Below are 45,278 nucleotides of genomic sequence, written 5' to 3'. Positions count from 1 at the left end.
GCCTCCGGCCTCCAGCTCATGCCGCCCGGCGTTTTCGCGCCGCTGACAGCCACCACACGCGGCACCGGTGAGCTGATGCTCGCCGCCGTCGAAGCAGGCGCCCGCACCGTCGTGCTCGGCGTCGGCGGTTCCGCGACCACGGACGGTGGCGCGGGCATGCTGGAGGCGCTGGGCGCCCGCTTCCTCGACGAGGACGGCGACCAGGTCCCGCACGGCGGCGGGCCCCTCGTCGAGATGGTCTCCGCCGACCTGTCGCAGCTCGACGAGCGGCTCAAGGACGTCGACATCGTGCTGGCGAGTGACGTCGACAACCCGCTCACCGGCCCGAAGGGCGCCGCCGCCGTCTACGGCCCCCAGAAGGGCGCAGGCGAGGAGGACGTGCAGGTCCTCGACGCGGCTCTCAGCCACTTCGTGCAGGTGATGGGCGAATCCGTCGGGCCCCGCGCGGCCGAGACGGCGGAGGCGCCGGGTGCGGGCGCCGCGGGCGGCATCGGCTACGGCGCACTCGTCGGCCTCAACGCCACCTTCCGGCCCGGCATCGACGTCCTGCTGGAGGTGCTGGGCTTCGCCGCCGCTCTCGAGCGCGCCGACCTGGTGATCACGGGGGAGGGGTCGCTGGACGAGCAGACCCTTCACGGCAAGGCCCCCGCGGGCGTCGCCGCCGCCGCGCGCAAGGCGGGCAAGCCGGTGCTGGCCGTGTGCGGCCGTCTCGCTCTGGACGGCAAGGCGCTCAAGGGCGCCGGCGTCGAAGCCGCCTACGCCCTGACCGACTTGGAGAAGGACACCGCCCGATGCATGTCCGAAGCGGGGCCGCTCCTGGAGAAGCTGGCGGAACGCCTGGCGGAGGACCGTCTCTGACAGACGCCGCCTCTCACGGAGCCCGGCCCGCCGGACAGGAGCCGGAATGAGCTGTGGCCCGGGATTCCTCCCGGGCCACAGCTCTTTCGTCAGTCGTCGCCGGTTCAGCCCTGCGCGGCGGTCCTCGCCTCGCGACGGTTGTCGCGGAAGGTGTGGACCCTGCGCGCCGTCGCGAACAGCGGGATGACGGCGCCGAGCACGACCTGCAGCGCACAGCCCGTCTGCATCAGCAGCTCACCGCCGGGCGCGTCGAACGCCCAGGCCCCGAGCAGCCCCATGCTGGCGACGATCCAGGCGAGCATCGCCACGGCGAGCCTGCCCCGCGGCTTGGGGTATTCGACGCGGCTCACCATCAGCCAGGCGACGCCGATGATGGCCAGCAGCGTCGGCACGAAGGGCAGTTCGAGCAGGACGATCGAGACGACCGTCAGGGCACCGAAGGGCCCGGGCATGCCCTGGAACATCCCGTCCCGCATGGGGACGCACGAGAACCGGGCAAGCCGCAGCACCACCGCCAGCAGCACCACGACGGCCGCCACCACCGACACCTGCTGGTTCGCGTCGTTGGCGACCATGCCCCACGTGACCACGAAGTAGGCGGGGGCCAGACCGAAGCTGATGAGGTCGGAGAGGTTGTCCAGCTCCGCGCCCATCGCCGAGCTGCGCAGCTTGCGCGCCACCAGCCCGTCGAAGAGGTCGAAGACGGAGGCGAGCAGCATGAGCATCACCGCGGTCGCGGCGCTGTGCCGCGCCATGCCGCCGTCCTCGCTGCCCGTCAGATGCGGGATGAGGACGCCGGTGGTGGTGAAGTACACCGCCATGAAGCCGCAGGTGGCATTGCCCAGAGTGAGAGTGTCCGCTATCGACAGCCGCGTCGAGAGCGGCATCTCGTCGTCGTCCTCTTCCGCTTCGGCGACCCAGGCGGCTGCCTGTGTGTCGGGATCAATCACGGTCAAGGCGAGTCACCCCCGCAGTGGTGGCCTGCCCGACTTCGACGTCGGCGTCGATCCCTTCGGGGAGGTAGACGTCGACGCGTGAGCCGAAGCGGATCAGGCCGATGCGGTCGCCCTGTTCGACCTTGCAGCCCCGCGGCACGTAGGGGACGATCCGCCGCGCGACCGCGCCGGCGATCTGGATCATCTCCACGTCGCCGATCTCGGTGTCGAAGTGCCAGACGACGCGCTCGTTGTTCTCGCTCTCCTTGTTGAACGCGGGTACGTAGCCGCCGGGGATGTGCTCCACGGAGGTCACGGTGCCCGCGAGGGGAGCGCGGTTGACGTGCACGTTGAGCGGGCTCATGAAGATCGCGACGCGGGTACGTCCGTCGTGCCACGGCATGATGCTCTGCACCACGCCGTCGGCCGGGGAGATCACGCGGCCCTGCGTGATCTCACGCTCCGGGTCGCGGAAGAACCACAGCATGCCTGCCGCCAGAGCTGTGGCGGGCACGGCTACCGCGGCTGCCTTCTTGGAGCGGCGGGCCCTGAGGAGGCTGGCGGCGGCAGTGGCCACGGTCGGCAGGAGCCACGGCGACGCTCCGCGCGCGATGCGGACTCGGCCGCGGGGTGCAGAGGATGGGCTGTGGGGCATGTATGACCTTCGTAGCGGAGGGAGCCGCGGCTGCGATGGGGGACGGCGGCTTCTCGGGATGCTACCGGCTACCGGTGGCAACTGGCCAAGCCAGTACGCCAGTCCGGATCCGAAATCCCAGCGCGGGATGTCGTCCTGACCTTCAGAAAGACATCCCGAAAAGGGACATTCACCCCTGGAAGCGGTACTCCTCCAACAGGCGGCGGCCTACGATCATTTTCTGGATCTCGGCGGTTCCTTCACCGATCAAGAGCATCGGTGCCTCTCGGTAGAGGCGCTCGATCTCGTACTCCTTTGAGAAACCGTACCCGCCGTGGATGCGAAATGCGTCCTCCACGACCTCCTTGCAGTATTCGGATGCGAGGTATTTGGCCATCCCCGCCTCCAGGTCGTTGCGCTGACCGGCGTCTTTCTTGCGGGCCGCGCCGACCATCAGCGCGTGCGCCGCCTCCACCTTGGTACCCATCTCGGCCAGCTTGAACTGGATGGCCTGATGCTGCGCGATCGGCTTTCCGAAGGTGTGCCGTTGCTGTGCGTAGTCGATGCCCAACTCGAAGGCACGCTGTGCGACGCCGCAACCACGCGCGGCCACATTCACGCGCCCGACCTCGACGCCGTCCATCATCTGGTAGAAGCCCCGACCGCTCTCGCCGCCGAGTACGCGGTCCGCGGGGATGCGCAGGTCCTGCATGATGAGCTCGGTCGTGTCGACGCCCTTGTAGCCCATCTTGTCGATCTTCCCCGGGATGGTGAGCCCCGGCCGCACCTCGCCGAAGCCCGGCTCCTTCTCCACGAGGAAGGTCGTCATCGACTTGTGGGGAGCCGTGCCCTCCGGGTGCCCCTCGTCCGTACGGCAGAGCACGGCGACCAGCGTCGACGAACCGCCGTTCGTCAGCCACATCTTCTGGCCGTTGAGCACGTAGTCGTCGCCGTCGCGCACGCCCTTGGAGGAGATGGCCGAGACGTCCGAGCCGAGTGCCGGCTCCGACATCGAGAACGCGCCCCGGACCTCGCCCGCGGCCATCCTCGGCAGGAAGTGGTCCTTCTGCTCCTGCGTGCCGTGCTGCTTGAGCATGTAGGCCACGATGAAGTGCGTGTTGATGATGCCCGACACGCTCATCCAGCCCCGGGCGATCTCCTCGACGCACAGCGCGTACGTGAGAAGGGACTCACCGAGGCCGCCGTACTCCTCGGGGATCATCAGGCCGAACAGCCCGAGCTCCTTGAGTCCTTCGACGATCTCCGTCGGGTACTCGTCGCGGTGCTCCAGCTCCGTGGCGACCGGAAGGATCTCCTTGTCGACGAAGCTGCGGACCGTGGAGAGTATCTCCTGCTGGATCTCGGTGAGACCTTCGGTCTGAGCGAGCCGTCCCATCTCACTTCCCTCCCTTCGCCTGGCCGGACTCTTCGCGCAGGGCGGGGCGGCCCGGCTGCTCGCCGCCGCGCTCCTTGATGTACGCCTCGGTGGGGACCATCACCTTGCGGCGGAAGACGCACACGAGCTTGCCGTCCTGGTTGTAGCCCTTGGTCTCCACGTGCACGATCCCGCGGTCGCTCTTGGACCTGGACGGGGTCTTGTCGAGGACCGTCGTCTCGCCGTAGATCGTGTCGCCGTGGAACGTCGGCGCGACGTGCTTGAGCGACTCGATCTCCAGGTTGGCGATGGCCTTCCCCGAGACGTCCGGCACGGACATGCCGAGCAGCAGCGAGTAGATGTAGTTGCCGACCACCACGTTCTTGCCGAAGTCGGTCGTGCTCTCCGCGTAGTTGCTGTCCATGTGCAGCGGGTGGTGGTTCATGGTCAGCAGGCAGAACAGGTGGTCGTCGTACTCGGTGACCGTCTTCCCGGGCCAGTGCTTGTACACGTCCCCGACGGTGAACTCTTCGTAGGTGCGGCCGAATTGCATGTCCTCAGGCCTCCGGTGCTTCGAAGGAGGTCGTACGGGTCATGCCGGCGGCCCTGCCCTTGCCCGAGATGACCAGCGCCATCTTGCGGCTCGCCTCGTCGATCATCTCGTCGCCGAGCATCGCCGAGCCCTTCTTGCCGCCCTTCTCGGAGGTGAAGTACTCGTACGCGTCGAGGATCATCTCGGCGTGGTCGTAGTCCTTCTGCGAGGGGGAGAAGATCTCGTTCGACGCCTCGACCTGGCTCGGGTGCAGCACCCACTTGCCGTCGAAGCCGATGGCGGCCGCACGGTCGGCGACCTCGCGGAACCCGTCGACGTTCTTGATCATCAGGTACGGGCCGTCGATCGCCTGGAGGTCGTGCATGCGGGCGGCCATCAGGATCCGCATCAGGATGTAGTGGTAGGCGTCGGCCGGGTAGCCGGGCGGCTGCTCGCCGACGACCAGCGACTTCATGTTGATCGACGCCATGAAGTCGGCCGGGCCGAAGACGATCGTCTCCATCCGCGGCGAGGCGGCGGCGATGTCGTCGACGTTCACCAGACCCTTGGCGTTCTCGATCTGCGCCTCGATGCCGATGCGGCCGACCTCCAGGCCCATCGTCGTCTCGATCTGCGTGAGCAGCATGTCCAGCGCGTGGACCTGCTGGGCGTCCTGGACCTTCGGCAGCATGATGCAGTCGAGGTTCTGCCCGGCGCCCTCGACGACCGTGATGACGTCGCGGTAGGTCCAGTGCGTCGTCCAGTCGTTGACCCGGACCACCCTGGTCTTGCCGGTCCAGTCACCCTCATTGAGGAACTTCACGATGGTGTGCCGGGCGTCCGGCTTGGCCAGCGGCGCGCAGGCGTCCTCCAGGTCGAGGAAGACCTGGTCCGCGGGCAGGCCCTGCGCCTTCTCCAGGAAGCGCGGGTTGCTTCCGGGCACGGCGAGACAGGAACGCCGCGGGCGGAGACGGGAAGCCGGAGTGGCGGCCGGCGACGGGGCTGTCATGCGGGGACCTCCATGGGGTCGAGCTTGTTCGCTGTACGGATTTCGTTGACGATACGGCCGATGATCTCGGTGATCCCGAAGTCCTTCGGAGTGAAGACGGCCGCGACACCGGCCGCGCGCAGCGCCTCGGCGTCGGCGGAGGGGATGATCCCGCCCACGATCACCGGCACTTCGTGCGCTCCGGCGTCCCTCAGCCGGACCAGGACGTCCGGGACCAGCTCGGCGTGCGAGCCGGAGAGGATGGACAGGCCGACGCAGTGGACGTCCTCGGCGACGGCCGCCGAGGAGATCTGTTCGGGCGTGAGCCGGATTCCCTGGTAGATCACCTCGAAGCCCGCGTCACGGGCTCTTACGGCGATCTGCTCGGCACCGTTGCTGTGACCGTCGAGGCCGGGCTTGCCGACCAGCAGCCGCAGCTTGCCGACGCCGAGTTCCCCGGCGGTCAGCTCCACCTGGCGGCGTACGTCGGCGAGGGAGGAACCCTCCTCGGCGGGCACGGCCACGGGAGCGCTGCTCACGCCCGTCGGGGCGCGGAACTCGCCGAAGACCTCGCGCAGGGCGCCGGACCACTCGCCGGTGGTGACACCGGCGCGTGCGCATTCCAGCGTCGCCTCCATGAGGTTGGCGTCGGTGCCGGCGGCGTCCTTGAGGCGCTTGAGCGCCTCGGCCGCGGGCTCGCCCGGCCCCTCGTCGCGGGTCTCGCGCCAGCGCCGCAGCGCGGCGACGACGTTGGCCTCGGTGGCCGGGTCGACGGTGTGGATGGCCGTCTCCAGGTCCGCGGTGAGGGGGTTGGGCTCGGTCGACTCGTAGCAGTTGACGCCGACGATCTTCTCCTCGCCCGACTCGATGCGGCCCCGGCGCTCGGCGTGCGAGGCGACCAACTGCGACTTGAGATAGCCGGATTCGACGGCGGCCATCGCGCCGCCCAGCTTCTCGATGTGCTCGATCTCGGCCAGCGAGTCCTCGACCAGCTCGGAGACCTTGGCCTCGACGACGTGCGAGCCCTCGAAGATGTCGCCGTACTCCAGCAGATCGCTCTCCAGGGCGAGGACCTGCTGGATGCGCAGCGACCACTGCTGGTCCCAGGGCCGGGGCAGGCCCAGCGCCTCGTTCCAGGCGGGCAGCTGCACGGCACGCGCGCGGGCGTCCTTGGACAGCGTGACGGCGAGCATCTCCAGCACGATCCGCTGGATGTTGTTCTCCGGCTGCGCCTCCGTCAGCCCGAGGGAGTTGACCTGGACGCCGTAGCGGAAGCGGCGCTGCTTGGGGTTCTCGATGCCGTACCGCTCGCGCGTGATCCGGTCCCAGATGCGGTTGAAGGCCCGCATCTTGCACATCTCCTCGACGAAGCGGACGCCCGCGTTGACGAAGAAGGAGATCCGCGCGACCACGTCGCCCATGCGTTCCTGCGGCACCTGCCCCGAGTCGCGGACCGCGTCGAGCACGGCGACGGCCGTGCTCATCGCGTATGCGATCTCCTGGACCGGCGTGGCACCGGCCTCCTGGAGGTGGTAGCTGCAGATGTTGATCGGGTTCCACTTGGGGATGTGGCTGACCGTGTAGGCGATCATGTCCGTGGTCAGCCGCAGCGAGGGGACGGGCGGGAAGACGTGGGTACCGCGCGAGAGGTACTCCTTGACGATGTCGTTCTGCGTCGTCCCCTGGAGTTTGGAGATGTCCGCTCCGTGCTCCTCCGCGACGACCTGGTAGAGCGCCAGCAGCCACATGGCGGTGGCGTTGATGGTCATCGAGGTGTTCATCTGCTCGAGGGGGATCTCCTCGAACAGCCGCCGCATGTCACCGACATGCGAGACCGGCACGCCGACCCGGCCGACCTCGCCACGTGCCAGGACGTGGTCGGGGTCGTAGCCGGTCTGCGTCGGCAGGTCGAAGGCGACCGACAGGCCGGTCTGGCCCTTGGCGAGGTTGCGCCGGTACAGCTCGTTGGAGGCCTCGGCGGTCGAATGACCGGCGTAGGTCCGCATGAGCCACGGGCGGTCCCTCTCCCCTGATTGAGTCATGGGGAGTCACACGCCCTTGCTGTTCTTGCCGCTCTGTCCGTCGGACCGCTCGCTCTCGGCTTCGCGGAAGAGGTTGATGGCGCCGAGGTGCTTGGCCCGCTTCTCCGCGTCGCGCACGCCCAGTCCCTCGGTGGGGGCCAGCGCGAGGACGCCGACCTTGCCCTGGTGGACGTTGCGGTGCACGTCGTGGGCGGCCTGGCCCGTCTCCTCCAGGCTGTAGGTCCTGGAGAGGGTGGGGTGGATCTTGCCCTTGGCGATGAGGCGGTTGGCCTCCCAGGCCTCGCGGTAGTTGGCGAAGTGGGAGCCGACGATGCGCTTCAGCGACATCCACAGGTAGCGGTTGTCGTAGCTGTGGTCGTAGCCCGAGGTGGACGCGCAGGTGACGATGGTGCCGCCCTTGCGGGTGACGTAGACGCTCGCGCCGAAGGTCTCGCGTCCCGGGTGCTCGAAGACGATGTCGACGTCCTCACCGCCGGTGAGTTCGCGGATGCGCTTTCCGAAGCGCTTCCACTCCCGGGGGTCCTGGTTGTGCTCGTCCTTCCAGAACTTGTAGCCCTCGGCGTTGCGGTCGATGATCGCCTCGGCGCCCATCCGCCGGCAGATCTCCGCCTTCTGCTCGCTGGAGACCACACAGACCGGGTTGGCGCCGCCGGCGAGCGCGAACTGCGTCGCGTAGGAGCCGAGTCCGCCGCTGGCGCCCCAGATGAGGACGTTGTCGCCCTGCTTCATGCCGGCGCCGTTACGGGAGACGAGCTGCCGGTAGGCGGTGGAGTTGACCAGCCCCGGGGATGCGGCCTCCTCCCAGCTGAGGTGGCCCGGCTTGGGCATCAGCTGGTTGGACTTGACCAGCGCGATCTCCGCGAGGCCGCCGAAGTTGGTCTCGAAGCCCCAGATGCGCTGCTCGGGGTCGAGCATCGTGTCGTTGTGGCCGTCTGCCGATTCGAGCTCGACGGACAGGCAGTGCGCGACGACCTCGTCGCCGGGCTTCCAGGAGTTGACGCCCGCACCCGTGCGCAGCACGACGCCGGAGAGGTCGGAGCCGATGACGTGGTAGGGCAGGTCGTGCCGCTTGGTCAGCGGTGACAGACGCCCGTAGCGCTCCAGGAACGCGAACGTGGAGACGGGCTCGAAGAGCGAGGTCCACACGGAGTTGTAGTTGACGGAGGAGGCCATCACGGCCACCAGCGCCTCACCCGGGCCCAGTTCGGGCACGGGGACCTCGTCCAGGTGCAGGGACTTGCGGGGGTCCTTGTCCCGGGAGGCGAGGCCTTCGAACATCTCGGCCTCGTCCTTGTGGACGGTGACCGCGCGATACGACTCGGGCAGTTCGAGGTTGGCGAAGTCGTCGGCGGTGGTGTCTGACGCGAGGATCGCGTCGAGGATCTTGTTCACGGTAATGCCTCCGGCGAAGCGCTGAGGAAGGAGACGCTCGAGGGTCGTCGGGTGTGAGGCAGTGCCGTCGGTTCGGCGGGTGATGCTGTTGGCAGCGCTGGTGAGCGCGGGGTCGCCTGTGACGCAGGCGTCCGGGCACGCACGGGTGTTGTGCCGTTGGGACAGCGCCCGGACTCGCATCAAGGTATGACACCCAGTGCCAGTGTGCAAGACACTGCGTGCCAACAATTTCTCTCATCTGTCATCTGTGTGTGCACGCATGAGCGCCGATACGCGTCCGGCTGCCCTCCCGGGGCGGGGTGGAGGCGGTCTGCGGGCCGGCTTGACTTCGGCGGGGCCCAGGGGCGGTCCGGAGCCGAGGCGCATCACGGCGGTGGGGTGTGCGCGGCAGGGTGGCGGGCCCGGAACCCGGGCGAACTACCCGGTCACGGCGGCGAGTTGAGGAGGGGGCGTCTGCGCGCCCCGTACGCTCCGGCCGTCTCGCACCCCCGCATCGCAGGCGCGCAGGGGTGCTGTTGGTGCCTCGGCACGCGAACGCCCCCGCTGCCGGGGCGAGTTCGCCTGTGACACTCACGCCGACGTCCGAGCCGCCCGGTGCCGTACCGCAGCCCGGGCGCGGTGGTCAGTCGCGCAGGGCCCGTTCGATCGTGCGCATGATCTCGCCGATGGGGGTGTCCGTGCGGGCCACTGTGACGAGCACCTCGTCGTCCCGCGTGGTCTCGGCACCGCCGATCCGCTCGGGAGCCGCGGGCCGGTTCGCCCCGAATCCGGTGCCGAAGGTCTTCCGTACGATCGCGAAGGCGTGGTCCAACTGCGCCTCCACGTCGCCCACTCCGCCGTTGCGGAGCCACCGGCGCAGCACGTGGTTGTGGGCCGTGACCACGGCGGAGGCGGCGACCTCGGCCAGCAGCGGGTCGTCGTCGCCGTCGCGGTGCGCCGCCTCGTCGAAGTGACCCAGCAGATAGCGCGTGAAGAGCCGCTCGTAGCGTGCGACCGAGGCGATCTCGCGCTCACGCAGCGCGGGCACGTCCCTGGTCAGCTTGTACCTCTCGACGCTGCCCTTGGGGGACGCCGCGTACATCCGCATGACTTCCTTGATGCCGCGGCAGACCGTGTCCAGCGGGTTCTCGTGAGCGGGCGCGGCCTCCAGCACCGCCTGCGCACGCACCAGAGTGTCGTCGTGGTCGGGGAAGATCGCCTCTTCCTTGGCGCGGAAGTGCCGGAAGAAGGTGCGGCGGGCGACTCCGGCCGTGGCCGCGATCTCGTCGACCGTGGTGGCCTCATACCCCTTCGTCGCGAAGAGTTCCATCGCGGCAGCCGCCAACTCGCGGCGCATCCGCAGGCGCTGGGAGGATGCGGTGTGCGAACGGGACGGCTTCGCGGTGTCTGACATGTGGGGAACGTTACACGCCGTGACGGACTCGGGGGACGGGCCGCCCGAAGGCTCGAGCAGCCCGCCCCACCGGATGTCCCGGGTCACCGACGTGCGTACTCGCGGAAACCCCGTCCGGTCTTCCTGCCCAGACACCCCGCGGCCACGAGGTGCTCCAGCAGCGGTGCGGGAGCCAGCCCCGGATCGCGGAACTCCCGGTGCAGCACCTGCTCGATGGCCAGCGACACATCGAGCCCGACGACGTCCAGCAGCTCGAAGGGCCCCATCGGGTAGCCGCCGCCTAGCCGCATCGCCGCGTCGATGTCGTCGAGCGACGCGTAGTGCTCCTCGACCATCTTCACGGCGTTGTTGAGGTACGGGAACAGCAGCGCGTTCACGATGAACCCCGCGCGGTCGCCGCAGTCCACGGGGTGCTTGCGGATGGCGGTGCTCACCTCGCGGACGGTGGCGTGCGCTTCGTCACCGGTGAGCACGGTGCGGACGACCTCGACGAGCTTCATCGCCGGCGCCGGGTTGAAGAAGTGCATCCCGACCACGTCCTGCGGGCGCGAGGTCGCACGTGCGCAGGCCACCACGGGCAGCGAGGAAGTGGTCGTCGCGAGAACCGCGCCGGGCTTGCACACCTTGTCCAGCGTCTCGAAGAGCTGCTGCTTGACGGCGAGATCCTCGGCGACCGCCTCCACCGCCAGGTCGACGTCGGACAGCGCGTCCAGGGAGCCGGCGGGGGTGATGCGAGCGAGAGCCGCGTCCCGCGCCTCGTCCGTCATCCGGCCCTTCTTCACGGAGCGTTCGAAGGAGGTGGCGATGCGGTCCTTGGCCGCCGCCGCCTTCTCGTCGCTGCGTGCGGCGAGCACCGTCTCGTAGCCGGCCTTGGCGAACACCTCGGCGATGCCGCTCGCCATGGTGCCGGAGCCGGCGACGCCCACCGTGGAGACGGGGCGTCCTGGTGTGCGTGCGGCGCCGTCGTCCGGGGTCGAGGCGTCGGCCACGGTCACGGAGGAGCCGGGGGCGTCGTAGCTGTAGAAGCCCCGGCCGGCCTTCTGGCCGGTCAGACCGGCGTCGCTGAGCTGGCGCAGGATGGGCGCGGGCGCGTGCAGCCGGTCGTGGGAGTCGGCGTACATGGCGTCCAGCACCGTACGTGCGGTGTCGATCCCGATCAGGTCGAGCAGGGCGAGCGGTCCCATCGGGAGTCCCGCGCCCAGCCGCATCGCGTCGTCGATGTCCTCGCGGCTCGCGTAGCGCGACTCGTACATCGCGGCGGCCTGGTTGAGGTAGCCGAACAGCAGCCCGTCGGCGACGAATCCGGGGCGGTCGCCGACCGCGACCGGCTCCTTGCCCAGGTCGCGGGCCAGGGCCGTCACCGCGGTGACGGCCTCCGGCGAGGTGAGCACGGAGGAGACCACCTCGACGAGCTTCATGGCGGGCGCGGGGTGGAAGAAGTGCAGCCCCAGCACGCGTTCGGGCCGGTCGGAGTCGGCGGCGAGACGCGTGACGGAGAGAGCGTTGGTGCCTGTCGCGAGGATCGTGTCCGGCTTCACGACGGTGTCCAGGGCACTGAAGACCTGGCACTTGGTGTCGTAGTCCTCCGGGACGACCTCGATCACGAGGTCCGCCTCGGCGGCTGCCTGCAGGTCGGAGAAGGTACGGAAGCGGGCCAGCGCGTCCTGCCGCTCGCCCTCCGTCATGCGTTCGCGCTGTACGGCCCGCGCGGTGGAGGCTTCGAAAGCGGCGGTCGCCTGGCGGGCGGCGGCGTCGCTGATGTCGATGCCGATGACTTCGCGGCCGGCACGGGCGAGGACGTCGGCGATGCCGGTGCCCATGGTGCCGAGGCCGACCACGGCGATGGTGTGCAGGGGAGGACGGTCCATCACGGGACTCCAGAGGTGTGACGACTGACGATGAGGTTCGGCCGCGCGCACAGCCGTGGACCGGCTCGGTGCGGGCACGCGGGTGCCGCGCGGCAGGAGAGCTGCGGATGGGGTGGAGGCGGAACCAGCCCTGTCCCAGGGGCCGTTCCGTACTCAGCGGTGCTGCCCGGGAGGCGCCGCGGCGTCGTACGCCGCGGACCCGGACCCCCGCCGAACCGACTTCACTCTCGGGCGGCTGCGTCACCAGGCCGCCTGAGCGGGGGTGCCGCTCTGACGAGCACCTTAACTCGTGGGTAACCAATGCGCCAGGGGTATGGCTCTTCCAGGGCTGTGGGACGGAGCACGTGGGGGAGGGAGCGCAAGTGGCCGACGCATTCCGATCGTTGATCGATCGCGTACGGGGCGAGGCGGACCCGTCCGAGTACGAACGCCTGGTGGCACTCGCCAGAGAGGGCACACCGGCGTCGCGGGACGAACTCGCGACCGTACTCGCGGAGAGTCAACGTCCGCTGTGGGCGCGGGAGGTGGCCGCGTTCGCCCTCGGCAGCGCGGGGGACCGGCGGGCCTTCGAAACGCTGATCTTCATGCTGAACTACCGCGACCCCGTGCGCTGCGCGACCGCCGCCCACGCGCTGGCACGCCTGCGCGACCCCCGCACCGCACGCGCGGCCGCGGCCCTGGCGACGAACGAACTGCGCACCGGATACGCGCTGCACGCGGTGCGCCTCCTCACATCGTTACGGGCGCCGGAGTCCGTGCCGACTCTGATCTCCGTGCTGCAGCGGCTCCTGATGGGACCGGTGCACTACTGGCCGATCGCGGAGGCGTGCGTGCAGGGGCTGGGCGCGCTCGGCGACGGGCGGGCGATCGCGGTGCTGGGTGCGGCGGCCGAGCACCACCGGCTTTCCCCGTCGGCGAAGGCCGCCCTGGCACGCATCCCGGTGGGCCCGGGCCGACCCCGCAGCCGCTCGGTCAGGCCGCGTCGTTGAGGAGGTCTCGTGCGTAGCGGACCTCGGGCACGGGGGTGCCCTCGATGACATAGGTGTCCTCGGCGCCGTCGAAGGTGAACCCGGCCCGCTCGTAGAAGCGGCGGGCGCGGGTGTTGCCCCGGACGACCCAGAGGAGGAGGCGGGTGAAGCCTCGCTCGGCCGCCCGGTCGAGGCATGCGCTCATCAGCGCCCGGCCGGTGCCCGTGCCGATGTGCTCGGGGAGCACGTAGAGCGCGTACAGCTCGGCGCCGTCGACCGACTCGCCCTGGCCGTGCGGGCCTTCGGGGCGGTACGGGCCGAGGGCCGCCCAGCCCGTGACCGTGCCGTCGTCGCTCTCGCTGACCAAGTTGACGACGCGGGCCTCGGCGGTTGCGGCGGCCTCCTCGAACATGGTGCGCCGCCGGGCGGCGTCCTCGGCCACGGACATCGCTGCCAGGTACGAGCGCGGCATGAGGTCGGCATAGGCGGACTGCCAGCCGCGTACGCGCAGCGCGGCGACGGCGTCGACGTCCGCCGCGGTCATCTCCCGTACGTGCATGAGTGGATGGTGGCAGAGGCCCCAACGTCGTCACCAAGGGTTTTGTTCGCAGCTCAGCCGACGCCCGTCCCGGCCTGGCTCGCGAAGACGCCCGCGCGCGCGGCGGCTGCGGCTGCTTCGGCGGCCCGGCCCGCTGCGGGCTTGTCCAGGGTGGCGCCGCTGGTCAGCAGGGCGTAGTAGAGGGGGGCGGAGACCGCACGGATCACCTCGTGCGGATCCGTACCCTCCGGCAACTCGCCGCGGTCGACGGCCTGTTGCACACACGGGGCCCATTCGGCGATGCGGACGCCGTAGAAGCGGTGCAGGGCTTCGGCGGTGCGCGGATCGCATGTGGCGGCCGCGATGACGGCCTTGAACAGGGCTCCATGACGCTCGTCGGAGAGTGTCCGCTGCACCAGCCGTGCGTTGGCCTTCAGATCGCCGAGCAGTGAGCCTGTCTCGGTGCGGGGGAGCGACTCCTCGGCCATGTGCGTCAGCAGGTCGGCCACCAGGCCGGTCGTCGTCGCCCACCGGCGGTAGACCGTCGTCTTGCCGACGCCGGCCCGTCGGGCCACGTCGGCGAGATCCAGGTGGGCGAACCCCCCTTCCGCCAGTGCGTCCCCGGCTGCCCGCAGGACGGCCGCCCGCACTTGAGCTGTGCGTCCTCCGGGGCGGACTGTCCCCGGAGCCACGCTCTCCGAATCCATAACGGAACTCCAGTTTCTTTAACGTCTCGACGCTGTTAGAGTCGCACTCGGAGCTTAACGGAATTGCATACCCATTAATGCGATGAGGGGGAACTGCCGTGGAGTACAGACGTCTGGGTGCATCGGGCCTCGACGTCCCCGCACTGAGCTTCGGCGCCGGGACGTTCGGAGGCCGGGGTCCGCTCTTCGGGGCGTGGGGCGACACCGGCGCCCGGGAGGCGCGTCTCCTGGTGGACATCTGCCTGGAGGCCGGGATCACGATGTTCGACACCGCCGACGTCTACTCCGACGGCGCCTCGGAAGAGGTCCTGGGCGAAGCGGTCAAAGGGCGCCGGGAAGAGGTGCTGCTGTCGACCAAGACCAGCCTGCCGACGGGGGACGGACCCGGCGACGCCGGCTCCTCGCGGTCCCGGCTGATCAGGGCGTGCGACGCCGCGCTCAGGCGCCTCGGCACCGACCACATCGACCTCTTCCAACTGCACGCGTTCGACGCCCGTACCCCCGTCGAGGAAGTGCTGGACGCGCTCGACGGCCTCGTACGTGCGGGGAAGGTCCGCTACGTGGGGGTGTCCAACTTCTCGGGCTGGCAGGTGATGAAGTCGCTCGCGGCCGCCGAGAAGCGCGGGCACCCGCGCTACGTCGCGCATCAGGTCTACTACTCGCTCGTCGGCCGCGATTACGAGTGGGAGCTGATGCCCCTCGGGCTCGACCAGGGAGTCGGCGCGGTGGTGTGGAGCCCGCTGGGCTGGGGGCGGCTGACCGGGAAGGTCCGTCGCGGGCAGCCCCTGCCGGCCGGGAGCCGCCTGCACGAGACGGCCGACTTCGGCCCGCCGGTGGAGGACGAGCACCTCTTCCGCGTCGTCGACGTCCTCGACGGGATCGCCGAGGAGACGGGCAGGACGGTGCCGCAGATCGCGATCAACTGGCTGCTCCAGCGGCCGACGGTCTCCTCGGTCATCATCGGCGCGCGCAACGAGACCCAGCTGCGGCAGAACCTCGGCGCCGTCGGCTGGAAGCTCGACCCCGAGCACATGGACAGGCTCGACGCGGTGAGCACCAGGACTGCTCCCTACCCCTACTTCCCGTACCGGCGTCAGGAGGCCTTCGCCCGCCTGAACCCGCCGCTGGGCGTCGCCTCGCCCGGCTGAGAGCGCACTGACGCAACGACCGGAGCGCTGCTACGACGGGAGCGCTGCTACGACCGGAGCGCTGCTACGACGGGAGTAATGGGGACGGAAGATGTCGGGTATCCGCGCCACGATGAACGCATGACACACAGCTGGGCGGACTTCCGCTCCGAGGAACCCGAATTCGCAGACACCGTACGAGCACGCTTCCAGGACTTCCGGCATCACGTCCTCGGCACGCTGCGGACCGACGGCTCTCCCCGGCTGACCGGCCTGGAGGCCGACTTCCGTGACGGTCAGCTGTGGCTGGGCATGATGATCGGCTCCCGCAAGGCGCTGGACCTGCGACGCGATCCCCGCTTCTCGCTGCACGCCAACCCCGGCTCGGACAGCGAGATGGCAGGCGGCGACGTGCGCGTCTCGGGACGTGCCGTCGAAGTGGGCGCCGACGAGCTGGAGAGGTACGCGGCCGGAGCGCCGGGCGAGCAGCCGGAGCGGTTCCATCTGTTCCGGACGGAGCTTTCGGAGGTCGTACGGGTCCATGTGGAGGACCCGTACATCGTCTTCGAGGTGTGGCACCCCGGCCACGCCCTGCGCACGATCCGCCGCGAGAACGAGGACAGCACGCTGCACGAGGAGGGGGTGACCGGGCGGGGCTGACCGGCCGCTGGGCGGGGCCGCCGGCCGGTCGGGCAGGACGAACCCGCGGCCCCCGAGGGTCAGTTCCGGATGACGGCGAAGGCCTCGACCTCCAGCATCAGTTCGGGACGGATGAGGGCGGAGACCTCGACAGCCGTGCTGGCGGGCGGGCGTGTGGTGTCGATGCAGGCGTCCCGCGCCTCGCGCACCGCCGGCAGGATGCCCACGTCCGTGGTGAAGAACGTCAGCTTCACGACGTCGTCGAAGGTGGCGCCCGCCTCGTTCAGGCACCGGCGCAGGTTCTTGAACACCTGGCGCGCCTGCGCTGCCGCGTCGCCCTCGCCGACGATTTCACCGTGCTCGTCGAGAGCGATCTGCCCGGAGACTGCGACGAAGCGGCCCTCGCCGAGGACGACATGGCTGTATCCGTTGCCGGGGGCGACGCCCTGCGGGGCCTTGATGTGCGTGAGTTCGGACATGCGTGGATGGTCGTCCAGCCGGGGCGCGCACGCCACCCGGTTTCGGCAGCGGTTCCCGGAGTTCCCGCGAGCGAGTGCCTACAGCAGGGTCAGCTGGGTGCAGTCCGGTGCCTCGGGCTCCTCGGCCCTCTCCGGGCGGATCTCGATGCGGCGGTGGGTGCGGGGCGAGGTGGGCCCGATGCCGTACTCGGCGGCCAGCTCGTGCACCTGACGGGTGATCCGGCGCTGGTACCACTTGGGGGCGTAGGCGCCGTCCCCGTACATCGCCTCGTAGTGCCGCACGAGATCCGGGTGGTGCTCGGCGAGCCAGCTCATGTACCACTCGCGGGCCCCCGGCCGCAGATGCAGGGCCAGCGGGGTGACGGACGTGGCTCCGGCCGCGGCTATCGCCCGTACGGTCGACCTGAGTTGGGCGGGGGAGTCCCCCAGGAAGGGGATGACCGGAGCCATCAGCACCCCGCACGGGATGCCGTGAGCGCTGAGGGTGCGCACGACGTCCAGCCGTCGCTCGGGGGCGGGGGTGCCCGGCTCGACGGTGCGCCACAGCTCCTCGTCGATGAAGCCGACGGACACCGAGACGCCGACGTCGGTGACGGCCGCCGCCGAGCGCAGCAGGTCGAGGTCGCGGAGGATGAGCGTGCCCTTGGTGAGGATGGAGAAAGGGTTGGCGTAGTCGCGGAGTGCGGTGAGGATGCCCGGCATCAACCGGTACCGTCCCTCCGCCCTTTGATAGCAGTCGACGTTGGTGCCCATGGCGATGTGCTCGCCGTTCCAGCGGCTCGCTCCCAGCTCGCGTCGGAGCAGGTCGGGGGCGTTGACCTTCACGACGATCTGGGAGTCGAAGCCGGCTCCCGTGTCGAGGTCGAGGTAGCGGTGGGTTCCGCGGGCGAAGCAGTAGACGCATGCGTGGGAGCAGCCCCTGTACGGATTCACCGTCCATTCGAACGGCATCCGTGAGGCTCCGGGCACGCGGTTCACGATCGAGCGGGCACGCACCTCGTGGAAGGTGATCCCGCGGAACTCAGGGGTGTCGAACCTTCTCGTGACCACGTCGGTGCCGAAGAGGGCGGCGGTCTCCGCCGTCCCGTCGCCGCTCAAGTTCTCCCAGCGCATGGACCCTCCTCGTGCCGTCCTGCCGTTCGTGCCAAGAATAGAACATCTGTTCCCACTGCCTGTGTCAAGCCGATTTGGGCCCCGGGTCCATGGGTGGTTGGCTGTCGGCCGGAGTTCGTGGCGGCCCCGTTCGCGCGTACTCGGGCGCCGTTCCGGCGCAACTCACGTGCCGATGAGCAGGAGGAGCAAATGGCGCAGGTCGTCTCGACCACCCACCGGGAGATCGCCGCGAAGCCCGACGCGGTCTTCGACGCGCTCGCCGACTACAGCGGGACCCGGCCGAAGCTGCTGCCGGACCACTTCAGCGAGTACGAGGTGCGCGAGGGCGGCAAGGGCGCAGGCACCGTCGTCCACTGGAAGCTCCAGGCCACCAGCAAGCGGGTGCGCGACTGCCTGATGGACGTGAGCGAACCGGCTGCCGGCAAGCTCTCCGAGAACGACCGCAACTCCTCCATGGTCACCACCTGGACGGTCACCCCGGGTGCGGGTGACGGAGCGGCGCGGGTCGAGGTGAAGACCACTTGGGACGGCGCCGGCGGCGTCGGCGGCTTCTTCGAGAAGACCTTCGCTCCCAAGGGGCTCGCCCGCATCTACGACGAGATGCTCGCCAAGCTCGCCGCCGAACTGGAGAAGTAGGCCGGGCGGGCTCTCCCCGCCGCTCACCGGTTCGAGTGGTCTTCCTGGTCGGACGGTGCGCGGGCCGTGGTGTCCGCGCGCCGTCAAAGCCCCAGTTGAGCGCCCGACAGGCGCCCCGGGCAACGGACTTGGCGCTCTCCCGGACGCCGCGGCCCGGCAGTGTCTGACTTGCTCACCCTTGTCGCGTAATGCGAGAAATGCTGATCGAGGACGGTCGGCACAACAGGGGAGTGCAATGGGCGGGACAGCTCTGGATCACAGAGACGAGCAGTCTCCCGCCGTCGTCGAAGTGAGCCTGGAGCTCCCTGAGTACGGGCGCGAGGGTGTAGGGGGCGCACCCGGAGGCGCCTGGCAGGACCCGCCCGCGGACCCTGCGCCGCAGACGGACCGCGGCGACGGCGGGTCCGCAGGGCCGTCCGAGAAGAACGCGGGCGGTTCCGAGCAGGAAGGCGGCCCGGCCGGGCTCAGCCCCCGCCGCGTCCGTCTGGTCTTCCTCGGCCTGATGCTCGCCCTGCTGCTGGCCGCACTCGAACAGACCATCGTCGCCACGGCGTTGCCCAAGATCGTCGGCGAACTGCACGGCCTCGACCGGATGTCCTGGGCGGTGACCTCGTACCTCCTCGCCGCCACCATCGGGCTGCCGGTCTACGGCAAGCTCGGCGATCTCTTCGGCCGCAAGCGCATCTTCCTGTTCGCCATTGTCGTCTTCGTGGTCGGCTCTGCCCTGGCGGGGTGGTCACGGACGATGACCGAACTGATCGCGTACCGCGCTCTCCAGGGCGTGGGTGCGGGCGGGCTCATGATCGGCGTGCAGGCGATCATCGCCGACGTCGTGCCCCCGCGCGAACGCGGTCGCTACATGGGCCTGATCGGCGCCGCGTTCGGGCTGGCCTCCGTCGCCGGGCCCCTCCTGGGCGGCTGGTTCACCGACGAGCTCTCCTGGCGCTGGTGCTTCTACATCAACATCCCCTTCGGGCTTCTCACCCTCCTGGTGACCGCGTTCGTGCTGAAGCTGCCGCGCCCGCGCGGACGTCCGAGGCTGGACGTGGTGGGCACGCTGCTGCTCGGCGTCTTCTCCACCTGCCTTGTGCTGCTGACGAGTTGGGGCGGCACCGAGTACGACTGGGACGACCGGGTGATCCTCGGGCTGGGTGCCGGAGCCGTGCTCAGCTGTGCCCTCTTCCTCGTCGTGGAGCGCTTCGCTCCCGAACCCGTACTGCCGCTGCGCCTCTTCAAGGACTCCGTCTTCAACGTGACGGGCCTGGTCGGGGTGACCGTCGGCATCGCCCTGTTCGGCGCCGCGAGCTACCTGCCGAGCTACCTGCAGATGGTCGACGGGGTCACGGCCACCGAGTCGGGTCTGCTGATGCTGCCCATGATGGGCGGGGTCGTCCTCGCCTCCACCGTCTCGGGCCAGCTCATCTCGCGCACCGGGCGCTACAAGGTCTACCCCGTGCTGGGCTGCGCCCTTTCGACGCTGGGCATGTGGCTGCTGTCCCGGCTGGAGACGGACACGACGCGCTTCACGTACAGCGTCTGGATGGGCGTACTGGGGCTGGGCATCGGGTTCGTGCTGCCGGTGCTGGTGCTGGCCGTCCAGAACTCCGTACCCCCACGGGACCTGGGCACCGCCACCAGCGCCAACAACTACTTCCGGCAGATCGGCGGCAGCGTCGGAGCCGCCGTCTTCGGCACCCTGTTCATCCAGCGGCTCACCGACTCCCTGGCACGGGACCTGCCGCGCGACGGGACGGGGCGGCTCCCCGACGCCTCCTCGCTCACGCCGCAGACGGTGCACGCGCTGCCCGGTCCGCTGCGTGACGCATACGTGCACGCGTACGCCGACGCCATGCCGCGGATCTTCCTCTATCTGGTCCCCGTGCTCGCCCTCGGGCTGATCTTCGCCTTCTTCCTCAAGGAGAAACCCCTGGTGTCCGAGAACGCTCCCGTCCCCGAGGCGCGCAACCCCGAGACCGGCCTGGCCGAGACCAACCCGGCCGCGACCGCCGGTACTTCGGCGACCGGCACCCCTGACCCGTACACCGGCGCCTCCGACCCCTACCCCGGTGTCGCGGCTGCCGGCGTCTCCATCGGCGGGGCGGCGCAGCAGACCTCGTCCGGCGCACCGGTCTGCGGAAGCGTCCGCCATCACGACGGCAGCGGCGTCCCGCGGGCAGCCCTCACTCTCATCGACACCGGCGGCAAGCAGGTCGGGAGGGGAGCGACGGGCGCGGACGGACGGTTCGCGCTGAGCACACCCGGCAGCGGTTCCTACGTCCTCATCGCCGCGGCCGGAGGTCACCAGCCGCAGGCCGTCAGCGTCACGGTCGGCGAACGGTCCGTCGAACTGGACGTCGTGCTGGGCGGCGCGGGGCGCCTCGCGGGGAGCGTGCTCACGGCGGACGGCCATCCGGTGGCAGACGCGGCTGTCACCCTCACCGACGTGCGCGGCGACGTCGTCGCCGCCACCCGCAGCGGACGGGACGGCGCCTACGTCATCGAGGACCTGGTGGCCGGTGAGTACACCCTCGCCGCATCCGCGCCCGCACACCGTCCGGCGGCGCTCCCGGTCTCCGTGCAGGCGGCGCGCGAGACCCAGCAGGACATCGAGCTGGCGGGCGGCGCCGTGCTCCGCGGGACCGTACGGGCCACCGGCGGCAGGCCCGTCGAGGACGCCCGTGTGACGCTGCTGGACGCGGCCGGCAACGTCCAGGACACGGCCACCACGTCGGCCGACGGGGTCTTCCGCTTCGTGGACCTGTCCTCCGGCGAGTACACGGTCATCGCCTCGGGCTATCCGCCCGTGGCCACCGTCCTGCAGGTGGCCGGCGGAGGGCGCACGGAGCGCGATCTGCAACTGGGCCACAAGGACTGAGCGTTCGCCCCGTGGCGTTGAAGCCGAGCGTGTCGCGCGGCGGCACCGGACTGCCCGTCAGGTACTGAAGGCGCTGGTCAGCGGGCGATGAGGATGAACTCCAGTGGTTCAGACCACGGGAGTTATCCACAAGGGTGTCATGGCGTTTGCCCACCGCGTAACGTTCCCGGCATGAAGATCCTCATCAGCGCAGACATGGAAGGCGCGACCGGTGTCACCTGGCCCGCGGACGTGCTGCCCGGCACGCCCCAGTGGGAGCGGTGCCGCCCCATGTTCACCTCGGACGTCGACGCGGCGGTGAAGGGCTTCTTCGACGGCGGCGCCGACGAAGTGCTGATCAATGAGGCGCACTGGACGATGCGCAACCTCCTCCTGGAGCAGCTCGACTACCGCGCGCAGATGATCACCGGCCGCCACAAGTCGCTCAGCATGGTGGAGGGCGTGCAGCACGGCGACGTGGACGGCATCGCCTTCATCGGCTATCACACCGGCGCCGGCACCGAAGGCGTGCTGGCCCACACGTACTTGCCCAACTCCATCACCGGTGTGTGGGTCGACGGAGCCCGCGCGAGCGAGGGCCTGCTCAACGCCCTGGTCGTCGAGGAGTACGGCGTGCCGGTGATCCTGGTGACCGGAGACGACCGCACCGTCGAGGACGCGAAGGGATACGCACCCGACGCCCTCGGCGTGGCCGTGAAGGACTACGTCTCGCGGTATTCGGCGGTCTGCCGCACGCCCGGCCGTACCGCCGAGGACATCAGGGCCGCCGCCGGGAAGGCCGTCGCCCTGGCCGGGCGCACGGACCCGTCCCCGGTGCAGGAGCACACGGTGGAGCTGGAGTTCGACGCCGAGCACCTGGCGGGAGCCGCGAGTGTGGTCCCGGGCGTGCAGTGCACGGGTGAGCGTCGCGTGGCCTACACCTCCCCGGACATGTACGAAGGAATCCGTACGTTCAAGGCGGTCACGACGATCGTCTCGGCAGCGGTGGAGGAGCAGTATGGCTGAGCACATCGATCAGCAGGCCCTGGACGAGGCGGTGACGTACACCTCGGAGCTGATCCGGATCGACACCACCAACCGGGGCGGCGGCGACGGATCTGAGCGGGCCGCCGCGGAGTACGTGGGCGAACGCCTCTCGGATGCCGGGATCGAGCCCGTCCTGCTGGAGAAGTCCCCCGGGCGGACGAACGTGGTGGCCAGGATCGCCGGCACCGACCCGGACGCGGACGCGCTGCTCGTGCACGGCCACCTCGACGTCGTCCCCGCCGAGCCCGCCGAGTGGAGCGTGCACCCCTTCTCGGGTGAGATCCGCGACGGCGTCGTGTGGGGCCGCGGAGCCGTCGACATGAAGAACGCCGACGCGATGGTGCTGGCCACCGTCCGTGCCTGGGCCCGGGCCGGTGTCCGGCCACGCCGGGACATCGTGCTGGCCTTCACCGCGGACGAGGAGGACAGCGCGGACTACGGCTCCGGCTATCTCTCCGAGCACCACGCGGACCTCTTCGAAGGGTGCACGGAAGGCATCAGCGAGTCCGGCGCCTTCACCTTCCACGCCGGTGAAGGGATGCGTCTGTACCCGGTCGCCGCCGGTGAGCGCGGCACCGCCTGGCTCAAGCTCACCGCTCGCGGCAAGGCAGGACACGGCTCGAAGGTCAGCCGTGCGAACGCCGTGAGCAGGCTCGCCGCCGCCGTCGCCCGCATCGGTGAGTACGAATGGCCGCAGCGGATCACACCGACGGTGCGCGCCGCCCTGATGGAACTCGCCGCGGTTCGCGGCCTGGACGAGCCGGACCTGGACGCACCCGGGTTCGACGTCGACAAGCTCCTCGCCGAACTCGGCCCCGCAGCCGCGCTGATGGAGCCCACCGTGCGCAACAGCAGCAACCCCACGATGCTGAACGCCGGTTACAAGATCAACGTCATCCCGGGCAGCGCCACCGCGTTCGTGGACGGCCGGATGCTGGCCGGCGGCGAGGACGAGTTCGGAGAGACCCTCGACGAGCTCACAGGGCCGCACGTCGACTGGGAGTTCCACCACCGGGAGGTCCCGCTCCAGGCCCCGTTGGACTCCCCGACGTACGCCGCGATGCGCGAAGCGCTGGAGCACTTCGACCCGGAAGCCCACGTCGTGCCGTACTGCATGTCGGGCGGCACGGACGCCAAGCAGTTCTCGCGCCTGGGAATCGTCGGATACGGCTTCTCGCCGCTCAAGCTTCCCGAAGGCTTCGACTACCACGCCATGTTCCACGGCGTGGACGAACGCGTCCCGGTGGACGCGCTGCACTTCGGCGTCCGCGTGCTCGACCGCGCCCTCCTCGCTCTCTGAATCCCGGCCACCCTGGAGGCTGACACCACAATGGCGATCACCACCGCCCCGTACGGCAGTTGGCCGTCCCCCATCGATGCCGGGCTCGTCGCCTCCCATGACGGACGCCCCGAGTACCTCGGCGCCGTCGGTGAGGAGATGTGGTGGACGGAGCCACGCCCCGACGAGGGCGGCCGTCGTGTCCTGATGCGGCTGCCCGCCTTCGGAGGCGAGGTGGCGCAGTCGGTGCTGCCCGCCCCGTGGAACGTGCGCAACCGCGTCATCGAATACGGCGGTCTGCCCTGGGCCGGGGCGGCAAGGCAGGAGGGCGGGCCGCTGCTCGTCTTCACCCACTACGCCGACCAGCGGCTGTACGCGTACGAGCCGGACGTCCCCGGCGCGGTGCCGCGCCCCCTCACCCCGGTCTCACAGCTGAGCCCTGACGGGCTGCGATGGTGCGACCCGGTGGTGGTGCCGGACGGGCCGGCCGGGGCCGAAGTGTGGTGTGTGCTGGAGGAGTTCACGGGTGACGGCCCCACCGATGTGCGGCGGCTGCTGGCCGCCGTGCCTCTGGACGGCTCGGCGGCCGAGGACAGAAGCCGTGTCCGCGAGCTCACCGACGACTCCAACCGGTTCGTGACGGGAGCCCGTCTCTCACCGGACGGCCGCCGCGTCGCGTGGATCGCCTGGGACCATCCGGCGATGCCGTGGGACGGCACCGTCGTGAAGGTCGCGGACGTCACCGGAAAGGGCACGTTCGAGGGGGTGAGGGTCGTTGCAGGCGGTGCCGAGGAGTCGGTGTCACAGGTCGACTGGGCGCCGGACGGCGGCCTGCTTCTCGCCTCCGACGAGAGCGGCTGGTGGAACCTGCAGCGCATCGACCTCGACGGGGACGGCACCGGCGAGAAGTCGGCTCTGTGCCCCCGCGAGGAGGAGTTCGCGGCCGGTCTGTGGCGCATCGGCCACCGGTGGTTCGAACCCCTGCCGAACGGCCTGATCGCCACCCTCCACGGGCGGGGTGCCATGCGGCTCGGCATTCTCGACCCGCAGACGGGCCAACTCGCCGACGCCGGCGGGCCGTGGACCGAGTGGGCAGGGCTGGCGGTGGCCGACACGCGCGTCGTGGGCGTCGCCGCCGGGCCGCACAGCTCCTACGAGGTGGTCGAGCTCGACACGGTCACCGGGCACAGTCTGGTCGTCGCCGCGCAGCACGAGGACGCCGTCGACCCCGCCCACTATCCCCAGCCGCGCGAGCGCACGTTCACCGGTCCCGACGGCCGTGAGATCCACGCCCACGTCTACCCTCCCCACCACCCCGGATACGCCGCCCCCGAGGGCGAGTTGCCCCCGTACGTGGTGTGGGCGCACGGAGGGCCCACCAGCCGGGCGCCACTCGTACTGGACCTGGAGATCGCCTACTTCACATCGCGCGGCATAGGCGTCGTCGAGGTCAACTACGGAGGCTCGACCGGCTACGGCCGCGCGTACCGCAACCGGCTGCGGGAGCAGTGGGGCGTCGTCGACGTGGAGGACTGCGCCGCCGTGGCACGGCAGTTGGCCGCCGAAGGCGACGCCGACCCGGCGCGGCTGGCCCTGCGCGGAGGAAGCGCGGGCGGCTGGACGACCGCGGCCTCCCTCACCTCCCCGGGCACCGCCGGGCTGTACGCGTGCGGGGCCATCAGCTACCCGATCCTGGACCTGACGGGTTGGGCCACCGGCGAGACCCACGATTTCGAGTCCCAATATCTCGAGTCGCTCGTGGGCCCGTTGGAGCGCGTCCCCGAGCGCTACCGCGAACGCTCACCCCTCCAGCACGCCGAGCGGATCGACACGCCCTTCCTGCTGCTCCAGGGCCTGGACGACGTGATCTGTCCGCCCGTCCAGTGCGACCGCTTCCTGGAGAAGGTCGACCCCCGGGCGGTGCCGCACGCCTACCTCACATTCGAGGGGGAGGGGCACGGCTTCCGCCGCGCGGAGACCATCATCCGCACGGTCGAAGCCGAACTCGCCCTGTACGTACAGACCTTCGGCATCCAGCGGCGCGACGTGCCGGTCCTGGAGATGAGCCGGTGACCGGGCCGGGCGTGCGGGGAGACACGAAGGCGACCTCCGCTGGAGATGCACCCGCGACGGGTCCGCGTGCCCTGACGAGGCCGCCCCGGCTGAAGCAGGGCGACCGGGTCGGCATCGTCGCCCCCAGCGGCCCGGTCCCGCCGGAGCGGCTCGCGGCGGGGCTGGACGTCCTGCGCGAGTGGGGTCTGGAGCCCGTCGTGGGACGGCACGTGCTAAACCCCCACCCCGGTCTGCGCCATCTGGCAAGCGTCGACGAGCACCGCGTCAGCGATTTCCAGGCCGCCTGGTGCGACCCGTCACTCGCAGCGGTCGTCGCAGCGCGCGGCGGCTACGGCTCGCAGCGCGTCCTCGACCTGCTCGACTGGGAGCTGCTGCGGGGCGCGGCCCCGAAGGTCTTCGTCGGCTACAGCGATCTCACCGTGCTGCACGAGGCGTTGGCCCAGCAGCTGGGTCTCGCCACCCTGCACGGACCGATGACGGCCACGGCCTCCTTCCTCGAGGACGTGGCGACCCGTGAGCATCTGAGGCAGACGCTCTTCACCCCGGAGAAGGTCCGCGAGATCGGCCTCGGAACAGCCGCCCGCACCCTCGTCCCCGGCCGCGCCCACGGCATCACCCTCGGCGGGAACCTCTCCTTGCTGGCCGCCGAGCGCGGCACCAGGCATGCCCGCCCGTCCGCTGCGGGAGGCATCCTCCTGCTGGAGGACATAGACCAGCCGCCCTACAGCCTCGACAGGTTGCTGACCCAACTCCTGCGCTCCGGCTGGCTCGAAGGAGTCGCCGGCATCGCTCTGGGCTCCTGGACCGACTGCGGGGACCATGAGGAGGTCAGCGATGTGCTGCGGGAACGGCTGGCACCGCTCGGCGTCCCCGTCGTCGAAGAGCTCGGCTTCGGCCACGGCTCCTCGACCCCGACTGTCCCCCTGGGCGTCCCGGCCGTGCTGGACGCGGACGCCCGTACTCTCACCTACGACGAACCGGGGCTGCTGTGACCCTCACCGAACCCTCCATCCCTCCGCTGCCCCCGGGCGAGCCGGACCCGTCCGTCGCGGACCCCCACGTGCTGCTGCGCGGCTACCTCGACTACTACCGCGAGACGCTGCTGCGGAAGCTGGACGGGCTGGCCGAAGCGGAGCTGCGCGGCAGCCGGCTGCCGTCCGGCTGGTCGCCGCTGGAGCTGGTGCGGCACCTGACCTACGTCGAACGCCGTTGGCTGTGCTGGGGTTTCGAGGCCGAGCGAATCCCCGACCCGTGGGGTGACCGGGGCGGGGACGACAAATGGCGGGTGCCGGACGGGGTCTCTGTGGACGAGATCATCGCCGCCTTCAGGGCACAGTGCGACCGCTCCCGCGAGATCGTCCGCGAGGCCCGTCTGGACGCACACGCCAGGCTCGGCGGCCGCTTCCCCACCGAGGAGGAGGCGCCGTCGCTGGCGTGGATCCTCTTCCACCTGCTGCAGGAGTACGCGCGGCACGTCGGCCAGCTCGACGTGGCGCGGGAGTTGGCGGACGGCGCGACGGGGGAGTAGCCGGCGAGACGCAGAGCCCGAGCCGAGACCGGAGACCCGAGGCCCGGGCCCCCGAAACCGCGAGCGTCCCGAGGCTCGATCCCCGCGAGGGATCAGTGCCGAGAGCTGGGCGGCGGAGGGGGAGGAGCCGTCAGAGCCCGGCCACGTCCGCCAGGATCCTGGCCCGCCGCATCAGCTCCACGCTGTCTGAGAGGCCGCCGCCGCCGTCCACGGACCACAGCACGTGATCGACGTGCCGCGCGAGCGCCCAGGCGTGCAGCCTCGCCGCGTCCTCGCCGAGCGCGTCGGCGACAAGTGCCGTACGCCGTCTGAGCACCCTGTGGGGTTCCGGGTGGGCGAACGGATCGTCGATCTGCTCGATCAGCCGCCACGGATCGAAGGCCGGATCCCCGTACATGGGCTTGGCGTCGATCGCCAGCCACGGCCGGCGCTCCGCGGCGAGCAGGTTGCCCGGGTTGAAGTCGCCGTGCAGGACGGCCTCGTGCCCGGCGCTGAACGGGAGTTCACGCAGCAGCCGCGCCCCCAGCGTGAAGAGCCCGGTGTCCACCTCCGCGGGCCACTCGTGCCTTCCCGCCCGCTCGTCGGCCAGGTCGGCCCACTCCCCGGCGACGTCCGACAACCGCTCGATCCGCGAGTCCGCCGCGGGCGCGCCCTGCCCCGACGCCCACAGCTCGCGCAGCACCTCCGCTCCCAGCACCAGCCGTTCCTCGGCCGGGATGTGCCCGGCCGACCCCAGTTCGGTGCCGGGATCGCAGCGCTCCAGCAGCAGTGCGTAGCGCTGCTCGTCGTGCTCGTGCACCAGCACGGAGCCGCGTCCCGCCCACAGCCGCAGAACCTCTCCCTCGGGCCGCGCCTCCCTGTGCGGCCAGGTCACCTTCAGCACGGCGCGTGAACCGTCCCGGCGCTGCGCGGCGGCGACCCACGAGCAGCTGCCGCCGTGGTACGGGGCGGCCAGCCGCAGCTCCCAGCGGCTGCTCAACTCATCGACCAGGGACGGCAGTTCACCGAGCCATTCACGCCCGCTCGCCGTGCCGCGAACCGTCGTCATCACCGGGAGGGAGGAGGGGAAGAGGGCGTCATCGGTCACGGTACGTTCGTACCATGCCGACCACTTCCGGACCCCGGGACGCAGGACGCTACGCAGCCGTGGCCCCGCACTCGCGCAGCGCCGAGGACGCCGGCCTCGGCGCGACCGTCGACGTCCGGGTCCTGCGGGTGTCGGCCCACGCAGACGAGGCCGCCCGCGACCTGCCGTTCCTGTCCGAGGAGGAGAAGGCCCGCGCCGCCGCGTTCAGACTCCGGGCGGACCGGGACCGCTATCGCGTCGCGCACACCGCCCTGCGGCGCGAACTCGCCGCCCGGCTCGGCGGGACACCCTCAGCCGTGACCCTGGTCCGGGCCGGCTGCCCGCTCTGCGGCGGCCCGCACGGCCGCCCGTCACTTCCCGGCGATCCGCTGCACTTCTCGCTCTCCCATGCCGGCGACCTGGTGCTGCTGGCGTTCGCGTCCACTCCGGTGGGCGTGGATGTGGAGGAGCATCCAGAGCTCCGCCTCGCCACCGAGGTGGCCGGTGCCCTCCACACCCGCGAGCAAGCGGAACTGGCCGCGCTTGCGGAGCCCCGGCGTCCCGCCGCGTTCGCCCGTTGCTGGACGCGAAAGGAGGCCTATCTCAAGGGCACGGGCACCGGCCTGGGCGAGGACCCCTCGGTCACCTACGTCGGCACCGCCGGGGCCCCGGTGCCGCCTCCGGGCTGGCGGATCAGCGACATCGAGGTGCCGGCCGGATACGCCGCCGCCTCCGCGCACAAGATCGACCACCCGGACCCGCAGGACGGTTGAACACGCAGCTCACCTGGGACGGGGCGCGGCCTGTTCAAGCTGCCGTCCACCGTGTTCCATGGTCATCGGGACCCGGCGACGCCGAGGCCCGAAAGGGCGCTCCACGCCCGCGACGAGGATCGAGGTAGCCGTGCCGACGACGCTGCGCCACACCACAGTGACCCTCCCCCTCGCCCCCGTCGGCCCCGAGAATCCGCTGCCGCCATTGCTTCCGCTCGATGAGATGCACACCGTCGACGAGCGCGAACGGGCCCAGCTGCCCGCCGAGATGGCACGTCAGGTCGGCTACGCGCCGCTGCGTTCCGTGCTGCCCACCCGCATCCTGGACGGCTACACCCGCGAGCGCACCCCTGCCGCACTCGACGCGCTCGTCCTCGAGAACGACCGGCTGCGCGCGACCGTCCTGCCCGGGCTCGGCGGCCGCATCCACTCGCTGTTCCACAAGCCGACAGGCCGCGAGTTGCTCTACAGCAACCCCGTTCTGCAACCGGCCGACTTCGCCCTCAACGGTGCCTGGTTCTCCGGCGGCATCGAGTGGAACATCGGCGCGACCGGACACACCACGCTCTCCTGCGCGCCGGTGCACGCCGCGCGCGTGCCCGCCCCTGGCGGCTGGGGGCCCAACCCGGCGGCAGCTGGGGGAGACATGCTGCGCCTGTGGGAGTGGGAGCGGCTGCGCGACACCCCGTTCCAGGTCGACCTGTGGCTTCCCGAGGGTTCGGACTTCCTCTACGTCGGCGCCCGCATCCGCAACCCGCACGAGTGGACCGTGCCCGTCTACTGGTGGTCCAACATCGCGGTGCCGGAGCAGGAGCGTACCCGGGTGCTCGTCCCGGCCGAGGAGACCTGGTACTTCGCGTACGAGCGCCGGCTGCGCCGCATCCCCGTGCCCGAGTGGGACGGGGTGGACCGCTCGTATCCGCTGCGCAGCGAGTTCCCGGCCGACTACTTCTACGAGCTCCCGCAGCGCGAGCGCAGGTGGATCGCCTCCCTCGACGAGGAGGGGCGGGGGCTCGTCCAGACCTCGACGGATCTTCTGCGGGGGCGGAAGCTCTTCGTGTGGGGCCACGGACCGGGCGGCCGGAGATGGCAGGAGTGGCTGACCGAACCGGGCACCGGCGGCTACGCGGAGATCCAGGCGGGTCTCGCGCGCACCCAGCTCGAGCACGTCCCGCTCGGAGCGGGGGAGGAGTTCGCCTGGCTCGAGGCGTACGGGCCGCTCACCGCCGACCCGGACGCCGTCCACGGTGAGGACTGGGACGCCGCCCGTACGCACACCGCGGCCCGGCTGGAGGAAGCGCTTCCGCGGGCGGACGTGGACGCCGCCTACGCGGCCTGGCGGCCGTCTGCCGACGCCGAGCCGGAGGGCGAGCTGCTCGCCACCGGCTCGGGCTGGGGCGCCCTCGAAGTGGCGCGCGGCGGCTACGAGTTGCCCGGCACTCCCTTCCCCCGGGAGACGATCGGGGAGGAGCAGCGTCCGTGGCTGGAGCTGCTGACGAAGGGCGGGTTCGCCGACGACGCCCGAGCCGGCGGCCCGGAGGGCTCACCCGCGCCCGTACCCGTGCCGTCGCTGGTGTCCGACGCCTGGCGGGACCAGCTGGAGAGCGCACCCTCAGGGCCGCTGACCGACTACCACCTGGGCGTCGCGCAGTGGCACGCGGGCGACCGCGCTCAGGCCGTACGCAGCTGGGAGCGCTCGGTCGCGGCTGCGCCCACGCCCTGGTCGCTGAGGTGCCTCGCGTTCGCGGACGTACACGAAGGGGACACCCGCCTGCACCGTGACCGTGCCGCCGAACGCTATCTCGCGGCCCTCACGCAGGCCTCCGGCTGCGACTCCTCGACCCTGGCGGCACTCGTACGTGAAGCGGTGCCCGCACTGCTCGCCGCCGGGCGCACCGGAGACGCGCGGGCCGTCCTGGAGGATCTGCCGCCCGAGATGCGCTCCCGTGGACGCTTGCAACTGCTGCGGGCGCAGGTGCTGCTGGCCGAGGGGGACAGGGCGGCGGCCCGCGCGGTGTTCGAGGACGGCTTCGACGTCGACGACCTCCGCGAGGGTGACGAGGTGCTCAGCGAGACGTGGGCGGCGATCAGCGACGATCCGCTGCCCGAGCGGTACGAATTCCGGATGCGCCCCTCGTGAAGCGCCCCGTCTGAGGACGCGCGGCGATGACCGTTCGGACTTCGCTTGCAGGGGCCGCGAAACCCTTTGAACGGGGCCCGGCAGGCCCGAACGGGCGTGGAACGGGCAGTCCCCGCACGGGAACAGGCACCGCCGGTCCGGAGTGAGCCCCTCTCCTCCCTGGGCACGAGTGCCGGGCGTGACGATGAAACGGGCAGAAACGGGCGCGATCCCGTCTGCACCGTGCCTGGTCCCCGTGCTCGAGGAGCTGTACAACTCTCCACACGGGCCCGAACGGGCAGCGCGGTGACCGTACGGAGAGGGGAGTGCCGCCCATGAGTGCGGAGGACCGGCAGCGCGAGATCGTCGGAGCGGCACGCCGCAGCGGCTCCGTCGACGTGGCCGTGCTCGCCGCCGAACTGGGTGTCGCCAAGGAGACGGTCCGACGGGACCTGCGCGTTCTGGAGTCCCACGGGTTGCTTCGCCGCACGCACGGCGGTGCCTACCCGGTGGAGAGCGCGGGCTTCGAGACGACGCTCGCCTTCCGCACGACCATGCACGTACCGGAGAAGCGCCGCATCGCCGCCGCCGCGGTCGAACACCTCGGCGAGGCGGAGACGGTCTTCATCGACGAGGGCTTCACACCGCAGCTCATAGCCGAGGCCCTGCCACGCGACCGTCCGCTGACCGTGGTCACCGCCTCCCTCGCCGCAGCGGGGGCGCTCGCCTCGGCCGACGAGATCACCGTGCTGCTGCTCGGCGGCCGCGTACGGGGCGGAACCCTGGCCACCGTCGACCACTGGACGACGAAGATGCTCGCCGGATTCGTCATCGACCTGGCCTTCATCGGCGCCAACGGCATCTCCCGCGAACACGGCCTCACCACACCGGACCCGGCCGTCAGCGAGGTCAAGGCCCAGGCGATGCGCGCGGCACGGCGGCGCATCTTCGCGGGCATGCACACGAAGTTCGGCGCCGTGAGCTTCTGCCGCTTCGCCGAGGTCGGTGACCTTGAAGCGGTCATCACCTCGACCGGGCTGCCCGCCTCCGAGGCTCACAGATATTCGCTCCGCGGCCCTCAAGTGATCAGGGTCTGACCGGCCCGTCGCACCCGGATCCCACCACTGCCCACGCCGGCCCGGCCCTGCCGTGCCCGCTTCGTCCCCCTATGACCTGGAGACCGTTCATGCGCAGTCACAGCCGCCACAGGACGCGCGCAGTCATCGGTGTCGTCACAGCCAATGTGCTGCTGGCCAGCTGTGCCGGAGCCGGCAGCCTCGCCACAGGCGGCGACACCATCAACGTCCTGATGGTGAACAACCCGCAGATGGTCGAGCTGCAGAAGCTCACGGCCAAGCACTTCACGAAGAAGACCGGCATCAAGGTCAACTTCACCACGCTGCCGGAGAACGACGTCCGGGACAAGATCAGCCAGGACTTCGCCAATCAGGCGGGCCAGTACGACGTCGCCACCATCAGCAACTACGAAGCACCGATCTACGCCAAGAACGAGTGGCTCAAGCCGCTGGACGGCTATCTGAAGAAGGACCGGGCCTTCGACCAGAAAGACATCCTTCCCCCCATCCGCGAGTCGCTGAAGGGCGAGGACGGCAAGACCTACGCCGAACCCTTCTACGGCGAGTCGTCCTTCCTGATGTACCGCAAGGACGTCTTCGAGAAGAAGGGCCTGAAGATGCCCGCGAAGCCGACCTGGCCGCAGGTCGCGAAGCTGGCGGCCCGTGCGGACGGCGCGGAGAAGGGCATGAGTGGCATCTGCCTTCGCGGGCTGCCCGGCTGGGGAGAGCTGATCGCACCGCTGACCACGCTCGTCAACACCTTCGGCGGCACGTGGTTCGACAAGGACTACAAGGCCAAGCTCACCGACCCCGGCTTCACCAGGGCCGCGAAGTTCTACATAGACCTGGTGCGCAAGCACGGCGAGTCGGGTGCCACGCAGTCCGGGTTCGCGGAGTGCCTGAACAACATGACGCAGGGCAAGTCGGCGATGTGGTACGACGCCACCTCGGGAGCGGGCTCCCTCGAAGCGGCGAAGTCCCCGGTCAAGGGCAAGATCGGCTACGCGCCCGCCCCGACCGTCAAGACGAAGTCCTCGGGCTGGCTCTACAGCTGGGCCTGGGGCCTGCAGAAGGCCTCCCGCAACCAGGACAAGGCCTACAAGTTCATCTCCTGGGCCTCCAGCAAGGAGTACGAGCGGCTGGTCGGCAAGGAGTTCGGCTGGGCGAACGTACCCGCGGGCAAGCGCGCCTCCACCTATGACATCCCCGAGTACAAGAAGACCGCCGGCGCCTTCGGCGAGACCACGCGCAAGGCCATCACCGAAGCCGATCCGCGTGACCCGGGGGTGCAGCAACGCCCCACCATCGGCATCCAGTTCGTGGACATCCCCGAGTTCTCGGACCTGGGCACCAAGGTCTCCCAGGAGCTCAGCGCGGCCATCGCCGGGCGGCAGTCCGTCGAGACGGCCCTGAAGAAGTCACAGCAGCTCGCCGAAGAGGTCTCCGAGGAGTACGAGGGACGTGGCCAATGAGTAGCACACCGACCGCGACGACCACCGCGCCCGGCGCACAGGCGCCGCGAACGCGGCCTTCCGCACCACAGGCGCCCCCCGCGCGTCTGCGCGCCTGGGTCACTCGAGCCCCGCTGCTCCCCGCCCTGGTGTTCCTGATCATCGTCACGCAACTGCCCATGGTGGCAACGCTGGTGATCTCCGTCTTCGACTGGAACGCCCTGTATCCGGAGGCCCGCACCTTCGCCGGACTCGCCAACTACGGCGAGGTGCTCGGCGATCCGGAGCTGCGCAAGTCCGTCCTCACCACGATCCTGCTGACGGTCACCGTCGTGCTCGTCAGCCTCGTGCTGGGAATGCTCCTCGCCCTGCTGCTCGACCGCCGCTTCAAGGGCCGCGGAGCTGTGCGCACGATGCTGATCGCGCCGTTCCTCCTCGTACCCGTGGCAGCGGCGCTGCTGTGGAAGCACGTGCTCTACAACCCGGAGTACGGCCTCTTCAACGGCGCGCTCCACTGGATCCTCGGCGACGGGGCAGCCCAGCCCGACTGGGTCGCCGAAATGCCGCTGGGCGCCGTCGAGGCGTCGCTGGTGTGGCAGTGGACGCCGTTCATGATGCTGATCCTGCTGGCGGGGCTGCAGAGCCGTCCCTCCGAGGCCGTCGAGGCCGCGTGGATCGACGGCGCGAGCGCGTGGCAGGTCTTCCGCTACATCACGCTCCCGCACCTGCGCCGCTATCTGGAGCTGGGCGCCCTGCTGGGCACCGTCTACATCGTCCAGAACTTCGACGCGGTTTTCACGATCACCTCCGGCGGGCTCGGCACCGCCAACCTGCCGTACTCGATCTACCAGACCTTCTACCAGGGGCACGAGTACGGACTGGCCTCCGCCGCCGGCGTGCTGGTCGTGATCGGCTCCATCATCATCGCCACCCTCGCGCTGCGAGTGGTCTCGTCCCTCTTCAACGAGGAGGCCCGTTCATGAGCGCCACAGGAAGCACCGTCCGCGGCACCGAGGCGAAGGGCGGCGCGAAAGCCGCTGCGAACACCGCGCCCAAGAGCGTGCGCAGGAGGAACGCCGGACTGGGCCTGATCGCCTGGCTGGCCGGCATCCTCTTCGTGCTGCCGGTGCTGTGGATGGCCCTGACCTCGCTGCATTCGGAGACGGACGCCGCCACGAACCCGCCCTCGCTGGCCGCACCGCTCACCCTCGACGGCTACCGCGAGTTCTTCGGCGCCGGCGGAGGACCCAGTCCATGGTTCTCCCTCGCCAACTCGCTCACCGCGTCCGTGGTCTCCACCCTCTTCGTGCTGCTGCTCGCGCTGCCGGCGGCGTACGCGCTGTCCATCCGGCCCGTACGCAAGTGGACGGACGTGCTCTTCTTCTTCCTCTCCACGAAGATGCTGCCCGTCGTCGCGGGACTGCTGCCGATCTACCTCTTCGCCAAGAACACCGGCATGCTCGACAACATCTGGCTGCTCGTCATCCTCTACACCTCGATGAACCTGCCGATCGCGGTGTGGATGATGCAGTCCTTCCTCGCCGAGGTGCCCACGGCACTGATCGAGGCGGCACAGATCGACGGCGCCCGGCTGCCGGTGATCCTCACCCGGGTCGTCGCCCCGATCGCGATGCCGGGCATCGCCGCGACGTCGTTGATCTGCTTCATCTTCAGCTGGAACGAGATGCTCTTCGCCCGGGTCCTCACGGGTGTGATCGCCCAGACCGCACCCGTGTTCCTGACCGGATTCATCACCAGCCAGGGCCTGTTCCTCGCGAAGGTGTGCGCCGCGTCGCTCGTCATCTCCCTGCCGGTGCTCGCGGCAGGGTTCGCCGCCCAGGACAAGCTGGTCCAGGGCCTGTCTCTTGGAGCCGTGAAATGAAGGCAGCACTCGTCGAGTCCGTCGGCAAGGTCGGCATCACGACCGTGCCCGACCCGGCCCCCGGCCCCCGCGACGTGGTGGTCGAGGTGGCGGCGTGCGGGCTGTGCGGCACCGATCTGCACATCCTGCAGGGCGAGTTCGCCCCGTCGCTGCCGCTGGTGCCCGGCCACGAGTTCGCCGGCGAGGTCGTCGGCGTGGGCAGCGACATCAGCGAACTGACCGTCGGCGACCGGGTCGCGGTCGACCCCTCCCTGTACTGCTACGAGTGCCGCTACTGCCGTACGGGCCACAACAACCTCTGCGAGCGGTGGGCCGCCATCGGCGTCACCGCGCCGGGCGGTGCGGCCGAGTACGCTGTCGCTCCCGTCGCCAACTGCGTGAAGCTGCCCGAGCACATACGCACTCAGGACGCGGCCCTCATCGAACCGTTGTCCTGCGCGGTGCGCGGCTACGACGTGCTGAAGAGCCAACTCGGCTCCCACGTACTGATCTACGGCTCGGGCACGATGGGCCTGATGATGCTGGAGCTGGCCAAGCGCACGGGCGCGGCAAGCGTCGACGTCCTGGACCTCAACGAGGAACGGCTCGCCACCGCACGGCGGTTGGGGTGTTCGGCGGCGGCCGCCACGGCGGACGAGCTGGGCCGCCCGCAGGGCTGGGACCTCGTCGTCGACGCCACGGGCAACGCGGCGGCCATCCAGGACGGGCTGGGGCGCGTCGCCAAGGCCGGAACGTTCCTGCAGTTCGGTGTCTCCGACTACGCGACGACGGCGACGATCGAGCCGTACAAGATCTACAACCAGGAGATCACCATCACCGGCTCCATGGCCGTCCTGCACAGCTACGAGCGCGCGGCCGAACTCTTCGCGGGCGGTGTGCTGGACCCGGAGATCTTCATCTCCGACCGGATGCCGCTGGAGGAGTACCCGGGCGCCCTGGAGCGGTTCGCGGCGGGCAAGGGACGGAAGATCGTCGTCGTGCCCTGAGTCTGCGGTGGGGGAGGGGCGGGGCCCACTGAGGCCCGCCCCTCCCTTCCCGGTGACGGTCCGCGCGGCGGGCCGCAGTTGTTGGTCCGCGTCTCTCCGCGTCTTTGCAGTCTGTCGCTACTGGTCCGCACCCTGGCGGGCCGCAGTTACTGGTCGGCGCCCTGGCGATCGACGTACTCGAACACGCTGCCGTCCGGGTGGCGCGCCACCACGTTGCGGCCGATCGGGGTCTCCTTCGGCCCGGCGATGATCTGCGCGCCGACGGCTTTCAGATCAGCGACGGCCTCGTCCACGTCCTTCACGGCCAGCGTCGCAGCGATCTTCCGAAGGATCTCCAGATGCTCGGCCGGACCGCTCATCAGGAAGAACGGTCCGACGGCGGCCACCGCCACCGGTCCCTGCGCGAATCGCACCGCTTCGGCGCTCGCCAGTCGTTCGTACACCGGCACCGCGGCGTCCAGATCCTCGACGCACACGCGCAGTGAAGTCCCCAGAATGTCCATGGCCCGAGCCTAGTTGGACGACTCCGCAGACGTCAGGACCGGCAGAGGATCTCTCCGTGGGGGACACCGAACCACCCGTCCTCCTGCGCACCCCACTCCCTCCACGCGTCAGCCGCCGCGTGCAGCTGCTCCGTCGTGGCGTGACCGCCGTCGACAGCGGAGCTCGCGAAGGAGGAGGCGAGAGTGCGTTCCGCCCACAGGCCGCTCCACCACTCGCGCTCCCCGGGCGTGGCGAAGCACCACGTGCTCGATGACGCGGTGACCTCCGTCAGCCCCGACTGGCGTGCCCACGCGTGCAGTTGACGCCCCGCGTCGGGCTCGCCGCCGTTGCCGCGCGCCACGCGCCGGTACAGGTCCTGCCACTCCGTCAGGCCGTCGCTGTGCGGGTACCAGAACATCGCGCCGTAGTCGGAGTCCCGGGCGGCGACGATGCCGCCGGGCCTGCACACGCGGCGCATCTCGCGCAGCGCCTGTACGGGGTCGCCCACGTGCTGGAGCACCTGGTGGGCGTGCACGACGTCGAAGCTGTCGTCGGCGTGGTCGAGGGCGTGCACGTCGCCGGTCGTGAACGTGACGTTGTCCAGCCCGCGCTCGCCCGCCGTGGCCCGGGCCTGCTCCAGCACGCCGGAGGCCGCGTCCAGACCGGTGACGTGGCCTTCCGGCACGAGCGCGGCGAGGTCGGCGGTGATGGTGCCGGGCCCGCACCCGATGTCGAGCACCCGCATCTCCGGCTCCAGCGCACCGAGCAGGTACCCGGCGGAGTTCTCGGCGGTACGCCAGGTGTGCGAGCGCAACACGGCGGCGTGATGCCCGTGCGTGTAGGTGGCGGTCTCATGCGGCATGGGGGCAGGGTAGGCGCGGGGCCCACATGCTGGGCAGAGGCGTCTCATGAACTGGGATGAGTTCACGCGTCCGACTCGAGCTGTGCCGTCAGGGAGTTCCATGCCCCGCCCCGTTCGGCATCCGCTTCCGTGACCATGAACAACCGTATGTCACACGGCCGTTCGATCTTCAGGGATGCCCGGGGTGTTACGAGCGTCACCGCACCAGGGGCGGGCTCACATGTCCAGCGGACGGTAGACCGTCAGCGCCTCGTGCTGCTTGTCCAGGAGCAACCGCCCGGGTGCCTTGGCCACTTCGCCGTCGTACGTCAGGTGCGTCCCCGGCGGGATGTCGCTGATCACCAGACGGCGCAGGCGTGTCGTGCTGTGCAGCGGCGAGCGGTCCACGGCGCTGGTCAGCGCCGCGACGAAGAGCCGCATGCGGGCCCAGCGGCCCGCCTTGACGAGCCGGACGTCGAGCTGCCCGTCCGCCAGGTCGTGGCGCCGCACCGGCGCCATGCCGACCCGGTAGGCGCAGTTGCCGGCGAAGAGCAGCCACAACGCCCGTTCCTTGCCGCCCAGTCCGGCCTCCACCGGCCCGCTGGTGCGCAGCACGTGCAGTGCGGCCAGCACTCCCGCGGGCCACGGTCCGATGCGGTGTGCCCACCGCTCGCGCAGGCGGACGAGTTCCGGGTACGCGCCGAGGCTGAAGGTGTTGAGGAAGTATCCGGAGGTGCGGCCCTCCTCGCCCTGGTCAGCCGTGGAGCCGGGCTGCGCCCTGAAGCGCCCGAGGTCGACCGCGACGGCGTCGCCCCTCTGCACCGCCCGGCAGGTGTCGGCGAACTCCTCGATGCCCAGGTCGTATGCGAAGTGGTTGTGCGTGCCGCCGGGGAGTACCGCCAGGGGGACGTCTGCACGAACGGCGGCGGTCGCCGCCGTGTTCACGGTGCCGTCGCCGCCGCAGACGCCGAGGGCGCCTCCCAGTTGAGCCGCGCGGTCCGCCGCCTGCTCCAAGACCTCGCCGAGCTGCCCGGACCTGGGGTCACAGGTGATGATCTCCGCCTTGGGCAGCATGCTCCGCACCACGCCGAGCGTCGCCGGTTCCTCCGGCTCCGCGTCCGGATCGGGCTCGCCGTCCGGCTCCTCGACGCGGGACCCGGACGTGGAGTTCGCGACGAGCACGAGACCCAAGCCTTCCGGCATCGCCGGAGCGTCCACCAACGGGCGTCCCGGCGAGGGGAGTTGGGAGCGGGTCGGGGCGACGCCCCGTACGGCGAACGCCGAGCCGACGCCCAGGGCCGCACCGACCAGCACGTCACTGGGGTAGTGGACGCCCGTGTAGACGCGCGAGAAGGCGACCGCCGCCGCCAGCGGCGCCACTGCCGCACCCCACCGCGGCGACTCCAGGGCCACGCCTGTCGCGAACGCCGCGGCCGAGGCGGCGTGCCCCGACGGGAAGGACGTGGTGACGGGCTGGCGGTGCAACTGCCGTATCAGCGGCACCCCGTCCAGCAGCGGACGCTGACGCCGCACCGAGCGCTTGCCGAGGGTGTTGACGGTGGCGGAGGCGACAGCGAGGGACGCGAGCCCGCGGGCGGCGCACCTGCGGGCGCGAGGCGTGTTGGACAGCGCGACGGCACCGGCCACCGCGAACCACAGCCGTCCGTGATTGGCGCTCCTGCTCAGCCGGGGGAGGATCCGCTCGGGACCCGGCCAGTCACGGCTGGCCACCAGCTCGAAGACCGAACGGTCCGCGCTCGACCACGCCTTCAAGGCGGGCCAGTCCCGCCAGGAAGGGATCGTGGAGGCGCTCCGTTGCCGGGCAGACGTCGCCTTCAGTGGTGTCGCTGCGGCTCCGGTGCCGGGCCGTTGCAACAGCGCGCGCACACGCTGCACGGCCGTTGCCGGGGTCTGCTGTCGGCGGAGGCTGCGGAGCCCTTGCCCCACACGTCCGGTGATGTCTGCCATGGAGCTTCGCTTTCTCTGACCAGGATGTCCATAAACCTTCGCCTCCACGTGACCCGGCCCATGCGGGCTCCCGCAGATCCGACCCAGGGCAGCATCCGGCCCCCGCCGGGCAGGCGAGGGCCGGATGCCACTCGGACGTCAACTCGGGGGGCGCGAGCTGAGCGACCGGTCGTCGATGTGATGTGCGGGCCGCTCGTGCGGCCGGTTCACCCCTATGACTGAGGCTTCCGGCCCAGCGCGGCCATCACCTCCTGCACGTTCTGGTAGGTGCCGCCGTCCTTCGGCAGCTCCCGCACGGTCTCCACCTGCCAGTCCGGCGCGTACTGATCCATCAGCGCGCGCTTGAGGCCGTTGCGGTCCGCCGGGAAGGCATGGCGTCCCAGGTGGCGGGCGAGTTCGGAGCGCACCTCCTCGTCGTCCGCCTCCTTGCGGTCCTCGGGCGCCAAAGGCATCCCGACGGGACGCTCGGTGATCTCGGGGTCGTCGTCGGCAGACGGCTCGGCGTCGGCCCACTCCTCGGCCCGCGTGGGGTGACCGGACCTGAGCCAGCCCTCCAACTCCCGCTTGGCCTCCTCGTCCCGGTGGGCGCTCAGCTGGTCGCTACCCCGTTGCATGTTGTCCGCCACCGGCTCCACCTCCTTCAGGTGCTCCTTCGTAGGGCCACCGCAGCAACGCACCGAGACCGCCGTCGGGCAGATCCTCCGGCACGCCTTCGGGTGCGTCCTCAGGCCGTACGCGCAGAACGTCGGCGCCCGTTGCCGCCGCCGACCGCATCAGCGCGTCGTCGGCCCGCACGGAACAGGGTTCCGTCGCGCCGAGGTACTGGCCCTCGGAGCGGCGTACCGCGATCTGGTCGGGATCGTCCCCCGCCCAGACCTCGCGGTGGTTGTCGGGGCCTTCCGGACGTACCAGCAGCACACCGATCCGGTGCTCACGCGCGGCCTCGACCAGCGCCGGAACGCCTTCGGCGGCATCGAGCCGGCCGTCGTCCGTGGGCGCACGCCCGGCCTGGAAGCGCTCCAGGACCTTCGCGGAGCGCTGTCGCCCGTACGTCTCCCGTGCCTCGGTGATCTCCTCCTCCAGCAGCCGCCGCCCCTTCGAGGTGTTCGCGGCGGGGCCGTCGGGGCCGCTGTCGGCGCGTACGCCGTGCTCCGCCTGGAAGGTGCGTTCACGCAGGTCGGGCGGCAACTGGTCGTACACGGAGTTGCGCTCGCGAGCGTCCCCCGCCAGCACGAGCAGCTCCGCTCCGCACTTGTCCCAGCGGACGCGCAGCTCCTCTGCGATCTCCGCGGCGTTCTGCTCCCAGGTGTTCTCGACCGCGGCCTGGAAGTGCCCCTCGGACCAGTTGCCCGTGGGAGTGCGGCGCAACGGGTAGTCACTGCCGGTGACCCGGCCCGCACTGTAGGCGTGGACGGGGCCGCGCAGCTCGAATTCGGCTCCCTGGCGGTCGATGAAGGCGACGAGGCACGAAGGGTCGCTGTCCGCGAGTTCGAGCAGGGGGCCGGTTCGGGGGAGTGTCTGCCAGGAGGTGAGCGGCTCTCCGCCGCCGGGCGGCGGGACCGTCAGCTCCGTGTCGAGGACCACCTCACCGTGCGTGGCGAATACTGCGCGCCCGGGAAGCTGCGCTCCCCGGGGCAGTGAGACGAGGGTGTCGTACATGGCGCTGCACGTGTCGTCGTCCGCGCCCTGGCTCTTGAGGCTGTCGCAGGCCGACCGGGCGGTCAGCTTCTGTCGTGCCGCGGCGTCCTCGGAGGCCGTCGTCGTGTCGAAGTACACCGACGCCCAGGGGCCCTGGCGCTCGAAGAGCGGGCCGAGGAATCCGAGTTCCATTGATTCCCTCCTTGGATTGCCGAGACCGGGTACCCGTACGGTCGCGGGCCACACGAGAAACGGCCGGTCCGGCGTCCCGACCAGGTCGTCGCAGTGCACAGCCCCGTGCGGAGATCGGCCCGGAGCGGGCCGGGAGGGCGGAGCGGACCGGCGAGGGCCGGAGAAAGACCGGAGAAGGGCCGGAGCAGGACCGGAGAGGAACCAGAAAGGAAGATTCATGGGAATCGATCCACGTGAGTTGAGCGACGCGGACCTTCTCAAGGAGCTGGAGACCATTCACCGCACCCGCCACGACACTCTGCTGCATGCGCCGGCGGACGCGTTGGCCGCGCACAGCGTGCGCATGACCGAGCTGGAGGCCGAGTATCTGCGTCGGCACCCGGACCGGCCGATCACCCCGGGCCGTACGAGGGAGGGCGCCCGCGCTCGCGGCCGGTGACCGCCCGGGGCCCCTCTCTCCGGTGACGCGGTTCCCGAGGTTCCCCCGAACTCGCTGACGGGGGAACGGGAATCGGATCGACCCGTGCGGGTACTCGCGGCGCCGTACCGCAGGCGGTTTCGTACCGCCGCTGTGGACGACGGACCCGGCCCGGGTCAGCCCCGACCGCCCACGCCGGCCCGGGCCGTCACACCTCGCCCGCCCCGCTCTTGGAGCGGGGCGGGCGTGTGAGTCGGGCGTGTGAGCCGGGGAGGGATCAGACCTTCCCGCCCGGTGAAGGGCTGTCGCCCGGCGAGGGGCCGTCCGCACTCTGCGAGGAGCCGGTCACCTCGTCACTCCCGGCGGCCTCCGCCTTCTTCGTCCGCTCAGAGGGGTGCGGCTTGGCGCCCGGCAGGAACTCCTGGACCTTCGCCTTGATGCCCTGCTTCAGCATCCCCTTGCGGTCGGAGTCGCCCTTGATGATCGCCGCGGCCGTCGCCTCGACCTGGTCCCAGTTCGCGTGCGGCGGGATCGGGGGCACCGCCGGATCGGTCATGAACTCCACCACGGCGGGGCCGCCGGACTCCAGTGCCGCCCGCCAGGCGCCTTCGACGTCCTCCGGCTCGTCGACGCGGATGCCGGTCATCCCCAGCGAATTCGCGAAGGCCGCGTAGGAGACGTCGGGCAGCGACTGCGAAGGCACGAACTGCGGTGCCCCGCTCATGGCGCGCATCTCCCAGGTGACCTGGTTGAGGTCCCGGTTGTTCCACACCCCGATGACCAGCCGCGGATCCTCCCAGGCCAGGCGGTACTTGGCGAGGGTGATCAGCTCCGCCATGCCGTTCATCTGCATCGCGCCGTCGCCGACCAGAGCCACCACGGGCCGGTCCGGGTGGGCGAACTTGGCGCCGATCGCGTACGGAACGGCACAGCCCATCGTCGCCAGGGTCCCGGAGAGCGAGCCGCGCATGGAGCCGCGCATGGTCAGATGCCGCGCGTACCAGTTGGTGGCCGAACCGGAGTCGGCGGTGATGATCGCGTCGTCGGGCAGCAGCGGATCGAGGCAGTGCGCCACGTACTCGGGATTGACGGGGTCGGCGCTCACCTCCGCGCGGCGACGCATGACCTCCTTCCAGCGGTCCACGGAGGCCATCAACTCCTCCTGCCACTCCAGCCCTTCGTCGTTGTGAGGGAGCTTGGCCAGCAGCCGCCGAAGGGTGGTCCTGGCATCACCGACGAGATTCACCTCGTACGGGTAGCGCATCCCCACCATGTGCGGGTCCAGGTCGATCTGGACGGCGCGCGCCTTGCCGTAGGGAGGCAGGAACTGGCTGTACGGCATGCTCGAACCGATGGTCAGGAGGGTGTCGCACTCCTGCATCAACTCGTAGCTCGGCCGGGTTCCCAGCAGCCCGACGGAGCCGGTGACGTACGGAAGGGTGTCCGGCAGCACGTCCAGCCCGAGCAGTGCCTTGGCCACTCCGGCCTGCAGGGTGTCGGCGATCTGCTCGACCTCCGCCCGCGCGCCCCGCGCACCCTGCCCGACGAGGACGGCCACCTTCCTGCCGGCGCTGAGCACCTCGACGGCGTGATCGAGGGCGGCCTCGCTGGGTTCCGCCTGCCAGCCGCTGCTGCCGAGGCTGGAGGGCACCATCTTGAACTCGTGGCCGGGAGGCTCGTACACGAGGTCCTGCACATCGGCCGGGATGATGACAGCGGTCGGGGCGCGGCGTGCGTAAGCGGTACGGATCGCACGGTCCAGCACGTTGGGCAGCTGCTCGGGGACGGTGACCGTCTCCAGGAACTCCGAGGCGACGTCCTTGTAGAGGGAGTGCAGATCGATCTCCTGCTGGTAGGACCCTCCCATCGCGGAGCGCGCCGTCTGCCCGACGATCGCCACCACCGGTACGTGGTCCAGCTTGGCGTCGTAGAGCCCGTTGAGCAGATGGACGGCACCGGGGCCCGAGGTCGCCGCGCACACGCCCAGCTTGCCGCTGAACTTGGCATATCCGACTGCTTCGAGCGCCGCGGTCTCCTCGTGACGTGCCTGCACGAAACGGGGTTCGTTCTTGGCGCGTTCCCACGCGGCGAGGAGGCCGTTGATGCCGTCACCGGGGTATCCGAAGACGTGCTCGACCTCCCACTCGCGCAGCCTGCGCAGGATGTAGTCGGAAACCTTCTCGGTCATGTGCGCTCCTCTCGGGCCCCGGGGACGTCCTCGGGTTACCGGGCGGAGTTGCCGGAAACCCCCGGGGCGGCGGGGTGCAGGCACGGGTGGCGTATCGCACAAGTGGGTTGGGGGAAGCCACGTTTGCTGCCAGGGGGCACGGGCAGACGAACCATCACGTGCTTCGGCAAGAAGGCACATCCGCGGGAGCGGGACCAGTGCGTCCCCTCGGGACCGTCGAGGTCCTACCGCCTGTGCCTGTTCTCGCGGTGTTTGCTCAAATGCAGGACACCGATGGGAATGGGAAGAGGTCGACCGAAGATGACGACCGAGCGAACCGCAACGAAGCGCGCACGCCACCCTCATGACGACGCCCCCGACACCGCCGCCGATTTCCGCCGCATCGTCTCCCTTCCCGAGGGACCGGAGAAGGAAGAACTGCGTCAGGAAGTCGTTCGGGCCTGGATGCCCATGGCGGAGCGGCTCGCCCAGCGATTCCGTAACCGCGGTGAAGCACTGGAGGACCTCCAGCAGGTCGCCTCGCTCGGCCTGGTGAAGGCCGTCACCCGCTACGACCCCGACCGCGGCAGCGCCTTCGAGAGCTTCGCGGTGCCCACGATCGTGGGCGAGATCAAGCGTCACTTCCGTGACCACATGTGGGGTGTGCACGTCCCGCGTCGTGTGCAGGAACTGCGCAACCGGGTCCGCATCAGCCGCCGTGAACTGAGCCTCTCGATGAGCGGCCGCAGCCCGTCCGTCGCCGAAGTCGCCGAGCACGCCCGGATGACGGAGGAGGACGTGCTGGTGGGCATGGAGGCGCTGGAGAGCTACAGCACCCTCTCCCTGGACGCCGAGCTGCCGGGCGCGGACGACGGCTACTCACTGGCCGACACGATGGGCCGCAAGGAGCCGGGCTTCGACAACGTGATCTACCGGGAGTCGGTCAAGCCGCGGCTGCGCCGCCTGCCGGAGCGTGAGCGTCACATCCTGTACCTGCGGTTCTTCTGCGACATGACGCAGAGCAAGATCGCAGATCAGCTCGGGATCTCGCAGATGCACGTCTCGCGGCTCATCAGCCGCACCTGCGACCGCATCCACCAGGAAGTCGACGCCGAGGTCGAGGAGAAGGAGCTCGCCGCCGCGTAGTTCCTGCCGGACCGATCCGGGGCCGGCCCGCCGCGGGCGCTCTGCGCGAGCGTGTCGCGGCGGGCCG

At 70.4% G+C, this 45,278-nt stretch carries 40 protein-coding genes; 20 read left to right on the top strand and 20 right to left on the bottom strand.

Translation table 11 applies throughout. From position 1 onward, the window contains the following. On the top strand, positions 1-858 hold an 858-nt coding region (locus tag H5J26_RS06450), incomplete at its 5' end, for a glycerate kinase (RefSeq protein WP_181764734.1). Positions 859-962: 104 nt separating this feature from the next. On the opposite strand, the gene pssA is transcribed toward H5J26_RS06450, so the two are convergent. The 9 genes from pssA to H5J26_RS06405 all read right to left on the bottom strand — a co-directional run bounded on the left by pssA (position 963) and on the right by H5J26_RS06405 (position 12,017). Then, the gene (pssA, locus tag H5J26_RS06445) at positions 963-1,814 is read right to left on the bottom strand and encodes a CDP-diacylglycerol--serine O-phosphatidyltransferase (RefSeq protein WP_181764733.1); all 852 of its coding nucleotides are present in this window, start codon (positions 1,812-1,814) and stop codon (positions 963-965) included. Then, positions 1,801-2,448: a phosphatidylserine decarboxylase gene (locus H5J26_RS06440; RefSeq protein WP_181764732.1), complete on the bottom strand. Its 648-nt coding sequence runs from the start codon at positions 2,446-2,448 to the stop codon at positions 1,801-1,803. The genes pssA and H5J26_RS06440 overlap by 14 nt, the downstream gene beginning before the upstream one ends. Before the next feature lie 169 nt (positions 2,449-2,617). Next, positions 2,618-3,823, bottom strand: a complete 1,206-nt coding sequence (locus H5J26_RS06435) for an acyl-CoA dehydrogenase family protein (RefSeq protein WP_181764731.1) — start codon at positions 3,821-3,823, stop codon at positions 2,618-2,620. 1 nt (position 3,824) lies between these two features. Further along, on the bottom strand, positions 3,825-4,355 hold the full coding sequence (locus tag H5J26_RS06430; protein WP_181764730.1) for a MaoC family dehydratase: 531 nt from the start codon (positions 4,353-4,355) through the stop codon (positions 3,825-3,827). 4 nt (positions 4,356-4,359) lie between these two features. After that, positions 4,360-5,343: an HpcH/HpaI aldolase/citrate lyase family protein gene (locus H5J26_RS06425; RefSeq protein ID WP_181764729.1), complete on the bottom strand. Its 984-nt coding sequence runs from the start codon at positions 5,341-5,343 to the stop codon at positions 4,360-4,362. Continuing rightward, complete coding sequence (locus tag H5J26_RS06420; protein ID WP_181764728.1) at positions 5,340-7,364, bottom strand: protein meaA; 2,025 nt, start codon at positions 7,362-7,364, stop codon at positions 5,340-5,342. Before H5J26_RS06420 ends, H5J26_RS06425 begins: the two co-directional genes overlap by 4 nt. Positions 7,365-7,370: 6 nt before the next feature. Next, a complete protein-coding gene (gene ccrA / locus H5J26_RS06415) occupies positions 7,371-8,756 on the bottom strand; it encodes a crotonyl-CoA carboxylase/reductase (protein ID WP_181764727.1) in 1,386 nt (461 codons plus the stop codon). 622 nt (positions 8,757-9,378) lie between these two features. Beyond that, positions 9,379-10,149 (bottom strand): TetR family transcriptional regulator, encoded by a 771-nt coding sequence (locus H5J26_RS06410; RefSeq protein WP_181764726.1) that lies wholly within the window; start codon positions 10,147-10,149, stop codon positions 9,379-9,381. 83 nt (positions 10,150-10,232) lie between these two features. Beyond that, on the bottom strand, positions 10,233-12,017 hold the full coding sequence (locus H5J26_RS06405; protein ID WP_181764725.1) for a 3-hydroxyacyl-CoA dehydrogenase family protein: 1,785 nt from the start codon (positions 12,015-12,017) through the stop codon (positions 10,233-10,235). A gap of 362 nt (positions 12,018-12,379) precedes the next feature. Between H5J26_RS06405 and H5J26_RS06400 the strand changes: the two genes are divergently transcribed. Then, a complete protein-coding gene (locus H5J26_RS06400) occupies positions 12,380-13,006 on the top strand; it encodes a HEAT repeat domain-containing protein (protein ID WP_181764724.1) in 627 nt (208 codons plus the stop codon). On the opposite strand, the gene H5J26_RS06395 is transcribed toward H5J26_RS06400, so the two are convergent. Both H5J26_RS06395 and H5J26_RS06390 read right to left on the bottom strand, forming a co-directional pair. After that, complete coding sequence (locus H5J26_RS06395; protein ID WP_235980439.1) at positions 12,990-13,544, bottom strand: GNAT family N-acetyltransferase; 555 nt, start codon at positions 13,542-13,544, stop codon at positions 12,990-12,992. The two genes, H5J26_RS06400 and H5J26_RS06395, sit on opposite strands and share 17 nt — an antisense overlap. A 53-nt stretch (positions 13,545-13,597) precedes the next feature. Then, positions 13,598-14,230 carry a TetR/AcrR family transcriptional regulator gene (locus H5J26_RS06390; protein WP_181764723.1) on the bottom strand — a complete coding sequence of 211 codons (633 nt, stop codon included), beginning with the start codon at positions 14,228-14,230 and terminating at the stop codon, positions 13,598-13,600. Between the two features lie 98 nt (positions 14,231-14,328). Here H5J26_RS06390 and H5J26_RS06385 point away from each other — a divergent pair, with 98 nt between their 5' ends. Continuing rightward, complete coding sequence (locus tag H5J26_RS06385) at positions 14,329-15,378, top strand: aldo/keto reductase (protein ID WP_181764722.1); 1,050 nt, start codon at positions 14,329-14,331, stop codon at positions 15,376-15,378. Between the two features lie 120 nt (positions 15,379-15,498). Further along, the gene (locus tag H5J26_RS06380) at positions 15,499-16,017 is read left to right on the top strand and encodes a pyridoxamine 5'-phosphate oxidase family protein (protein WP_181764721.1); all 519 of its coding nucleotides are present in this window, start codon (positions 15,499-15,501) and stop codon (positions 16,015-16,017) included. Positions 16,018-16,076: 59 nt separating this feature from the next. Here H5J26_RS06380 and H5J26_RS06375 read toward each other — a convergent pair whose 3' ends face one another. Next, complete coding sequence (locus H5J26_RS06375) at positions 16,077-16,475, bottom strand: RidA family protein (protein ID WP_181764720.1); 399 nt, start codon at positions 16,473-16,475, stop codon at positions 16,077-16,079. Between the two features lie 78 nt (positions 16,476-16,553). Further along, positions 16,554-17,588 carry an Rv2578c family radical SAM protein gene (locus H5J26_RS06370; RefSeq protein WP_181764719.1) on the bottom strand — a complete coding sequence of 345 codons (1,035 nt, stop codon included), beginning with the start codon at positions 17,586-17,588 and terminating at the stop codon, positions 16,554-16,556. Between the two features lie 189 nt (positions 17,589-17,777). On the opposite strand from H5J26_RS06370, the gene H5J26_RS06365 reads away from it, so the two are divergent. The 7 genes from H5J26_RS06365 (at position 17,778) to H5J26_RS06335 (ending at position 27,005) form a co-directional block, all read left to right on the top strand. After that, the gene (locus H5J26_RS06365) at positions 17,778-18,224 is read left to right on the top strand and encodes an SRPBCC family protein (RefSeq protein ID WP_181764718.1); all 447 of its coding nucleotides are present in this window, start codon (positions 17,778-17,780) and stop codon (positions 18,222-18,224) included. A gap of 235 nt (positions 18,225-18,459) precedes the next feature. Continuing rightward, positions 18,460-21,099 (top strand): MFS transporter, encoded by a 2,640-nt coding sequence (locus H5J26_RS06360; RefSeq protein WP_181764717.1) that lies wholly within the window; start codon positions 18,460-18,462, stop codon positions 21,097-21,099. A 171-nt stretch (positions 21,100-21,270) separates the two neighbouring features. Beyond that, positions 21,271-22,104 carry a M55 family metallopeptidase gene (locus tag H5J26_RS06355; protein WP_181764716.1) on the top strand — a complete coding sequence of 278 codons (834 nt, stop codon included), beginning with the start codon at positions 21,271-21,273 and terminating at the stop codon, positions 22,102-22,104. Beyond that, positions 22,097-23,425: a M20/M25/M40 family metallo-hydrolase gene (locus tag H5J26_RS06350; RefSeq protein WP_181764715.1), complete on the top strand. Its 1,329-nt coding sequence runs from the start codon at positions 22,097-22,099 to the stop codon at positions 23,423-23,425. The genes H5J26_RS06355 and H5J26_RS06350 overlap by 8 nt, the downstream gene beginning before the upstream one ends. Before the next feature lie 30 nt (positions 23,426-23,455). Then, positions 23,456-25,477, top strand: a complete 2,022-nt coding sequence (locus H5J26_RS06345; protein WP_181764714.1) for an LpqB family beta-propeller domain-containing protein — start codon at positions 23,456-23,458, stop codon at positions 25,475-25,477. Positions 25,478-25,488: 11 nt separating this feature from the next. Further along, on the top strand, positions 25,489-26,469 hold the full coding sequence (locus H5J26_RS06340) for an LD-carboxypeptidase (RefSeq protein WP_181764737.1): 981 nt from the start codon (positions 25,489-25,491) through the stop codon (positions 26,467-26,469). Next, positions 26,466-27,005 (top strand): DinB family protein, encoded by a 540-nt coding sequence (locus H5J26_RS06335; protein WP_309237801.1) that lies wholly within the window; start codon positions 26,466-26,468, stop codon positions 27,003-27,005. The genes H5J26_RS06340 and H5J26_RS06335 overlap by 4 nt, the downstream gene beginning before the upstream one ends. A gap of 130 nt (positions 27,006-27,135) precedes the next feature. On the opposite strand, the gene H5J26_RS06330 is transcribed toward H5J26_RS06335, so the two are convergent. Then, positions 27,136-28,092 (bottom strand): aminoglycoside phosphotransferase family protein, encoded by a 957-nt coding sequence (locus tag H5J26_RS06330; RefSeq protein ID WP_181764713.1) that lies wholly within the window; start codon positions 28,090-28,092, stop codon positions 27,136-27,138. 14 nt (positions 28,093-28,106) lie between these two features. On the opposite strand from H5J26_RS06330, the gene H5J26_RS06325 reads away from it, so the two are divergent. The 7 genes from H5J26_RS06325 (at position 28,107) to H5J26_RS06295 (ending at position 36,358) form a co-directional block, all read left to right on the top strand. Continuing rightward, positions 28,107-28,844 carry a 4'-phosphopantetheinyl transferase family protein gene (locus tag H5J26_RS06325; RefSeq protein WP_181764712.1) on the top strand — a complete coding sequence of 246 codons (738 nt, stop codon included), beginning with the start codon at positions 28,107-28,109 and terminating at the stop codon, positions 28,842-28,844. Positions 28,845-28,974: 130 nt separating this feature from the next. Continuing rightward, positions 28,975-30,984 carry a DUF5107 domain-containing protein gene (locus tag H5J26_RS06320; RefSeq protein ID WP_181764711.1) on the top strand — a complete coding sequence of 670 codons (2,010 nt, stop codon included), beginning with the start codon at positions 28,975-28,977 and terminating at the stop codon, positions 30,982-30,984. Positions 30,985-31,298: 314 nt separating this feature from the next. Further along, positions 31,299-32,060, top strand: coding sequence for a DeoR/GlpR family DNA-binding transcription regulator (locus H5J26_RS06315; RefSeq protein ID WP_181764710.1), 762 nt, complete (start codon positions 31,299-31,301; stop codon positions 32,058-32,060). A gap of 89 nt (positions 32,061-32,149) precedes the next feature. Beyond that, on the top strand, positions 32,150-33,511 hold the full coding sequence (locus H5J26_RS06310; RefSeq protein ID WP_181764709.1) for an ABC transporter substrate-binding protein: 1,362 nt from the start codon (positions 32,150-32,152) through the stop codon (positions 33,509-33,511). Then, the gene (locus tag H5J26_RS06305) at positions 33,508-34,473 is read left to right on the top strand and encodes a carbohydrate ABC transporter permease (RefSeq protein WP_181764708.1); all 966 of its coding nucleotides are present in this window, start codon (positions 33,508-33,510) and stop codon (positions 34,471-34,473) included. Before H5J26_RS06310 ends, H5J26_RS06305 begins: the two co-directional genes overlap by 4 nt. Continuing rightward, entirely contained in the window at positions 34,470-35,372 is a 903-nt protein-coding gene (locus H5J26_RS06300) for a carbohydrate ABC transporter permease (protein WP_181764707.1), read from the top strand. Before H5J26_RS06305 ends, H5J26_RS06300 begins: the two co-directional genes overlap by 4 nt. Further along, positions 35,369-36,358 carry a zinc-dependent alcohol dehydrogenase family protein gene (locus H5J26_RS06295; RefSeq protein ID WP_181764706.1) on the top strand — a complete coding sequence of 330 codons (990 nt, stop codon included), beginning with the start codon at positions 35,369-35,371 and terminating at the stop codon, positions 36,356-36,358. Before H5J26_RS06300 ends, H5J26_RS06295 begins: the two co-directional genes overlap by 4 nt. A gap of 146 nt (positions 36,359-36,504) precedes the next feature. Here H5J26_RS06295 and H5J26_RS06290 read toward each other — a convergent pair whose 3' ends face one another. The 5 genes from H5J26_RS06290 to H5J26_RS06270 form a co-directional block, all read right to left on the bottom strand. Beyond that, complete coding sequence (locus H5J26_RS06290; RefSeq protein ID WP_181764705.1) at positions 36,505-36,861, bottom strand: VOC family protein; 357 nt, start codon at positions 36,859-36,861, stop codon at positions 36,505-36,507. A 32-nt stretch (positions 36,862-36,893) separates the two neighbouring features. After that, positions 36,894-37,703, bottom strand: a complete 810-nt coding sequence (locus tag H5J26_RS06285; RefSeq protein ID WP_181764704.1) for a class I SAM-dependent methyltransferase — start codon at positions 37,701-37,703, stop codon at positions 36,894-36,896. 216 nt (positions 37,704-37,919) lie between these two features. After that, positions 37,920-39,650, bottom strand: coding sequence for a bifunctional phosphatase PAP2/diacylglycerol kinase family protein (locus H5J26_RS06280; protein WP_181764703.1), 1,731 nt, complete (start codon positions 39,648-39,650; stop codon positions 37,920-37,922). 212 nt (positions 39,651-39,862) lie between these two features. After that, positions 39,863-40,264: a DUF2795 domain-containing protein gene (locus tag H5J26_RS06275; protein WP_181764735.1), complete on the bottom strand. Its 402-nt coding sequence runs from the start codon at positions 40,262-40,264 to the stop codon at positions 39,863-39,865. Next, positions 40,251-41,480, bottom strand: a complete 1,230-nt coding sequence (locus tag H5J26_RS06270) for a Vms1/Ankzf1 family peptidyl-tRNA hydrolase (RefSeq protein ID WP_181764702.1) — start codon at positions 41,478-41,480, stop codon at positions 40,251-40,253. The genes H5J26_RS06275 and H5J26_RS06270 overlap by 14 nt, the downstream gene beginning before the upstream one ends. Positions 41,481-41,697: 217 nt before the next feature. Here H5J26_RS06270 and H5J26_RS06265 point away from each other — a divergent pair, with 217 nt between their 5' ends. Further along, positions 41,698-41,919: a DUF6158 family protein gene (locus H5J26_RS06265; protein ID WP_181764701.1), complete on the top strand. Its 222-nt coding sequence runs from the start codon at positions 41,698-41,700 to the stop codon at positions 41,917-41,919. A 256-nt stretch (positions 41,920-42,175) separates the two neighbouring features. On the opposite strand, the gene H5J26_RS06260 is transcribed toward H5J26_RS06265, so the two are convergent. After that, complete coding sequence (locus H5J26_RS06260; protein ID WP_181764700.1) at positions 42,176-44,086, bottom strand: thiamine pyrophosphate-requiring protein; 1,911 nt, start codon at positions 44,084-44,086, stop codon at positions 42,176-42,178. Between the two features lie 300 nt (positions 44,087-44,386). Here H5J26_RS06260 and H5J26_RS06255 point away from each other — a divergent pair, with 300 nt between their 5' ends. Beyond that, positions 44,387-45,211, top strand: coding sequence for a SigB/SigF/SigG family RNA polymerase sigma factor (locus H5J26_RS06255; protein WP_181764699.1), 825 nt, complete (start codon positions 44,387-44,389; stop codon positions 45,209-45,211). The last annotated feature ends 67 nt before the right edge of the window (positions 45,212-45,278 follow it).

Source organism: Streptomyces albidus (ex Kaewkla and Franco 2022) (assembly GCF_013870515.1).
In the GTDB taxonomy this organism is placed as follows: Bacteria; Actinomycetota; Actinomycetes; order Streptomycetales; family Streptomycetaceae; genus Streptomyces; species Streptomyces albidus.
Note: the sequence above shows the minus strand (reverse complement) of the source record. Positions and strands in the feature narration are given on the sequence as shown.

Coding starts and splice junctions, on each gene's coding strand:
- H5J26_RS06440 (WP_181764732.1), bottom strand. CDS start 2,448: ATGCCCCACAGCCCATCCTCTGCACCCCGCGGCCGAGTCCGCATCGCG.
- H5J26_RS06435 (WP_181764731.1), bottom strand. CDS start 3,823: ATGGGACGGCTCGCTCAGACCGAAGGTCTCACCGAGATCCAGCAGGAG.
- H5J26_RS06430 (WP_181764730.1), bottom strand. CDS start 4,355: ATGCAATTCGGCCGCACCTACGAAGAGTTCACCGTCGGGGACGTGTAC.
- H5J26_RS06425 (WP_181764729.1), bottom strand. CDS start 5,343: ATGACAGCCCCGTCGCCGGCCGCCACTCCGGCTTCCCGTCTCCGCCCG.
- H5J26_RS06420 (WP_181764728.1), bottom strand. CDS start 7,364: ATGACTCAATCAGGGGAGAGGGACCGCCCGTGGCTCATGCGGACCTAC.
- H5J26_RS06410 (WP_181764726.1), bottom strand. CDS start 10,149: ATGTCAGACACCGCGAAGCCGTCCCGTTCGCACACCGCATCCTCCCAG.
- H5J26_RS06405 (WP_181764725.1), bottom strand. CDS start 12,017: ATGGACCGTCCTCCCCTGCACACCATCGCCGTGGTCGGCCTCGGCACC.
- H5J26_RS06395 (WP_235980439.1), bottom strand. CDS start 13,544: ATGCACGTACGGGAGATGACCGCGGCGGACGTCGACGCCGTCGCCGCG.
- H5J26_RS06390 (WP_181764723.1), bottom strand. CDS start 14,230: ATGGATTCGGAGAGCGTGGCTCCGGGGACAGTCCGCCCCGGAGGACGC.
- H5J26_RS06380 (WP_181764721.1), top strand. CDS start 15,499: ATGACACACAGCTGGGCGGACTTCCGCTCCGAGGAACCCGAATTCGCA.
- H5J26_RS06375 (WP_181764720.1), bottom strand. CDS start 16,475: ATGTCCGAACTCACGCACATCAAGGCCCCGCAGGGCGTCGCCCCCGGC.
- H5J26_RS06370 (WP_181764719.1), bottom strand. CDS start 17,588: ATGCGCTGGGAGAACTTGAGCGGCGACGGGACGGCGGAGACCGCCGCC.
- H5J26_RS06365 (WP_181764718.1), top strand. CDS start 17,778: ATGGCGCAGGTCGTCTCGACCACCCACCGGGAGATCGCCGCGAAGCCC.
- H5J26_RS06360 (WP_181764717.1), top strand. CDS start 18,460: ATGGGCGGGACAGCTCTGGATCACAGAGACGAGCAGTCTCCCGCCGTC.
- H5J26_RS06355 (WP_181764716.1), top strand. CDS start 21,271: ATGAAGATCCTCATCAGCGCAGACATGGAAGGCGCGACCGGTGTCACC.
- H5J26_RS06350 (WP_181764715.1), top strand. CDS start 22,097: ATGGCTGAGCACATCGATCAGCAGGCCCTGGACGAGGCGGTGACGTAC.
- H5J26_RS06345 (WP_181764714.1), top strand. CDS start 23,456: ATGGCGATCACCACCGCCCCGTACGGCAGTTGGCCGTCCCCCATCGAT.
- H5J26_RS06325 (WP_181764712.1), top strand. CDS start 28,107: ATGCCGACCACTTCCGGACCCCGGGACGCAGGACGCTACGCAGCCGTG.
- H5J26_RS06315 (WP_181764710.1), top strand. CDS start 31,299: ATGAGTGCGGAGGACCGGCAGCGCGAGATCGTCGGAGCGGCACGCCGC.
- H5J26_RS06310 (WP_181764709.1), top strand. CDS start 32,150: ATGCGCAGTCACAGCCGCCACAGGACGCGCGCAGTCATCGGTGTCGTC.
- H5J26_RS06305 (WP_181764708.1), top strand. CDS start 33,508: ATGAGTAGCACACCGACCGCGACGACCACCGCGCCCGGCGCACAGGCG.
- H5J26_RS06300 (WP_181764707.1), top strand. CDS start 34,470: ATGAGCGCCACAGGAAGCACCGTCCGCGGCACCGAGGCGAAGGGCGGC.
- H5J26_RS06295 (WP_181764706.1), top strand. CDS start 35,369: ATGAAGGCAGCACTCGTCGAGTCCGTCGGCAAGGTCGGCATCACGACC.
- H5J26_RS06290 (WP_181764705.1), bottom strand. CDS start 36,861: ATGGACATTCTGGGGACTTCACTGCGCGTGTGCGTCGAGGATCTGGAC.
- H5J26_RS06285 (WP_181764704.1), bottom strand. CDS start 37,703: ATGCCGCATGAGACCGCCACCTACACGCACGGGCATCACGCCGCCGTG.
- H5J26_RS06280 (WP_181764703.1), bottom strand. CDS start 39,650: ATGGCAGACATCACCGGACGTGTGGGGCAAGGGCTCCGCAGCCTCCGC.
- H5J26_RS06275 (WP_181764735.1), bottom strand. CDS start 40,264: ATGCAACGGGGTAGCGACCAGCTGAGCGCCCACCGGGACGAGGAGGCC.
- H5J26_RS06270 (WP_181764702.1), bottom strand. CDS start 41,480: ATGGAACTCGGATTCCTCGGCCCGCTCTTCGAGCGCCAGGGCCCCTGG.
- H5J26_RS06265 (WP_181764701.1), top strand. CDS start 41,698: ATGGGAATCGATCCACGTGAGTTGAGCGACGCGGACCTTCTCAAGGAG.
- H5J26_RS06260 (WP_181764700.1), bottom strand. CDS start 44,086: ATGACCGAGAAGGTTTCCGACTACATCCTGCGCAGGCTGCGCGAGTGG.
- H5J26_RS06255 (WP_181764699.1), top strand. CDS start 44,387: ATGACGACCGAGCGAACCGCAACGAAGCGCGCACGCCACCCTCATGAC.